Below are 56,391 nucleotides of genomic sequence, written 5' to 3'. Positions count from 1 at the left end.
GCTTTTCTGCGAAAAGCTCTCAGGCGAACGCTTCGCTTCTACAGATTCGATTCCGTGCCTCTTCGGCAGTTTGAGGTCAATCTGAGAATGCCCCTAATCCAGGCGCACGATGACCAAGCAAGTCAAGCGGTCGTAAACGGCCGCATCCTAGTCTACAGGAGGCAGATGATTATGAAGCACAGAATTCCCAACTCGCACGCCCAAGCTGGAGCAAGCAAAAACGACTTCGTCGTCTTATCGGCAAATCGAGCAAGCGAAAACGCTAATCCTATAACCGCTTATAAATTCAGAAAAGCATCTCTACTGCTCGCCGCTACGATACTCGGGCTCACGCTCGTATCCTCTCCTGCAGGAGCCGTGGCAGACGGCGGACAGACAGCGCAGGTCAGCGGACGGACAACGCCCGTTAGCGGATCGGCAGCGCCAGCCTTATCCGCCGCCGTCCTCAGCAGCAGTGTCAGCGTCGTCATCGATGGCACACGCTTATCGCTCGAGCAGCCGCCCCTCCTCGCGAACGGCCGCACGCTCGTGCCGCTGCGCGGCATCTTCGAGGCACTTGGCGCCGAAGTCCGATGGACGGCCGCGACTCGCACGGTCACCGCCGTCAAGGGCGACACGACCGTAAGTCTGCGGATCGGTCAATCGACCGCCAGCGTCAACGGCCAGTCGGTCCGACTGGATGCGCCGGCCGTCGTGGCGAGCGGCCGCACGATGGTGCCGCTGCGTTTCGTCTCGGAGGCGCTTGGAGCCAGCGTCCAATGGGATGCGCGGACGTCGACGGTGACGATCCGCTCTGATGGCGGCTCTGACGGCGATTCGGGCGGACAGCCTGCGCCGCAGACGCCTGACACGGAGAGCGCATGGGCCGCGCAGGTCGTCTCGCTCGTCAATGAGGCGCGCAGCCAAGCCGGGCTGTCTGCGCTCAGCTCCGACTCGGCGCTCGCCCGCGTCGCCTTCGACAAGGCGAAGGACATGGCGGACAACGATTACTTTGATCACGATTCGCCGACGCATGGTTCGCCCTTCGAGATGATGGACGCGTACGGCATCAGCTACGGCTACGCCGGCGAGAACATCGCCAAGGGACAGCGAACGCCGCAGGAGGTCGTCGACGCCTGGATGAACAGCCCCGGCCACCGCGCCAACATCCTGAGCGACAACTTCACAACGATCGGCGTCGGCTATTATAATGGGCATTGGGTCCAGATGTTTACAGACTAAAGTTTATAATAGTAGAAAGGGAGGCATAGCGATGAACTACCGACCGTTAGGCAACACAGGTCTTAAGGTAAGCGAGGTCAGCTTTGGCACATGGGCGATCGGCGGCTCGTGGGGCGCGACCGACGACCAGGAGTCGCTGCGCGCGCTGGAGGCGGCGATCGACGCGGGGGTTAATTTCTTCGATACGGCGGATGTGTACGGCAACGGCCATAGCGAGCGGCTGCTGGCTCAGGCTACCAAGGGCAAGACGGACCGCATCCACATCGCCACCAAGTTTTGTCGCCGCGGCGATATCCATGATGAAGCCACGTATAGCGAGGCGCAGGTGCGCGCCTACTGCGAGGACAGTCTGCGCCATCTGGGACGCGAGACGATCGACCTGTATCAGGTCCATTGTCCGCCGCAGTCGGTGCTGGAGGACGGGCGGGTATTCGAGGTGCTGGACAAGCTGAAGGCCGAGGGCAAGATCCGCGCCTATGGCGTCAGCGTGGAGAGCGTCGAGGAAGGGCTAATCTGTCTGCGCTACCCCGGCGTGCAGGCATTGCAGGTCATCTTCAACCTGTTCCGCCAGAAGCCGCTGACCGAGCTGTTCCCGCAAGCGCATGCGCAGGGCGTCGGCATCCTCGTCCGGCTGCCGCTGGCGAGCGGACTGTTGACCGGCAAGTTCACCGCCGACGCAGCGTTTGCGCCGGACGATCACCGCAGCTTCAACCGCAACGGCGAGAGCTTCAACGTCGGCGAAACGTTCGCCGGTCTGCCCTTCGAGCGAGGCGTCGAGCTGGCGGACGAGCTGCGCTGGATCGCCGACGGGCGCGGCACGATGGCGCGCGCCGCTCAGCGCTGGATACTCGAAGCGCCTGAGGTGAGCTGCATCATCCCCGGCTTCAAGAACACCGCCCAACTGCAAGAGAACCTGCTGACGCTTCAGACGCCAGGCTTCTCGCCAGCGGAGCAGGAGCGGCTGCAGCAGTTCTACGCCGATCAGGTCGCGCCGCATATACGCGGGCCTTATTGAGCAGCGAGTCGGGGGACGGGGTACAGCCACTATCGGTCGCGTATCACGCACGATGAGTCGGAGCGCTTCGACGCTCGCTATGACCTGCGGCGTTGGAGCGCATCGACGCTCGCTATGATCTGCGGCGTTGGAGCGCATCGGCGCTTGCTCGATCTGCGGCGTTGGAGCGCTTCGGCGCTTGTTATGTTCTGCGGCGCTCTGATCTAACGGTCATTTTTGCAGCTTACAAGTCGGTTTGATCATCCGCGTCGCTTTAACGGACATAACGGTATCTTAGCCGCGACAAATAGCCGGGGGAGGCGAATTTCTCCCGGCTAAGTCAATTCTGACCGTTACATTCTAAGAGAGGGCGGTTTTGACCGCTAAGCGTCATTTTTGTCCGTTAGTCTTGACCCGCCCGAGTGGGAAGTCGCTTGAGTGCGCTGCCGTCTGGATGGCAACGTATAATTGGACAGTTGATTGAGCGGGAAGTCGTCTGAATGACGATGCCTGATTGGACGGTCGACTGAGCGGGGCCGCCGTCTGAGTAGGTCGTACGAGTAAGCAGACGACCAACAGCCGACGGCGCTCGGCGGTGGCTCCCCCCCTGCCACGAGACGCCAAATATCCCCGCAAGATCGCACGTACCTGGCTCGCACTAACGGCAAGTCCAGATCGCACAGTCCTGCGGGGAGAAGAGAAGAGCGGGCCGTCTATGCATCGCGGCTCACGCGGAAGCCTTGATCGGGGCCAAAGCCACTGGGGTCGAACTTGCCGCGGTACGCAATCTCATTGTTGATGACATCGCCCATCCAGCCGCCGCCTTTGACGACGCGCCATACGCCGCCGGGGTTCTCTTCGCTTTCGAACCAATCCCAGCACCATTCTCTCACATTGCCCGACATATCGTAGATGCCCAGCTCGTTCGCTTTTTTGCTGCCGACGGGATGGGTTTTGTTTTTGTTGTTTTCGATAGCGGGCCAGTTCCAATCGCCGGAAAGCGGCTTGTCCCCCGCATTTTCCCAGAACCAGGACACCTCTGTGGCCACATCGCTGCCGCTGAACGAATAGCCCTTACTCTTCTGACCGCCAGAGGCCGCATACTCCCATTCGACCTCCGTCGGCAGACGGTAGCCATTAGCTCCTTCATTGATCGTAACCGTCCATTTCAGCGAGTCGTATTCATTGCGATTATCCGGGTCCTTGGTCTTCTCGTCGATCGTATAATACGGCTCCAGTCCTTCCTTCAAGCTACGCTCGTTGCAATACGTCACGACATCGTACCAGCTCACCATCTCGACAGGCAGATCTTCGCCCGGGAAACCCGAAGGATTGCTCCCCATGACCTCCATCCATTGCTGCTGGGTCACCTGATAGGCGCCGATATAGAAATCCGCTACGGCAATATCGGTATCGCCGTAATTGGACTTCCCGTTCACGAATGTCCCTCCCTCTACAAAAACCATATCCTCGCCCGTCTGGGCCTTGGCCGTACCGCTCGGCGTCGAGCGCTCCTGCGAGCAGGCGCCCAAGGCGAGCGCCAAGACAACCGTCCCTACTACAAGAGGTACTTTTCTCATAGACAAATCTCCTTTAAATCGCTAAGCTTAGAATGTGCAGCGGAAGCAAGGCGTCTGCCGGCCTCGCCGCCGACAGACGCTGTATTACAGGATGGCGGGAGCGCTTCGAACGCTTGTCCGCCTCTGGATTACCACACGGTGACGTTGGAGCTTCCGCTGCTCTGATACCCCTCGGTCGCCATAACCTGATACGACCAGTTTGTCCCCAGATACATCGATTTGCTGGCCCACGCGTTCACATGGTTCTGGAACGTGATCTGTACGTTGCTGCCCGTTGGACGCTTCGACTGGCGTACGCTCCAGTATTGCGGGAAGGTCTGCGTCCCGTCGATCGAAGGCGCATTGTAGCGCATCGTCCTGTAGATATCATAAGTACCGCCATCGCTATATACGGTGCCTTTCCAATCCCCCGTCGGTCTGTACGTCCCCCAGCTGTCTACCACGTAATATTCGATCAGCGAGCTTCTTGTCCAACCATAGAAGGTCAGGTAGCCGTTGCCGGATGGCGCCCATACGCCAGCGTTGTAGTTGACTACGCGGTTCGGCGTACCGTACGTCCAGCCCTTGCCTACGACGAAGTTGCCGGTGTTGTACCAGTTTACGCTATAGTTCCCTCCTGCTCCGTTGACAGCGTTGACGGTGCCGCCGCCGTCTGTCCAGTTTTGCCAATAATCCGTTGCGCCCACGCTCGCCGCGAACAGGCTCAAGCTCATTGTAGCTGCCAGCAACACCGACGCGACCTTCTTCTTTACATTCAACATTTTCTTCCTCCTCAAGGGATTTTTTTGAAAACAAGCAATCAAACCTCCGTATGCATGTGACGATCTACGCTGTACATGACTGAACCGGATGCATTGCTTTTTGTTTTTTAGGTTGTCCATCACCACCCTCCACAACGAATTATAAATTGAAAGCGCATTCATTAATACCTAACAAATTATAGTTTTTACTCCAAAATTTTAACTATCATTGTGAATGAACTTTTCCCCCTTCCTGATCCTCCTGGGCTCTAAACGCTCGCCAGAGCGCTTATTTTGCTTCAATAGAGCCATAAAAAACACTGCGCCGACGACGTCCTTGCGGGACACCGTGGCGCAGCACAGTATTGCGTGTAGCTATACGAAGCTTCTCAACACACGCCATAGCGGCGGTCAGTTGCGGAGCTGCCCCGTAATCTGCGGATCCTTGATCTTGTGATCCTCGGCGAGCAGGATGATCTTGGACAGGATCTCTGCGGTCTTCGGATCTTCGTCCAGGAACGGCAGGAGCAGATGGCCGCGATGCTGGCTATGCACCGGCACAATGTGCAGCGCCCCCGAAGCCTGCCGGAATGCCTGGGCGCTGCCCAGATGAACGGCATATTCGCCTAACCGACCGGCGATATGCGCATAGTTGCCCTCGAGTCGAACGTTGGCATGCTTCATCAGACGCATCGCCTCCTCGACGATGACGCGGCGCATCTCGATCGTCGTCAGACTTGCCTCCGGATCGACGCCGCCTACGTAGGCGACGCTTACGACGAGATCGATGTCGCGCATCACCTCGGAGAAGAAGACAGGCGGCACATCCGCGAGCTTCACCGGCTCGTAGGTACGGCGATCGTGGAACTGCACCGTCTCGAGCGTCGGCGCTTCGGTATCCGATGGCGAGAACCAGTCGGCCAACGCATACAGACTGGCGATCAGATTATGCTCGTAGCTGACCTTTTGCAGACCTTCCTCATAGCTCACGGTCCATTGACGACCCTTCAGCAACGCTGCCGCCTTCTGCGGCTGGATCTGGTAGCCGGCGTAGCGCCGCGATACGATGCCGCTGGCCAGCTCGTCGGCATTGGGGCGATAGAGCTCGCGGAACACCTGCTTGAATGGCTCCAGCCGCTGCTGGTCGGCGCGGTCGCGCTGCCCGGCATAATAATGCCGCTCCATCCGATCGCGCTGGAACAGCGACCACTCGCCTTGCTCATAGAGATGCACCGGATGAGCGATCGTCAGCTCTTGCTCCTCGCGCAGCGCATAACGGATATATTCGAGCTCTGCGCCATCTTCGCCCAGGCGCGGCGCATGCAGACAGAGCTGCTCCGCGTTGAAGTACCCCATCGCGTCTCCTCGCGTATAGACGAGCGCACTCGTCAGCGGTGCGAGCACCGGATTGCGAGAGAGCGCCGCCAGCTCTCCTACGGTGAAGGTCGTGCCATTCACCATCGAGCGCTCCAGCTCAGCGCGCGCACGCCGGTATTGCTCGGTCAGCTCGCTTTTCAGCTCCTTCAGACGCACGATGTATTCATGCTTATTTAGACGAGATGGCACAGACTTGAGCGGCTTGTTGTTCTTATGCGCGACCAGAGCTGTCTGCCCCTGACTGTCCACCTCCAGCTTGACGAGCAATCCCTCCTCGATCTCATGGAACTCAAGGTAGCCGGAGAGCTCCTCCAGCTTGCTCGCCTCCATCTGCCACACCATCCGGGTAACATCGGCGTAACCGCCGTTGCGCGCCAGGTTGCCAAGCGCGATCTGGCCTGCCGTGCCTTCGCTTGCCCGGCGCTGGGCGCCATATTGCTTGCTCTGGCGCAGGAACTCCTGGATGAAGTCATAGCGCTCACGCAGATCGCGCTCCGGCGGGTCGGCCAGCGGGATGAGGCTGTACGTCAACAACTGATCCTTGTTGCGCTTGGCCGCTACCGACTCGCGGATATCGGTCAGCTCCAGCCGGCCCAGCGTAGCGTCGGCGAACAGCTGCGAGCGACGATGGTTGGCACCGCCGGAGATGTACTTGGCACAATCGTACAGCAGCTCGAAGCGTTCCTCCCCCAGCTCGGCATATGCCTCGCGGAACCAGCGGATATCAAACGCGCCATCGTTGAATTCCTGCGGCGTGATCGGCGAGTAGTGGGCGACGACGGTCTCCTTCTCCGCCGAGAAGCTCTCGTTGATATGGGCGTGGAAGTACCAGGCCGCGCTCCGTAGACCCTGCCAGCCCAGATGTCCGGCGACCAGCTCCAGCCACTGTGGCGCATACATCGCCGCCTCCAGCAGCTTGCGCTCCGGTACCGGATACTGCTCCAGCAGACGGGCCAGTGCAGGCCCATCCTCGCCAGAGGCGGGGTGACAGATGCGGATCAGATGGCTGAACGTCTCCTTGCGCGTCGGCTGATCGCCGGAGCCGTAAATATACCCCCGCACGAACGTATCCTGATCCATCGCCGACACCAGCCGCACCCAATGCGTCATCCCGTGCACGCGGCCGAGGCGCATCGCCAGCGAGCTCACCTCGGTCACGAGCTCGCCGCGCGTCAGCTCGATCTCCAGTATGCGATCAAGGACGGTCTGACGGAGCGCCTGCAGCTTCGGATCGTCACCGATCACGTCGCGATGCGTCGACGTCAGGTCCGATATATAGCGATAACGCGCCTCGTCCAGCAGCAGCTCCCGGTACATCTCCTGCTCGCCCACCAGCTCCAACTTATACGCGCGCAGGAAGTCCTCCAGACTGAGCAGCAGATGCCAGTCGTCTCCCTTGAACATTGCACTATGCCGGTAGGCTGTGGCGAAGTAACGACGGAAGCTGTCGTCATCGGACACCCGATTGTACGCCAGATCTCGCCACGGCTTCAGGAGCAGTTGGATATACGCCCCGTCGGTAACCAGCTTCTCTTCGGGAAGCGAAGCGAGCAGCGACGCCCAAGTGAGCTCTGCCGTCCCGAAGGTGTCTGGCGATGGGCTGTCCAGATAAGCGGCTATGAGCAGACTTCTCGCCTGAGCGGCATAGTTCAGCTTGGCCTCCAGCGCTCTCAGCTCCTGGATATAGGCGAGCGGATAGAGCTGCTCTGCATACGTCTTGCGCCACCCCTCGAGCAGCGGAATCCTGCCCCGTTCCTCATATGTGTACTCGCTGCGGTAGAGCTGATAGTAATGATTGAGATTGCCCTCCAGCCCAGGCAGCAGCACCAGCGCAAAGTAAAGCTGCATCAGCTCCTGACTGCTAAAGTCGCTGCGCGTCATATAGTCTTGCCATACCTCCGCCAATGGGAATTGCTCCATCTGAGCCAGCCCCTCGCGCTGCTTGTAGGGCATCGTCGAGACAAGCCTGGCGCCCACAAGCAGCGTATCGCGGTAACCGGCATAATATTCGACGGTATATTCATGCTCCCTGTGCTCATGTACCAGCTTATCCAGTCCCTGCAGGAATTGCTCTGCCCTCGCCAGCGGAAGCGTGAAGAAGCCGTGCGCATCGCGCGTCTCCAGCTCTCGAGTCTCCGTCAGCAACGGGCTGACGTAAGACGGATCGAACAGGCCGTATCCGTTGGCCGCAGTATAAGCCTCTTCCTCCCGCGTCAGCTTATCCAGCAGCTGCCGCTCCTTGGCAGTCGGAGCGGCGAGGCAAGCGGTCAGCGGCTGCAGCCGCTCGTAATCGGCGGCACGCCCGGCGTCTGCTGCGATCTCGGTCAGCAGCTCCAGCGCCCCGAGTCGCTGCAGCTCGCTCTTGGACAGGAGGAGGCGCTCCACTGCAACGGCTGCGAGCTCGACCGGCTGCTCTAGCAGCACCTGGATGATCTTCTGCCTCAGCGAGCCCGTCTTCAGCTTCAGCAGCGCTTCGAGCTGCTGAAGCTCGGCATCGGTGAGCGATAGCGCTTTGATGCTGTCGAGTGCCGCCTCGCGGATCGTCATGCTCTTGTCGGACAGACAATCATAGATGAACTGCCGCTGCCTCTCGTCGCTGGCATACTTCGCAAAGTAGCGCAGCAGCTCGCTCCTGATGTCGGGGCTAAGCCGGTCCTTCACCGCAATCACATCGGCGATCCAGTCCGCGTCCATGTCGTATGCGATCAGATACAGCATCTTGCGGACGATATCATCGGCATCGATACGGTAATGGACGAACTCCAGCACATGAGACGGACCGCCCGCCCCGCTTGGCGGCAGCGCAGCCAGCATCTCGCAGAACTGCCCGTAGTCCAGGGAGCGAGCAGCCTTGCTCTCCAGCTCAGGCACCGACACATAGCGGATCTTCTGAGGTTTGCTCGAGTCATAGCTCCAGTCGTAATGGTATCCGACCGCGTAGTTGCGGATGATGCCGTGCATCAGCTCCGGGTCCCGCTCCGTCAACGAGCTGCGTGCTGCATGGAGGCGGACGAAGATGTTCTGGCTGTTCGCCAGCACATACTGGGCCACGACCTTCTGATGCTTGGAGCCCTCGCTCATGATCGCCATCACATGACCGACCATATCCGCCTCTTCCCGGACTGCCGTCGCCCACAGACCGATGTACAGCTTGTTGGCATGGCTCTCCTGCAGCCACGCTGTCCGGGTCTCCTCGCTGGCCAGCGCTTCATGCGCCTGCGCGAGCAGTTGGCCCGCCACCCGCTGATTGGCCGACTCCAGCGCCATCCCCGTCCATACGCCAAGCGCGCGGACGACCGAGCTGTAGCGGATCAGATCCTTACGGATCAGAATGTCCAGCATATAACGGTACGCTTCCAGCGTACCCTCGTCCATCCGCTCGACGATGCTCTGGCGCAACCCCTCCTGCAGGCGCGCGGCGACGAGCAGCTCCCCGACCATCTCATAGGCGTCCGTCTGGTCGCTCATAAAGATGCCCTTGAGCATCTGGTTGGTCAGCAGCCCCGCCTGGTTCTCTCCATAGATGATCTCACGGAGCGTCTCCAGCGTGCCTTCCTCAGCCCGATCGAGCGTATAGGCGATGCAGTCCGGCAACACGGCGGAGATCTCGTGAATCTGCTCGATCGTCTGCGCAGAGGCCATATAATCCGCGATCATGATCTGCCGCCTCTCCATCTGCAATAGTTGCAACAGCTTGGACAGCACTTGGTGGATATGTAATCTCGGCTCCGCCGTGCGGAACGGTCGACGATCATAGTTGACGTTATACGGATACAACGTCGCGCGCTCCACGATATAGTCGAACACATCCGCCGTTCGCCCGGAAGCCAACACGCGCATCGTCTCCTGCAACGGACGGTAAAATCCGTCCCCGCCATCGTCCAGTCGCCTGAGCAGCTCGACGAGCGCTTCATAATTCGTATCGCTCTGATTGGGATAGGACAGCATGGCCAGCTTGGCTACATATCCTCCCAGCTCCCGCTTCGCGCCCTCCAGGCTCTCGGCCTTCGTTTGCAGCGCTTCACTATAAGAATTCCTCTCGTCTTGACTCATCCTCCAGCTCCTCCCTGATCTCTACCACATTCGTCCGGCCAGCATCGTCAGCCGGATTAGCGTTAGCTCCGCGCCCTCTTCCAGCTGCAATGGAGCATCGAGCGCCGTCGCCTCCTCGCCGTTTATAAACACGCGGTACAGCCCGTCCTCAAAGGCGAGGATTGCTGTCGCGATTGCTTGCGCAGTATCGGGTAGCGCGTCATTGTACAGTGCTCCGAAGCCGACCTTGCCCGCTGCACCGCGCGCCTCGATCTCCTCCGGCAGCATGAAGCGCAGCAGTTGCAGCTCGTCCTGCCGCTCCCGGCGCTGCTGGAGCTGATGCGTCACCAGTTCGCCGAGCAGCGAGCGCAGGCTCCGCACCTCGCCCTCCAGTCGCAGCGGCATTTGCTCCAGCATCGGCTTCCGCTTGCCCACGCTCTTGATCGTTACCCGGACCTCCATCGCTATCCCTCCTTGCATAGGGGTATGTATGTTCTCATTTCTGTATCTTAACCGATTGTTGAGCATTGTGCATGGGACTGTGGTCTTGATTTCTCACCAACACCCGCCGAGCCAGCTTGCGCGTGTCCTCGTAGCTGTCGTGGAGGCAAGCCTCGAGCATAGCGTGAGGGATGATCCGGCGTCGGACCATCCTCTTGATGAGCCAATGTCGGCAGTAGGAACACAAAGTTTGCCTATACATATGTATATAGATGGAAGGATCAAGCCGCATTTTACGACTATTTAGCAGCTCTTCCACACGCATGAATGAGCTATGCCAACCGTTATCGCGTTGCGTGACAGAAAGGGCGCGAACGCCCGCCTCTAGCAGCCCCTCGTCTCCAGCGCGCAAGCAGCAGCTCAGCAGCCCGATGGCTGCGGACAGATGTCTGCGCTCGCGGACGAGCTCTGCGGCGTAAGCATGAATACGGTCGGAAGGGACGAGTCTCATCGCCTCGAACGCCAGCTCGCTCAGCCTGCCATCCTCGTGCTCCGCCAGCTCGATCAGCAGCTCCTCCCCCAACGGAAACGGCGCTTTTCGGAATACCCAGAGCATAGCGAGACGAACATCCGGGTCCGTCACCTCCATCGCCAGCTGTGCCAAATGACGCAACTCGTCCGGTGTCGCGATTCGCGCAAGGCGCAAGGCAAGGCCAGGCTCTCGCTTGCCCGCTCTTGCACTCGCTATCAGGGCAGACAACGTGGGAGTGTCCTGCTCCATGCTGCGGCTATCTTCGGATCGGAACGCTTGGATGGAAGCCAGGAACGCCGCGGCTCCTGCGCTCTGCGCCGCTACCCTGGCAAGATAGGTCTCCACTCTCTTGGGGCCGAAACGCCTCTGGGCTGCACTATAGATACTATCGAGGAACAAACGGCCCTCATACTTGTGCTCATATGCGCCCAAATCCTCGACGATTCTCCGGAAACGCCGAAAATCGCCGAATCCGGTCAACCAAGAGCTAAGCCACAACAAGCGGGTGCTAGCCGTATCGCTAAATCTGCGGCGGAGTTGATGAAGCAGATCCGAATACCGCCCTTCCAAAGCCGCAGCCGCCCGCTTGCTCCCCTCTCCTGCCATGAGGCATAACAGCTCGCACAACTGATCGAATGTCCAGTCGTCCAGGTACCGTTGCTCAAACCGGCGAATCATAGCTGCCGCGAAGTAATCGTCATCCTCAAATAACCGAATTGCGTCCATCAGATAGACGCCCCGGCTGCCTTCGGATTGGGGATCATAAATTGTCAGGTTCAGGCACGCCCAGAGGACGATTTCCTTGTAACGCTCCCGGTCCTCCGCCGCTTGCAGGACCAGGATTGCTTCGCCCAGTCCTCTCCGTAGCAAGGCTCTGAACCGCTTGGAGCTCTTCTCTCTAGTGTTCAATGCTTGTATACGCCCCCTCTCTCTAACACCTCACATACTTGCGCTTGAAGCCCGGCTTGCTACGCGACAGCGTCTTGCGGATCGCCTCCACTGGCTGGAGCACGCGTCCCGCCTGCTTGGCGTCCTGGAGCTGCACCGTGCCGATCGCCTCCGCAATCTCGATCGCCCGTTCGTGCAACGGCAGATACGAGTGGGCGACGACGGTGACAAAATTGCTCATCGACGCCTGCGCCCGCAGCGGCGCCCCATGAATCTCGTCCCGCGCCGTATCCAGCATCCGTGACAGCTTGTCCATAGAGAACTCGCGATCGGGACGGCTGCCCAGCAGCCAGCAGTAGCAGCTCCAGCCGCCGGAGGCGCGCAGCTCGTCGCCGCTGGCGATCCATCGATCCGCCACCTCCTGGGCGATATCCGCCTCGGCGAGCGTCACGGCGACCACATAGTCGGACAGCATGTAGAAGTACGCGCCATCCATCCAGCGGTCATAGTCCGCAGCCGACATCCCCTTCGGATCGGCGATAATGCCGGCGAAATACATCGCGTCGTAGTTGCCTGTAGCATACAGCTCTTCCGCCAGCGGCTGATCGATCTTGATCTGCTTGGCCAACGGCTTCATCGCCCCCGTCGCCACGCCGAACAGCGGCTCCCGCGCGCCATTGGACAGATAGATCTTCTTCGTCCGTTCCTTCCCCAGCGCCTCCAACTCCTGCATCACTTGCGACTTGTCCATTCGTAGTCCTCCTACATGCCTGTGAGATACGCTGCGGGCAAGCTTGGCAGCGCTCGGTGATTATCCCTACTATATCACAACTAACCACATGCATATTGTCCGGCTTAGCACATACCGACAGCCCCGCTCCCAATGCTAGATTAGAGAGTGAACGACACTCACAAGGGAGGATCTACATCTATGAGGAGCTGGATTCACAACCGCCTGCTGATGGCTGCGCTCGCCTGTCTGATCGCCGCCGCCAGCCTGCCGCTGCCGCTGGGACAATCTGTCGCCCAGGCAGCAGGACTGCTGCTGCAGGATACATTCGAGAGCGGGACGTCGGGCGCCTGGACCGTCGACAGCGGACAATGGCAGATCGAGGAGGGCGATAGCCCGATCTTGTTCGCAGAGAACTTCGAGTCTGGAAGCGCTGACAAATGGACCCGCAACGGCGGTACCTGGTCTGCGGTCACCGACAATGGCTCGATCGCCTATCGGCAGAGCGCTGGAGGCGCATCCGAGCTGGTCGCAGGCGACACGGCCTGGAGCGACTATGTGCTCGAAGCCGATGTCCGTCTGATCAGCGGCGCTGGAGCGATGCTGAATTTCCGTTATCAGGACAGCCAGCGCTTCTACTATCTGTATATGAGCGAGCACTATATCCGTCTCATGAAGCAGAAGCCCGACGGTCAGGACTGGATCACCGCTTATGACGGTCCATCGCTCGGCGCGAACGCCAATGTACGGATCAAGGTCGAAGCGACCGGCAACACGTACCGTATCTATCGCAACGACGAACTGGTCATCTCCGTCAGCGACGACAACAGCCCGTATCTGACCGGCAAGATCGCGCTCGCGTCGTGGGACAGCTCGGTCCAATACGACAATATCGAGGTAGTCGAGACCGGCGCCAATCATGTCTATGCCCAGACGGATGCGGACGGAGGCATAGCCCATGCCGGACAGGCCTCGTGGAATCACTATGCCATGCAGTCTTATATGAAGCTGCAGAGCATCGACTCGGAAGGCGCAGTCGGCATCATGGTGCGCCGCCAGAGCTCCGGCGACGGCTATTGGCTCCGTTACGATGCAGGCACACAGTCCGTACAGCTCGTCAAGCGCAGCGGCGCGACCGACGAGGTGCTGGATCAAGCGCCATTCAATATGATGCCGAATCGCGGCTACCAGTGGAGTGCTGTAGCGGCAGGCAGCAAGCTGTCGCTCCAGATCGACGGTGTGAAGCTGCTCGAGGCGACCGACAGCTCGTATGCCTCTGGCGCGGTCGCTCTGGTAACGGAGGGCGCTATCGCCGCCTATGACAATGTCACCGTCGAGCGCGTGACCGTCCCCGTCGAGTCGGAGGGCAATACGACGTATTACGTCAGCGCCTCAGGCGGCGACGATGACAATGACGGCTTGTCGCCTGAGGCGCCATGGCAGTCGCTGAGCAAGGTGAACAACGGCGTATTCCGCGCTGGCGATAGCATCCTGCTGCAGGCCGGCGATCAATGGGACGAGCCGCTCGTGCTGCGCGGCTCCGGCGAGCCGGGCAAGCCGATCACGGTCGGCGCCTATGGCGATGGCGTCAAGCCGATCATCCGCTGGAATGCTCCGAACGGCGGCAGCGTCGTCACTGGTCACAATCTCAGTCACTGGGTCATCGACGGCCTCTCGGTCCACATCGTCGCCTCTGCGGGGCAATCGTGGAGCAATATCACCGTCGGCATCCAGTTGCTCTATGACAATGCCAAGCTGTACGAGGATGTCCAGATCATCAACAATGACGTGTACAGCGATACGTATGACAGCAATACCAACGGCATCATGATCTCCGCCTCCGTGCCCGGCACCGACGGCAAGGAGGTCGCGCGCGATCTGACGATCGCAGGCAATACCGTCCATGATGTCGCCTGGTACGGCATCACGACGACCGGCTGGGATATCGAGCGCAACGAGGAGCTCCGCTCGCAGTTACTGTACGGCAATGTCCAGGTCATCGGCAACGAGGTATATCGGACGGCCAGCCAGGGCATCGTCATCCAGAATGCCCATGACTCGGCAATCGAACGCAATGTCGTGCGCGAGGGCGGTCTCGGCAACGATACGTGGGGGCCGGGCGGCCTCTGGTTCATCGCCTCGCGAGACTCGGTCATCCGCTTCAACGAGGTGTACGGGATGAAGGACGCCTCCTCCGGCTACGACGGCGCAGGCATCAACGTCGACTGGTACTGCGACAACATCCTCGTCCAGTACAACTACGCGCACGGCAATAAAGGCAACGGCATGACTACGATGAGCAATAACGGGGCCAAAATCATCCAAAATCGCGTCGAGGGCAACCAGGCGCTCCAGTCCAATGGCCGCGGACAAATCGCGCTCGGCAACTTCACAGGCCGTCCGGATCTGTCGACCGGCCTGCACAATGTCGCGGTGAGCGGCAACATGATCATCGTCGATGTCGACGGCACCGGCGCAGTCAATACCGCGCTTAACCCGCATGGCACCTGGACAGGCAACTCGATTACGGACAACCATATCGTCGTCCGCTCGCAGCAACCGCACACCGATCTGTTCAGCATCGCCGCCGGCACAGCGGTGAAGACCATCGACGGCAACCGGATCTATAGTCCGCAAGCCGCCTTTGGCTCCACGCTGCATGGCACGGTCTACACATCGCTATCCGCCTGGCAACAGGCTACCGGCTACGACGCCGCTTCGGTCGTCTACCCGCTCGCAGACGGCGCGCCATCTGCGCCGCGCGCAGTGACGACAGCCGTCGACGGCTCCATCCGGCTGAGCTGGACAGCGCCTGCCGAGCCGGGACCTGGCGTAGCGCATTACAACATCTACCGGAGCACGCAGCCGAGCTTCGAGCTGACCTACGCCCAGATGATCGGCGAGGCGTCCGGCACCTCCTTCGAGGACCGCGAGAGCTTGGAGCCGAATACACGCTACTATTATGTCGTCGAGGCTGAAGGGAACAACGGACGCTTCGGCGAAGCGTCGGAACTCGCCAGCGCGACGACGGGCGACGTCGTGCCGACGATCGACAGACCGACCCGAGTCAGCTTCCTGGCACCGCGCGACGGCGACTATATCACGACAGCCGCCCTGCAGACGCGTCCCTATCTGTCTGGCCTCGAAGAGATCGAGCGCGTAGAGCTGCATGTGGATGGACGGCTGGCTCGCCAACTGACCTCCGCTCCTTATGCCGCCACGCTGGATGGATTGGCCAACGGCGAGCACAAGCTCCTCTACCGTGTCTATGATCGGGAGGGACGGATGCACGAGTCGGAGACGATCACGATCGAGAAGCAGTCGCGAGCGCTCAGAAGCGTACGCGCCGCTGCCGCACCCGTCATCGACGGCCAGAGCAACGACTGGGCTGTCGACGCCCCTGGCTTCCGCCTCGACCAGCGCGAGCACGTGAGGGAGATCCAGTCGGGCTTCATCCAGAGCTGGACGGCCGACAAGCTGCGCGTCCAGGGCGCAACCGCCTGGGATGCGGACAACCTCTATCTGTTCGCCGAAGTTGTCGAGGACACGCATCACCTGCCGATCACGACAGCCGCCGACCTATGGAAGGGCTCCAGCCTCCAGCTCGCGATCGATCCCGATCGCAGCGGCAAGCCGGGCGCGCAGGGCTACACCGAGCTTGCCTTCGGACTGACCGATGGCGGTCAAGCGCTCGCCTATCGCTACCATGCGATAGCCGGCCGTTCTGCCGGCGACTTCACAGCCGGGGAGGTGGCGATCGTCCGCGACGAAGCGAGCCATACGACGCGCTACGAGCTAGCGATCCCTTGGGACGAGCTGCTGCCCGGGGACGCAACGATCGCAGAGCGCGCCGAGCTCGGCATCTCGCTGCTGGCCAACTACAGCGACGGCACGGTGCTCAATCCGACATCCTCCGACGCCCGCAATGGCTGGATCGAATACAATAGCGGAATCGGCGCAGGCAAAGCGCCGGAGCTGTTCGGCTATCTGCTGCCGATGAACAGCCGCTTCGCCGCTCCGCAAGCAAGCGGCAGCGCAGCCGGCTCCTCCGCGCTCTCGCTGACGTGGGCAGCTGTAGACGGCGCAACCGGCTATACCGTGCGTTATGGTACGACGAGCGGCGTCTATAGCGCCGCCATCGATGCCCGGGACACCCACGGGCAGACGCTTAGCGGCCTGCAGCCGTCGCAACGCTATTACGTCGTCGTCGAGGCGTACAACGGCTACGGCGAGCTCAGTGTCTCGGCCGAGCTGCAACTCTCGACGACCTCAGGCTCCACCGGTCCGATCATCGACTACGGCGGCACGGGCAATACGGGCACCCCTGGCGGCACCGACACCGAGGAGCCAGGCACAGAAGGCCAGAGCGAGACGACGACCCGCACGCTGCCGCTCGCAGAGTGGGATCAGCGCGACGCGGTGACGCTGGAGCTCGGAGCAGCCACCCTGCGACTCGAGCCTGCGCTGCTGCGCAAGCTGCTCGCTGACAGCTCTGCAGACGGGGCATCCTTGATCGTAACGGCTAAGTCGCTAGACGATCGCGCCGCTGCCGTACCTCAGCAGCAAGGGCATGCCCGCCTGAGAGCGGCTGCCGCTCCTCTGGAGATCAAGCTCCAGCTGAGGAGGGGCGACGGCACGCAAGCGCCGATCGCAGCGGCCCCTGGCGAAGCGACGCTGAGCTTGACCTACGACGCCAACGACGTCAACGCCGCATGGCTGGGCGTCTACATGCTGGAGTCAGATAGCGGACAGTGGGTCTATGTCGGCGGCCTGACAGACGCAGCAGACATGACTGTACACGCCTCATTCGCAGGCGACGGCTATTATGCGATCCTGGAGTACCAGGCTGTCTTCGGCGACCTGACGGAGCAACACTGGGCCGCAACGGCGATCACCGCGCTGGCTGCCCGACAGATTGTGCGAGGGGACGACGAGGGACGCTTCCTTCCGAATGGTGAGGTCACGCGCGCCGAGTTCACCGCACTGCTGGCACGGGCGTTGTCATTGCCGGCCGGGGACGCCACGTTCACTGATGTCGCGACGGACGCATGGTATGCCGAGCCGATCGCTGCTGTTACTGCTGCGGGCATCCTCACCGGACGCGGCGACGGGCGATTCGCACCGCAAGAGCGGATCACGCGCGCCGAGATGGCGGCGATCATCGCACGCGCGCTCCAGCTAGAGACAGCGCCTGACAGCGCTGGCTACACCGACGCGAGCGACATCCCGGCGTGGGCCCAGTCGTATGTGGCCGCAGCCACCGCATCCGGCCTTATGCAAGGCCGGGCAGACGGCTCCTTCGCTCCGCGAGCCTACGCCAGCCGCGCCGAAGCCGCGCAGTTGATCTATAACCTGCTGTCGTACGCCAGCAGAGACTAGTGGATTGAATCAGTATTAAACGGACGATCCGCTCATCATGAAAAGGGCCGCTTCGCCCGACAAGGACCCATAAGGTCGATGTCGGGGAAGCGGCCCTTCTCTGTCCTATCTAGAGCGCCCCGTAAGCCTCCAGCCAGTTACGTGCGATCAGCCAGTTGCCTGTGGAGTTCATGTGCACCTGATCATAGGTGAGCGTCTTGCCTTGCTGCCGCCGTAGATAGCTCTGGAAACTGCGATTTTGCGGCACCAGTACCGCGTCATAGCGAGCGGCGATCTCGCGGATCGCCTCGTTGTACGGCGTCAGGCGCTCATTTTTGCCATCCTCGGGATCCTCAGAGATGATCGTCGTCTCCATGAGCACGAGCGCAGCTCCGGTAGCTTGCTTCGTCTCCGTCAGCAGCTCCTCGTACAGTCGTACATACTCCGCGATCGGCACCTGCTTCCACTCGTCGTTGATGCCGATCGACACGGTCAATACATCGGGCTGCAGCGCGATCACATCCTCCTGCCAGCGCGCGCGCAGATCGACGATCGTCTCGCCGCTGACGCCGCGATTATACCAGCGAGGCGTCCAGGCTGGCCGGCTGACATACAGGTAGTCGCGGATCATCCGGACATATCCGCCGCCTAGCCCCTCCTGATCCTCCGTCCGTCCGCAATCCGTAATACTGTCGCCGATGAACACCAGGCTTTGCTTATCTTCAAGCTTCATCTCATGCTTCCTCCTCTGTTCTCTATAAGCCAAAACTCCGGAGCTGAACCGCCAGGTTCTTCTCCGGAGTCGGCAAGGGGCAAGGCGCTATTGTCGGCCTTCCGCTTCCGCTTGCTTGTTCGTCTCTTCGATATATTGCTCGCCGCCCTTGGCCAGCCAATCCGACTTAAACTTCTCAAAACTGGCGGAGATATCTCCCGAGTTCACGATCATGTTGACGATCTCCTGATTGACCAGATCCGTCAGTTGATTGGGGATCGCCGGATCAAGCGCCTCCGGGCTAATATTCAGATAGGCGAGCGGGTTCGGCACCGCATAATCGCCGGTCGACTTGGTCAGCGCGACGATATCCTCTTTGTTCGGCGTCGTGTCCGGCAGGAAGTCGGTGTTCCAGGAGACGAGCCCCTTCAGCATAAAGGCTTTGTCCTTGGCGCGCTCCTCATCGGACATGATTGGCTTCAGTGTATCGCCATCCTTCTCGTAATGAACGCCTTCGACGCCGTTCAGCAGCAGATCCTGGCCCTCGTCCGAGAGCAGGTAATCGAGCAGCTCCAGCGCCTTTTGGCGCTTCTCCTCCGGCAGGTCGCTCTTGATTGAGGTGACGCACCAGAAGTTGTTGAAGCCGTCCATCCGCTGCTTGCCTGTCGTTCCCTCGAGCGTACCGACCCATGTAAAGATCGACTTCGGATCCTTATCCGGGTAAGCCTGCTCCATCTTGCTGTAGAGGTCGTTATATAACGTCACATTGGCGTTATGCACGATCATGCCGACCTTGCCGGTGACGAACTTCTCGATTTTCTTGTCATCGGTGTTCAGCATGAATTCAGGGTCCATCGTCTTGTTGGCGTACATGTCGTTCAGGAACTGGACCGCCTGCTTTGTCTCGTCCGAGATAACCTCAGGCATCCATTTGCCGTCCTTTTTCTCCCAGCGATCCGTGCTCGTATCGAAGGCGTTGAAGATCGGGTATTGCCACCAGACGCCGCCAGAGCTGGACGTATAGCCGTAAGTGTCCTTCTTGCCATTTTGGTCAGGGTCGTCATTGGCGAACGCTTCCGCGACCGTCTTGAACTCCTCGATCGTCTTCGGAACCTCCAGACCCAAGGTGTCCAGCCAGTCCTTGCGGATCAGGATGTTGTGCCCGCTGACCGCCGTTTTGTCGCTGCCAGCTTCATTATAGATCGGCAACGAATAGTGGATGCCGTCCGTCGCCTTTGCCAGCGCTTCGAAGTTGGCTAACGACTGGGCGATGTTCGGATATTGGTCGGTATAGTCGGAGAGCGGCAGCAGCATGCCTTCCTTGATCCACTGGCGATATTGGACCGGCCGGTCGATGCCGTAGGAGATGAACACGTCAGGCATCTCGCCAGAGGCGATCATGACGTTCAGCTTTTCCTCCCAGTCATTCCAAGACGCCGTCAGCGGCTTCAGCTTAATGTTCAGCTTCTCTTGCAGCTTCTGGTAGATGACCGATTCAGGAGCATTCGCTCCCTCGAACATCCAGCTGAATACCGACAGCTCGACCGGCGCAGCCTGCTGCTCTCCGCTCTCTGTTTGGGTAGGCTCTCCGGCCGGCTTCGCATTTTCATTCGCGTTACCGCAGGCGGACAGCACGCTGACGGATGCGAATACCGTCAACAGCGTCATCATCCATTTCTTATTTCCTGTGTTAGACATGCTTTTTCCTCTCCTTGTATGCATCAGTTTAACAAGCCCCCGTACTGCTGTACAACCATCCGTCGACTAGCTTTTGATCGAGCCGATCATCACCCCTTTCACGAAGTGCTTTTGGATGAACGGATAGACGAGGATGATCGGTACGACCGAGACGACGACGACGGCGTTTTTGATCGTGTCCCCGAGCATGAACTCCTCGCTTACAAAGCTGCCGCCCCGGGTCAGCTCCATATTGTTGTTGATCAGGATATCGCGCAGCACCATCGCCAGCGGCCATAGCTCCTTGTCATTGAGGAACAGCATCGGCGTATACCAGTTGTTCCACTGCCCTACCGCGATGAACAGGCCGATCGTCGCCAGCGCAGGCACGGACAAGGGCAGGATGATGCGGAAGAAGATCGTCATATACCCGGCTCCGTCGATCTTCGCCGACTCCTCCAGCTCCAGCGGGATGTTCTGGAAGAAGGTCTTGAGCACGATCATGTTGTACGTGCTGATCGCCGCCGGGACGATCATGACCGCCAGGCTGTTGACCATGCCCAGGCTCTTGATGAGCAGATAGTAAGGGATCAGGCCGCCGCCAAAAAACATCGTAAAAATAATATAGATGAAGATCCATGTGCGCCCCGGCAAGTCCTGCTTGATCAGCGGGTATGCGGTAATCGCCGTAATGAACAGCTGATACAGCATGCCCGCTACTGTGACGAGGACCGAGATCAGCAACGCGCCGACGAGCGTGTCCTTGGAAAATACGTAGCGATACGCCTCGAAGGTTGGCTGCTTCGGGAACAGATGAATAACGGAACGAATCGATTCCTCGTAAGGCATGAGCGAGCCGACCAGCACATGCCAGAAGGGATATAGCGTGGCGAGCGCCAGTCCCAGCAAAAACAACCCATTGGCGGCATCAAACAGCATGCCCGATATACTTTTGGATCTGACCATAGCCTGCTTCTCTCCTCTCTCCTAATAAATGCCTTGTCCGCCAATGCGCTTGGCAGCGCCATTGACGAGGACCAGCAGCACGAAATTGATCAGGTTCAGGAACAGGCCAATCGCTGTCGCCATACTGTATTCGCCTTGCGTCAGACCGATCCGATAGACATAGGTGTCGATGACGTCGCCGCTCTCGTACACCATCGTGTTGTACAGGTTAAACACCTGATCGAAGCCGCCGTTCATCATACTGCCGAAGTTGAGGATGAGCAGGATCGAGATGATCGGCAGCAGACTCGGCAGCGTGATGTGCAGCACTTGCTTGAAACGATTGGCCCCGTCGACCGTCGCCGCCTCGTACAGATCCGGGTTGATGCCAGAGAGCGCCGCGAGATAGATGATCGTCCCCCAGCCGACCTCCTTCCAGATGCCGGAGACGACGAGCAGTGGCCGGAACATGCTGTTGCTCGTCAGGAAGTTCACCGGGTCGCCGCCGAACGTCACGATCAGCTTGTTGACCAGCCCTTCATTGGAGAGCAAGCTGAACATGATGCCGGCGATCGTCACCCAGGAGATAAAGTGAGGCAGGTAGACGATCGTCTGGATCGAACGCTTGAACAGGCGATGGCGCACTTCATTGAGCAAGATGGCCAGCACGATCGGCGCCGGGAATCCGAAGACGAGCCGCAACAAGTTAATTTCGATCGTATTGCGGAATACTTGCCAGAACTTCTCCGTCGCGAACAATCGCTCGAAATGATCAAAGCCGACCCACGGGCTGCCAAGGATACCCTTGGTCACCCAGAACTCCTTGAAAGCGATCGAAGCGCCGTAAATCGGAATGTAATGAAAGATAAACAGAAAGACGATGGTCGGCAGCAGCATGATATAGAGCATCTTGTACTTGACCATTCGCCGCCATACATCGCTGCCGGCTCCGGCGCGGTTACCCGTGTTGGCTTGCATCTCGTCCGCCCCTCTCCTGCAGTCCATGATTGCCGTATATTCGGACATTGCTTACGGTATCGGCGTCCAGCCAGATCCCCTCATCGCTTGGCGGCAGCAGGGAGAGCGCCGTATTGTCCGCGATATCGACGTCCCGGCAGTGGCTGGCCATCAGCGTTCCCTTGTACAGCTCTCGATGCTTGACGCTGTTCTCGTCCCCCTCCTCGTCGCGCTTCGGCGGACCGGCGTTCGGGTTAAGGAAGACATTGCCGGATATCCTCACCCGCTCGCAAGAGGAGAGGAAGATCGCTTGCTGCGGGCAGTCGACGATCGTATTGTCCTCGATCGCGATATCGCGGAAGATCGGATAGGCGGTGCGCCCCTGCGGCAGATAGACGCCCATGTAGATAACCGCCATATACCAGTGGTTGACATCGCAGCTCTCGATCCGATTGTACCGGATCGTCAGTCCCTCCACCCCGTAGCCCTCCGCCCAGCGCGACTCTGCGCCGCACTCGATCTGGATAGCCGGCCCCTGCGTCCGATGGAAGCGATTATGCTCGACCAGGCCGTGCGAGGCATGGAGCAGCACGCCGCGCGCGCGATTGTCGTGGAACAGATTGTGACGGACGATATAGCGGCCCGAATCGTAGCGGCGATTGAACAGGATCGCATCCGCCGGCAGCTCCTCCGGCAGCTCGCGGTCGAAGCGCAGCGTGCAGCCGCTCTCGTCCCAGACCGCTTGGGCGACCGTGGCCGTACAGCCTGTAGGCGACAGGTCCGGATAGCGGAATTCGATCGGATCGCCCGCGTCGAACGGATTGCGCCAAGAGAATACCGTTGCTAGCCGCAGCTCGCTTGCCCCGAGCCTTCGGAATCCCTGGACCGAATTGTCGTGGACGTTGAGCCCGTCGTCGCCATTGCCGCCGAACTGGCAATGCTCCATCCGGAAGCTGCCCAGCGAGTTGCTGATATGACATCCATCCGCCGTCGCCGAGATGCAGCGCGTCGTGCCCGGCCGCTTGAGCAGTCGGCAACGCTGGAGCTGCCAATGATGCTGCGCGCCGGTCGAGACGAAGGCATGCCCGGGCGCGCTGTATACCGTCACGTCCTCCAGTGTCAGATGCGCATTGGCATGCAGCTCGAAGGCTGGCGCGTCGTACACATAATGTCGGACGATGTAGACCTGGCCGGGGGCCAGGAAGCCAAAGCCGCCCTCATCCGGCAAGGGGATGCGAACCGTCTGATCCGCCAGGATCGTCGGTTGGCCCAGCCCCTTCCCGCCGAACTCATGTCCGAGCGGGCAGCCAGGCGTCATCGTCCGCGCGTTCATCGGATTGAAGCCTCGCAGTTCCAGCCCTTCCGGCAAAGTGTTGTGCTCCGGGAAGCGCATCTCGAACCATGCGCCTGCCGGATCGACCTGTGCCACGACGCCGATGCTGGCGAGCGGCCGATGCGTCCAGTCCCAATCGACCGTCAGCCCCCTCACCTCGATCCGCTCGCAGTGGCGAATCGCGATGAAGGCCTCTGGCGTTCGGTACACAAACTCGGCTCCACCCCCCTCGAGCGTAAAGTCCTTTAGACCCTCCAATACCGGGTGGTGTCCCGCCCCAAAGCGATATACGCCTGGCGAGATATAGAGCGCATCCGCCCCCAACTGCTTGCACGCCTCGATTGCCTGCTGCAGCGCAGCGCCGTTGCAATCCTGACCCGGGTGCATGCCGTACGCCTCAGCCTGGAGCGTCTGTCCTGTGCGCTGCACCGGTTTTTGTATGGTGATGTCCATGAAACCCTCCTGCCGACGCCTTGTTGCCTCGCGTCCCTTTCGTTTGATTTCATTGTGCCATAGCCGCTCGGGACGTCCCATGTGCTCAGTACGGGAGTTTGGTTGTCTTTTGTTACGGGCTTCCAGCTGCGAGACGATGAGCGCATCATAAAAAGCCCTCTTCATCGATTGCGCGACGAAAAGGGCTTTGCTTCGTATGAGGGTCTAGTCTATGTTGGGTCTAGCTTCGCGTCGGGTCTGGCTTCGCTAAAGCGCCTCGACCACGATATTATCGAACTGGGCGTCAGAGCGGTACGTCTCGAGGGCAATCCGGCCCTTGCGGTAGGTGCTGTCCTCCGCGCTCAGCTGCAGCGCCCCGTCGATATACAGCTCGATGGCGCTGCCTCGGACGCGCACCTCGACCCGATAGGCCGTACCGGTCGAGATGGCATACGGCTTGGAGGCCAGCTCCGTCTGCACGCCGCCGACGACCTTTTTGATGGCGATGCCATGCACATCGCTTAGATAGACGAGGTATTTGTTGGCCTCATCCTGCACCCGTACGTTCAGGTTGGCGAAGCCGCCTGCGCTGTCCGTGGCGATCAGCTTCACATCCGCTGCCAGCCGGTAATTGCTCCACCAGCCCGAGCCCGTCGTCGTCCAGCCTGCCGGAGCCCCGGATTGGCGATACACCGCTCCGGTTACCTCGGTCGCCGGAGCCCAGGAGCCGGAGTGCGCCGTCCACCTGGCCGCGCCTCGCTCGAACGTCTCCCTCATCAGGTAACGCTCCGTGTACGTCACGGAGGGGTCCCAATAGACGGTATCGTACATGCCGTTGCCGCGCTGATTGACGATGAACCGCAGCTTGTCCCCTGCGAGGACATCAAGCGTCAGCGCTGGCGAAGCGACAGGCGTGCCGTAGACGACCAACTGTCCGCCCGATGCAGGCCATACCTGCGTATCGTTAAGCATGATCCGCGCGAGTACGCCATCCGCGCCGGGACCGTCGCCCACCATCTGGATCTGGCCGTTGGCGCCGAGCGTCACCCGGCCGTCCGCAGGGGCGGTCCAGGTCCGCACAGCATCGCGGCTGTCCGGCGCTTGCATATTGCGGCCGACGCCGAGATACGTACCGCCATCGCGCCACATGCTCCATGGCGCGTACACGCTGCCGATCGGCGCATAGCCGCTGCCGTTCCACAGCTCGTACTGCCAGATCGGTCCTTGCGCGATCAGGCCGAAGCCCTCGGACGCCTGGTAGCGCAGCGGCGCTGCGGAGATCGCTCCGGTCGTCGCGCTGCCGCCGGATACGGCGACGCTGACGTTGCCGTTGCGATCCTCCGCCTCTACCTGGTAATAGTACGTCACGCCAGACTCCAGCTCCTGTTGATCGACGAACGTCACGCCGTCAGTCTCGCCGACCAGCGTACGGTAGGAAGGGGTGAAGGCGGGAGTCGTGGAGCGGTAGACATTGTAATGGCTAATCCCGGAGCCGCTGTCGGCTGCTGCCGTCCAGGAGAGCGAGACGCCGCCCAGCCCTGCGTTCCAAGCCGCGCTGCCAGAGCTCGGCGCGGTCGGGGCCGTCGTATCGATCGTCGCCAGCACCGTCGCCCCATCGAAGCCCGTCGCCGCTTGCCAGCTGCCGAGCGAGCCGTATGCGCTGCCATTCCGGTTCGCAGCGAAGTCCGTGCCCGAGCCGCTATAGATGCGGTTGCCGTTGATCATCTCCATCGCTGTCCCTGCTTCCAGCAGATAGACGCTGGTGCCGCTGACGCCAGGCGTCAGCACGATGTTGTTGCCGCTGAGCCAATTGCCGCTCCAGCCATCGCCCGGCGACGATTCATGGCTGTTGAACGCGCTTGTATTCGGGCGGTTGACGAGGATCAGGTTGCGCTCCATGACCAGGTTTTTGACGCCGGAGAAGCGAGCCGTATCGACAGTGAAGTCGCTGACGGCGATCTGTCCGCGTCCGATCGAGCTCAAGCCGCGATTGCCCTGCACCTTGTTGTCAGAGATGACGGAGTTCGTATGCGCCATCGTCGTGATGCCGTTGCCGATGTTGTCGTGAGCGTAGTTGTAGCGCATGACGATGTATTCGTTGGACCAGTCGATGTTCAGTCCCGAGCCGTCATGGCCGGTATTGCTGTCAGACATGTTGTACACCTCGTTGAACATCACCTCGACGTGCGAGCTTGTGATCGGCCAGATCCCGCCCGGCCCCCACGTCACGCCGCTCCCGGCATACTGGCCGCCGTCATGGACGACGTTCCACTTGAGCGCGCTATGATTGGCATTGCCCATGACGATTCCCTGATTGCCCAACTGATAGGCGGTATTGCCCGTAATCTTGACATCGCGGAAGAGCGCCGAGCTCTTCAGATTGTCGGAGAGCGTCGTATCCCAGCCGCCGGTGCCGATCGCCCGCCAGCCGAGCTGATACAGCTCGTTGTTGCGTATGCGGATATGGCGCGCCACCTCGCTATGCTTGCCTGTCGGATAAGCGGCAGAGATCATGATGCCCTCGGTGTTGGTGTCGATGCCGCCTCCACGCACCACATTGTCCTCGATGACGATATCGGACCAGTTGCCCTCGCCCTCATAATTGACGAAGATGCCCCGATTAACTCCGCCGCTGCCCAGGAGCGGCTGGGTCGTCGTACATTCGATCTCCAGTCCGGCAATGGTCCAGCCGCTCTCGCCGTCGATCCGCACGACGGCCGCGTCGGCAGAGCGGAGCAGCGGGCGGCTGCCCGTCCCGTAAGACGTCAGCGTGATCGGCTGCGACGCCGTGCCCGAGCCGTGCAGCGCGACGCTTTCGTGCCATGTATCGCCGCTCTTCAGCAGGATCCGGTCGCCCGGCTGGAACACGCGCGAGGAGACCGCAGAGAGCGTCTGCCACGGCGTAGATGGACTGGTGCCGCTGCTCGCGTCATTGCCAGTCGACGAGCTGACGTAGTAGTCGGTAGGCGCAGCCGCGTACGCTCGCGGCAATGCCCATTCCCCTGCGCCAAGCCCCCATATCATCGTAATCGTCAGCAGCAACGCTGCCCATGCTCTGTATTGCATCGTGAATCCCTCCATCACGGTTAGTAGCGTCCCGTCGCCATTGTAAGCGCTTTAGGACAGCTTAATTATGCTCGTCCTGAGGGTCCCGGGCCATGTCGTCCTGTACAAATTGTTGTTGTCGTTTGATATGGTTTTTGTAATCCAGCGGCGAGTGGCCGAGGTGTTTTTTGAACAGCTTGCTGAAGTGCGCATAATCGTCGTAGCCGACCATACGCGCGACCTCATAGAGCGAGATCTCTTGCTCGAGCAGCATCCTGGCCGCTTGCAGCCGACGATGGATCAAGTAATGGATGAAGCTCTGCCCCTTCTCTTGCTTGAACAGGTGACTGAGATAATTGGGGCTGATATAGTGCTTGCGCGCCAGCTCCTTGAGCGAGATCCGGTGGGCAAACATCAGATCGACCTCGCGCACAACCTCCTCGACGATCAGCTGCGCGGCAGGCTCCTCGTCTCTGCGACGGCTCCTCGTCTCCAGGTGCGAGGCCATGTCCTCCAGCAGCTCTCCGGCATCGCCGTAGTGCATCAGCAACTCCTGCGAGACAGCGCTGTCGCTGCCGCCTGCGAGCTCGGGCTGCAGCAGACGATCGACCGCCACGATGAATAGATGATGCAGCTCTGCCAGACCGCTGTAATGAATCGTGCCGCCAGCGAGACCGCGCCTGATCTCGATCAGCAGCGCCTTCAGCTGCTCTGGCCGATCCGCCTTGATGATCCGCTCTCGCAGATCCGGCACCGCCCGATTGATGCCAGGCTTGTATCGATGCACGCCATGGCGGCCGGTCAGCTGCGACGTATCGGCGAGCATCGCCGCCTGGTGGTAGCTCTTGCCGCTGCGGGAGGCGACTGGGCTGACCGCGCTCAGTCCGATGTCCCAGCTCTGCTGCCTGATCAAGCGGCACAGCCTGCGGTAGAGTCCGGCGACCGATCGACCATCCGGCGTCTGCGACAGACCGATCAAGTAACACCAGCGCGAGGCGCTGACGCGGCTGCGATAGGAGGGCAGCCGAGAGTCGGCGAGCAGCTCATCGAGCGGCAGCAGCCCCTCCGGCTCGAGCGCCGCCTCGGCTCTTACACAGGCGAATAGCGCGTAGGGCTGCGACGACTCGAGCGCCGTGTCCTGACGAGCCAGACCGTCCATCAGCCGTCGGATCGACTGATCCTTGCCGATGCCCTCGAGGAACCGCATCGCCTGATCCGCCTCGCGGCGGTCGATCAGCTCGCGCTCGCGCTCGCCCAGCCGCTCCTTGCACCGGACGAGCGTATCCAGCAGCTCCGTCTCGCTGACCGGCTTCAGCAGGTAGCTGAAGCAGCCTTGCTCGAGCGCCTGCTTGGCATAGGCAAAGTCGCTGTACGCGCTCATGAAGACGACCAGGGTGTCCCGCGCGATCCGTCGGGCCGACCGGAGCAGATCGAGCCCGCTCTTGCCGGGCATGCGGATATCGCTGATCACGACATCGATACGCTGTCTCCGCAGGATCGCCTCCGCCGCCTCTGCGCCAGAGACGCTGGCGATCAGTCGGAAGCCCTGCCCCTCCCAATCGATAATCTGCTCCATATCTTTCAGAATCCATGGCTCGTCGTCGACTAGCAGCAAGTTATACATGCGGTTCGTCCTCCTCTGGGTGATGTGGAATCGTGATGGTGACGACGGTACCCCGGCCCTTCCAGCTCCGAATCGCCAGTCCGTACGGCTCCCCGTAATAGATGCGGATGCGATGATGGATATTGACCAGACCGATGCTCTGGCCGAGCTGGTCCGGGTCGACGATGGCCTCGCCTCTCCCTTCGAGATAGGCGCGGATCTGCGCCAGCCGTTCGGCGCTCATGCCGCTGCCATTGTCCATCACCGCGATGCGCAGCACCCCTTCTCTCGTCTGGCGCGCCTGGACCTGGATCAGCCAGCGACCGCTCTTGCCCTCCAGCCCGTGGAACAGCGAGTTCTCCACGAGCGGCTGCAGGATCAGCTTGACGATCGCCTGGCTCCTCAGCCCGGACTCGATATCTACCCGGAAGCAGAGCCGTTGGCCAAATCGGAGTCGCTGGATCGCGATATACGTATCGAGATGCTCGAGTTCCTTGAACAGCGGCACATAGTCCTCGACCCGCGTAATATAGCGGAAGTAGGAGACGAGGTGGTCGATGGCCGAGGCGACTTCCCGCTTCGCCCCGGATAGCGACATGCCGCGTATCGAATGCAATACATTATAGAGGAAGTGCGAGTTGATCTGACGCTGCAGCCCGCTCAGACGCAGCTGCTGCTTGTCCATCTCGGTGTCGTAGAGCTGCTGCTTGGACAACATGAGGTTGTCGGTCAGCTTTTTGATCTGTTCGATCATGTTGTTGTAGTGATCCTGGATGACGGTAATCTCATTGCGGTAGCCGAATCTGAGCGCGACGTCAAAGTTGCCGCTCGCTGCGCGGTCGAAGGCATCGGCCATCTTGGTGATCGGATGCGTCAGACGAATGTTAAAGGAGATGACGACGAGAATGACGATCGCGATCATAATCGCAATAATGCCAATGAGCGTGTATTGGATGAAGCTGGCCTTCTCCAGCAGCTGATCCTTGTCGATGAGCGCCACCAGCGTCCAATCGATACTTTCAAATGGAATGATGCGGGTCAGATAGTCGGTGCCGTCCAGCCGGAGCGCCCCGGTCTGACTCGGCGGCTGCTCCTGCAGCTCTGCGGCAATCCGTGGGTAGGCCAGCTTCCCCGAGGACGCGCCGACGACCTCGCCGTCCCGATTGACGATGAACAGACTGGCCTTGTTGTCGACCCCGGCTGTCCTTAGCGTCTGGCCGATCCACTCGGTATCGAGCAGCATCACCCCGATATACAGCTGGTCGAGGTAGCGCGTCTGCTGGATCGATTTGATCTGCCGAAATGCAAGGATGCCCGCTTTGCCGCCCTGCCTCGCAAACACCGGGGAATATTCGATCCGGCTCGTCAGCTGTCCGCTTAGCTGCCGGGCACGAATATAATCCATCATCCGACTGGTCAATATTTGCCCCTCCGAGATCGTGCGGAACGACTCGCTATGGATGATGGCGAGCGACTGGACCGATCCGTCCAGGCTCATATAGCTGTTCAGATTGCGCAGCAGCGCGTCGGACTCCTGCCAGGACGGATTGGCCAGCATGATGCTCTGGACGTTGCGATTGTAAAATATCGAGCGGGAGAGCTGATCCATCCGGCCGAAGTACTCGTCGAGGCGGTCGTTGGTCTGACTGACGAACTGCTCGATGCCGGCGAGCGCATGCTGCTTCATCAGATGAATGTATGACAAATAGCCCACCGTCCCTAGCAGGAGGATGGGCAATACAGCCAAGCAAATATTCGTGACGATCATGCGGTAGCTGAGCCGGTAGTTGCGGATGTAGGATCGAATCTGTCTGAGCATGGGCGCCTCCGTCGATAGGCCTGCAGCGGAGCTGTTGTTCTCCCCATCATGGCATATTCGACGGCAAACATCCATGTCATTTCATTGGAAATCGGCATGTCTTTTGTTACGAACCCGCTGTCGGGCGACTAGCCTAGACCTTTGCCCAGCTCAGGCTTGGGCTCTAACTCTCCCTCTTGCTCCTGCACAGCCTTCATCATCTGCCGCATGTCGTGGCCGGTCGGATTTTGGAACACCCGCAGCCCGAACTCTGAGGCAACGGCCAGGATGTGATCGAAGATATCGGACTGCGCCGCCTCGTAGTTGCCCCATGCGGTATCGTTGGTGAAAGCATAGATCTCTAGCGGCAAGCCATGCTCCTCCGGCTGCAGCTGACGGACGATGCAGGTCATGCCGCGATGGATCTTCGGATGATGGTCGAGGTAATGCTGGACATAAGCCCGGAACAAGCCGATATTGGTCAGCGCGCGACCGTTGACCCGGCTGGTGCGATCGACCGCATGCTCCTCGTTGTAGCGCTCGATCTCCTCCAGCTTCCTGTCGATATACTCCTGCAGATAATGAATCTTGCGCATACGCTCCAACGTCCCGGAATCGCACATGGCGACGCTGGTCATGTCCAGATAGACCGACCGCTTGATCCGCCGACCGCCGGATGTTTGCATGCCGCGCCAGTTTTTGAAGGAATCGGAGATAAGCGCATAGGTAGGAATCGTCGTAATCGTCATATCGAAATTCCGCACCTTGACCGTATTCAGCGAGATATCGATTACGTCGCCGTCGGCGCCGTACTTCGGCATCTCGATCCAGTCCCCGACGCGCACCATATCGTTGGACGTAAGCTGCACGCCAGCGACCAGGCCCAGGATCGAGTCCTTGAAGATCAGCATGATGACCGCCGACAGCGCGCCGATGCCGCTGAGCAGGATAATCGGGCTCTGGCCGATCAGATTGGAGATGAGCAGGATACCGCCGACGATGAAGACGAAGATCTTCATCACCTGCAAGTAGCCGCGGATCGGCCGAGCCTTGGAGATCTCGAAGGTGACGTAGATGTCGTTGACCGCGTTGAGGAACGCATTGATGACGAGCAGCGCCACCACGATAAGATAGATCGCCACTCCCTTCTCGATCGACGTCTGATAGGCTGGGAAGAGCGATGCGCTAGCATAGATGATAATAGCCGGCACGATGTGCGACAGTTTGTGGAACACCTTGCGGTCGAGCATATAATTGTCCCATTTGTAGCGGTTGTTGTTCACATAATAGGCGAGGACGCGTAAGCCCACCTTCTTGGTGATGTAGTTAGCGATGATACTGAGAAGCGCGATCGCGAGCGCCATCACCCCTTGCGCCAGATAAGCAGCCGTCCGTTCCGCCACGCCCATGTCTTCAAACCAGGATTGAATAAAAAGCATGAAATCCTCCTTGTCCTTTACTCGAAGTCAGCCTCCATTATAACATTGCTGCTTCATTCGTGCAGGGAAGGGGGTATCTCTCCGACTACTACTGCAGCGCCTTCTGGAAAATCTCGATGTACCGCGTCAGGTTCAGGCCGTCGAAGCCTTTGACGTAGCTGTCCCAATCCGTATCGAGGTTTTTGCTGCCGATGATAAACTGGGCCATGTTGGATTCGACGTAATCGCGGATCGAGGTGGTCAGCTGCGCCGCTGCGTCGACGTCCTCGGCAGCGATCCAGGCCGCCGACGGGTAGGCCTCCTCCGGCGCATGCGGCTCATACAGCATCGTCGCTTGCGCTAGTCGCGTCTCGTAGCCCTTGCTGCTGAGCGGGTCCTGCGCCGCCGCGAACGAATCGCGGAATTCCTTGGACATATCCTTTGGCCCGAGTAAGGACCAGCTGTCGTTGCGGATCGTATCCTTGTCTTCCTCGATCTTGATATCCTCCGGAATGTCGAATGTGTAGCGCGCCTTCTCGCCCCAGATGTTCAGCTCGCCGTCCTGCGCCATCGCCCAGCCGAGATTCTCGATCATGCCGTACTCGCTCAGCAGCGCGCCCTCTTCGGTGAAGGCGTAATCGATAATCTTCATCGCCGCGATCGCCTGCTCCTCGCTCGCCTTGTTCGTGATGGCGAACGGGAAGGTGCTGATGCCTTGCACAATGCCCGCGTACTGCACGCCTTGCGGACCCTTGAGCGGCGGTACGGCAACCCAGTGGCGATGGCGGTCGATATCATCCTCCCAGACGTTGAGCAGGTAGCTGAGGAGCGCCGAGGAGAAGGAGCCGACGATCTCGTCGCCCTCGCGATTGCCCAACTGACTGATCGCCTGGTCGTTCTGGGTGAACGCCGCCGGGTCGATCAGACCTTCCGAGTACAGCTGGCGCATGAACGCCAGACCTTCCTTCCACTCCGGCTTGTTGGCCGCGAAGTCGACCTTGCCGTCCTTGACGAGCAGATAGCGGTCATTGTCGTTGTAGATGAAGGCATTCATCAGGTAGGCATCGATATTGCCAGCCCAGACGTTGTTTTTCGGCGCGCCGGTGAACGGGATCTCATCGGCCTGGCCATTGCCGTTCGGGTCCTGCGTCTTGAACGCCTTGAGCGCCGCATACAGCTCATCCGTTGTCGTCGGCACCTCCAGTCCCACCTCGTCCAGCCAGGCCTGGTTCATCCAGTACTTGGACGGATACGTACAGTGGTAGCACTCATTGACGCGAGGGATGCCATAGATATTGCCGTCCGGAGCCGTCATCGCTTGCGCCACGTATGGCTTGCTCTCCATGAGCGCCTTTAGATTGGGCGCGTGCTGCTCGATCAGATCATTGAGCGGGACGAAGACGCCCTGACTGCCATAGGTGAGCAGGTCGGTCGTCGTAAAACCTCCCTCGAGGAACACCTCGGGATAGTCCCCGCTCGCGAGCAGCAGCTGCCGGCGGTCGGCCAGCGCGTCTTGAGGCGCGAGGTCCCATTTGATACTGACGTTGAACTTGCTCTCGATATGCTTGGTGTAGGCGTTGTCCTGTAGCGGCGCATCCTTCTGCGGCGCGAAGAATGTGATCGCCAGCGGCGATGCGCTGCCCTTGTCGTCTTTCTCCGTTGGCGCTGTGCTGCCGCCGTTATTGCCGTTGCTGGAGCAGGCCACCACCAGCAAAGAAAGAATCATCAGCTGAACGAGCGCAAGCGTTGCTTTTTTTGTCTTTTTCAAAACGGACGCCTCCTTATAATATCTTATCTGAACGGCGCGCTCGTGGAGCTACCCCTTGAGCGAGCCGATCATAACCCCCTTGACGAAATGACGCTGCACAAACGGATAGATAAGCAACACCGGCAAGCTTGCCGCGACGATGACCGCATACTTGAGCACCTGCTGGAAGCCTTGGTCCCGCATCTCCTGCGTCGACGCCGCCATCATCTCCGGATCGGTCGCATTGAGGATGAGGATGTTGCGCAGCACGTATTGCAGCGGGAACAGCTCCTCCGAACGCAGATAGATGAGAGCGCTGAAGAAGGCATTCCAATGCCCGACCGCATAGAACAGCGTCATGACGGCAAGGATCGGCTTGGACAGCGGCAGGACGATGCTGACCAGATAGCGCGTATCGCCGCAGCCGTCGATCTGCGCCGCTTCCTGCATCTCCGGCGGGATCGAGGTCTGGAAGAAGGTGCGGGCGACGATGACGTTAAACACGCCGAACGCGCCAGGCAGCCAGAGCGCCCATCGGGTGTCGAGCAGGCCGAGATTTTTGACGAGCAGGTAGTCCGGGATCAGTCCGCCTCCGAAAAAGACGGTCACCATCATCATCGTCATGACGATACCTCGCCCGTAGAAGTGCTTCTGCGACAGCGGATAGGCGATCAGCACCGTGAACAGCAGATTGATCATCGTGCCGAATACCATGTACACAATCGAGTTGTAGTAGCCCATCATGATCTGCTTGCTGTTGAAGATCGCTGCATACGCCCGCGTCGTAAAGTCGACGGGAAGCAGCCATACCGATCCGGACACGACGGCGCGGGAGGAGCTGAACGAGGAGCTGATAATAAACAGCAACGGATACATCACAGCGGCCAAGACGATGATCAGGAGCAGATAGATGCATAACATGAAGATGCGATCGCCGACCGAATCCTTAATCGTGTTTTTCCTAAGCATAGTCCTCTCCCCTTCCTACCACAGGCTCGTCTCGGACGTTTTGCGAGCAATCTGGTTCACCAGGATGAGCAGCATCAGATTGACCACCGAGTTGAATAGCCCGACCGCCGTGGCAAAGCTGAAATTCGCTCCAAGCAAGCCAACCTTGTACACATAGGTAGAGATGACCTCCGAGGCGCTCACGTTGAGCGGATTTTGCATCAGGAAAATCTTCTCGAAGCCTACGCTGAGCAAGCCGCCCATGTTCAGAATGAGCAGGATGATCGAGATCGGGATGATCGCCGGGATATCGATATGCATAATCTTGCGCAGCCGGGATGCGCCATCCATACGAGCCGCCTCGTACAGACTCGGATCGACGCCCGAGAGCGCCGCGATGTAGATGATGGAGGCATACCCCATGTCTTGCCAGACGCCGGACCAGACATAGATCGACTTAAAAAACTGCGGCAGGCCCATAAAGTTGGTCGCCGGCAGTCCGAGGAAGCCCATCAGACGCTCCACTACGCCGACATGCGGGGTCAGCATCAGGATGACGATCGACACCATAATAACGGTCGAGATAAAATGAGGCGCGTATGTAACCATCTGCACACTGCGCTTGAACAGCCCGTTGCGAATCTCGTTGAGCGCCAGCGCCAGGATGATTGGAACCGGGAACCCCGCAGCCAGCGAGTACAGACTGATCAGCAGCGTATTTTTGATCAACAGCCAGAAGTTCGGGGATTCAAAAAACGTCTGAAAGTGTCTAAAGCCGACCCAAGGACTGTTCAAAATGCCATCGATCACATTGTACTGCTTGAACGCAATGATGACCCCGCCCATCGGAATGTACTTGAAAATAATGAGGTAGAGCACCGGCAAAAACACAAGCAAGTAGAGCTCCCAGCTTCGTTTCATTTTCGTCATGCGGTGCATCCGCCCATCTCCCCCTTCCATGATCGTTCGATCGGATGACACGGCCATCGTACCTTAGCCATCGACATAGCGTCAATTTGTAATAATCCCTCACATCACGTTTTTCTAGCAATCGCTTTCAAAAGAAAATATGCGTTTTTCTTCGACTACTCCTTTTTCTCCGGCGAAAAAAATCCCCGAAAGTCCTTGATTTCACAAGGATCTATCGAGGACATGTGATGTTAACCAACACAATGAAATCATTCATCTGGGGAGCTCGCACTAGCAGCTTCCGAGCCGTACCGGCGGAAGTCTCTGGGGGAGACGCCGTTGAGATTTTTGAAGGCGCGGTTAAAGGAGTTGTAATTGCTGTAGCCGACCTGCACGCTAATCTCTTGCAGCGACTGCTCGCTCCCGAGCAGCAGCTCGCGCGCCTTGCCGATCCGAAGGCCGATCAGGAAATCGATGAAGTTCTCGCCGAACTCCTCCTTGAACAGCTTGCTGATGCTCTTGGTATGCATGACAAACCGCTCGCTCAGATGGTCCAACGACAGCTCCGGATTGGCATAATTGGCCTCGATGTAGCTGCGGATCTCGCTGACGATCACCCGGCTCTGCTGCGACTCGCGCAGCGACTGGATCTGGTCAGTAGCCGACTCGAACAGACTCGCGCAGCGCTCATGCAGCTCCGTCGCCGTCTCCCACTGCGCCTCCAGCTCCAGCAGACGCGTCTCCAGCTCCTGCCACCCCTCGCGATACTCCCGGGATAGCTCCAGGAAGGCCTTGCGCAGCGTCTGATGCATGAACTGCAGCAGGCTCTCGATCTCCTGGCGGGCGTAACAGCCATCGTAGATATGTCGGAACAGCTCGTCCAACTGCGCGCTCCATCCCGGATCGGAGATGCGCAGCGACTGGGCCAGCCGATGCACCGTCTGGTAATAATCCAACCTCGCCGGCGAAGTGCGGCTCACATCCCGCGGATCGATCACGCGCGCCGTGCCGAGAGTCGCCTTGTACTGCAACAGCCGTGCCGCCGCCGCATACGCCGCCCGGATCTGGGGCAGCGCACCGTCCGCCTCCTCGCAGCCGATCGTAACCGTGAAGCTCAGGTTGTCCTTCACCCACTGCATGATCTCGCCCGGGATCGCCGCGCTGGCAGCGTCTCCCGCCTCCCCCTCCGGGAGCCAGACGACCGCTGACAGCTGTCGCTCCGACGTCCACTCCGCCCATACGGACGCACGATGCAGCTGAGCAATCTCCTGGACGATGCTGGAGAGCAGGAACAGAAGCAGCGATCGGTTGAACTTGTCATGCGCCTGCTCGAACTCGCGGTAACGGTCGATCTCCATCGCTAACACCAGCGTACGCCGGCCAGCCGTATCGAGGCTCTGCTTGGCCAGCTCCGCCTGCCACTCCTCCTCCTTGACCGCAGATGCGCCCTCGAGCGCTTCGATGAACCGATGCTTTTTGTGGCGGAGGATAATCTCCATGTTCTCCCGGCGCACCTTGTTCGTCTCCTCCATCAGTTGCTCGAGTGCGCCTCGGATGAAGCCGAACTCATTGGTGCTCTTACCCCTCTTATCCCTCTTGTCCGGCTCGGCGTCAGCGGAGACGCTGGTCTGGATGAGCGAGACGAGCTGGGCGATCGGCTTGTAGTTGCGCCTAGTCACGTGAATGACCCAGATGACGCCGAACAGGACAGCAGCAAAGGCTATCGCCAACCAGACATTGTACGCATTAAGCGCGAAGCTCACGAAGCCTGCCTCGTCGCGCAAGCCGCTCTCCACCTGCCAGCCCGTATAGGAGGAGACATAGGAGGCGAACACCTGCTGTCTGCCAGGATCTGCAATCGGGTCCGGTTCACCGAGCAGCCATTGGTCCTGCTCGTCAGAGAGTCGGACGAAGCTGATGTCGGGATTGTAGATCTGCGAGAGCGAGCGCTGCATCTTGTCGAGACCGACGTTGATGACGATGAAGCCGCTCGCCTGCGTCGCGAAGTGCGGCACCCGACGAGCCAACGTGACGACGTCCTTGCCCGTTACCGAGGCGTAAGCCTTGTATAGCCTCCGGCCAGTCCACGGGGAACCGTGCTGCTGATCGACGATCTGGCGGATGAAGGCCTTGTCCGGGAAGTCATCCGAGCGGAAGGAGCCGTCAGCGAGGATATAATCATCCTTGAGGCGGACGAAATAAACCGAGTCGATGACCGGAAACTGAAGCTTCAGCTCGTCCATAATTTTGACCGCCTGGATATTGTCGAGAACTGTAACCTCGGCGCCTGTGAAATACTGAGCGAGAAAGGAATGAGTCAAAATGCCGCTCAAAATATTGTATTCGATCTTCTTCAGCTCGCTGTCCACATGCTGCAGCACCTGGCTGGCCAAAAATGCGTTGGCATTCACCGCCTCTTTGCGGCTCTGCTCGTTTAAGGCTTGGAAAAAAGCTAAAAACAAAATGGCGATGACGATAAAAAAGACCGGGAGATACGACAATAGCAGCCGGTAAAACCAGTTTTGCTTCAAGCTCTTCCCCCTCTACGCCGTAGAGCTGACATCGCGCTCCAGGCAGGCAGCTCTCTCATGTAACAACATTATATCATATGGAACCTCTATCCAATGTTGTTAAAATCCAGACTCTGCGCCTATGGGGGTCAACAGCTCAAAGCGATTGCGCTGAAAACGGATCAGCCCTTCGTCCGCCATACGGCACAGCTCTCGGGACAAGGCGCTGCGGTCCGCCAGCAGGTAATCGGCCAGATCGGCCCGGCTGAACGGGATGGCAAAGGTGCGCGAACCTTTGCGTCTGGCCTCCAGCTCCAGGTAATGAACAATCCGCTGACGCAAAGACTTCTGCGCCACCAGGTCGAGCTTGCGGTACAGTCCGCGATTGTTGGCTACAATTAAGGCAAGCAGGTTCTCGATGACCCGGGCGCGCAGCGCGCAGACGTTGCCGTGCGAACGGATAATATTGGCCAGTTGAATAAACAGAATATCGCTCGTCTCCGCGGCATACGCGCTATGCGTACTGCCATCGCCCTGGAGCTGCAACGCCGTCTCGCCGACGATATCCCCGCTCGTCAGCTCCGACAGGATCGTCTGGCTGCCCTCCGCATCGACGCTGCACAAAAACACCGTCCCGCTCAGAACGATGCCGACCGCAGGCAATGCATCGCCTTCATGGAACAAGGCTTCTTTTTTATGGTACTTTTGGACCGTCCCCTCAAGGCATAGCAAGGCACTGGACATCTCTCCCCTGTCAAAGCCGCGAAACAACGCTGATTGTTCCAGCAGCCGCATCCAAGCTTCCATTGCAATCCCCTCTTTCGTTGCTTGGGCAACCGAATTGGCCGTTTGCTTATGGTATCATTATATCAGTTGAGAATGATTGTCAACAAGGAGGGGTAGGCATGAACGTCAACGAGCTGATCCAGGTGCAAACCGGGCAGATTAGCAGTCGGCTGCTCTGGGAGGGCTGTGTCTCGGATGCCTTCGTCTTCGCCATGGACAGCGGCGAATCGATCAGTCCGGAGCGGGCGGAGTTGTCGCGGTGGTTTTGCGTGCTGGAGGGTGAACTGCGTCTCGTAAGCGCAACATCCGAGGAGATGCTCGGCCCGGGCGATACCCGGATGATCGCTGCCGGATTGGAGCACGAGCTGCGGTGCAGCATCCCCTGCAAGTTCATCCAGATCAGCGTCGTTTAAGACCGATGCCATCACTATGTAACGGGAGGAATATCATATGGAACAAGAACGATACATCCAAAAACTCGATTACTCGGTACCGCAGGAGCTGAAGGATCAGATCGCTTATGGCGACCAGCAAGTATCGAGCCGCACGCTCGTGCAACTGCCGTTGCTGGGCATCACGCTGTTCGCCGTAAGCCAGGGACAACAGATCCGCAAGCATACGACGCCAGGCGACGCACTGGTGCAGGTGCTGGACGGCCTCGCTACGATCACGATCGGCGAATCACGCTATCGCGTCGCAGCAGGCCAGAGCATCTTGATGCCCGCACATGTCCCGCATGCCCTGGAGGCCGAGGAGGCTGCCTTTAAGATGCTGCTCACCGTCGTCAAAGAACGGCGGTCTGTCTAAGAAGGAAGTAGCGAGCTTATCCGCGAGACAGCTTGAACCGCGACAGCTCGTCATGCAATTGCTGTGCCAGCGCGCTCAAGGCCTCGGTCGATGCCTGCACCTGCTCCATCGATGCCGACTGTTCCTGAGAAGAAGCTGCCAGACTGACGGTCTCTTGCGATGTCGCGCGAGTGTTCTCCATGCTGTCGGAGAAGGTCGCAGCCACCTGCTCTGTCCCTGCCGACAGCTGCTCGGCTGCCGATGACACCTCCTGGATCTGTCCGGATACCTGATGGACAGCGCTGCGGATCGACACGATCGCTCCGTCGGCAGCCTCGATGGACGCCAGTCCGCGCGCAGTCTCGGTCGAGGTCGAAGCGATCGAGTCGCGCGCCTGCTCGGCCAGCGTCTGCAGCTCTGTCACGATAGCAGCGATCGTCTGGACCGACTGACGAGTCTGCTGAGCGAGCTTGGACACCTCGCCGGCCACCACTGCAAAGCCTCGGCCATACTCCCCTGCCCTTGCGGCCTCGATATTGGCATTGAGCGACAGCAGCTGTGTCTGTGTCGCGATCTCCATAATTACATGCCCCATCTCGCCGATCCGGTGCGACCGCTCTCCCAGCGTCCGGATCGTCTCGCTCGAGTCCAGCACCGCCTCGCGGATGCGCTGCATCTGCGAGACGGCGTCCTCCAGCTTGCGCACGCCGTCGTCGGCGCCATTCACCGCGCCCTCCGACGCCTCCGACACATCGGTCGCCGCCTCGGCGATCCGGTTGATCGCCTGCGCCATCTCTTGCAGCGCCGTTGCATTCTCCTCCGCTACCCGCAGCTGCGTCTCTGCGCCCTCCGAGATGCCGCCTACAGAGGAAGCCATATGCTGCATGACCCGCGACGAATCCGTGGAGACGGCGGAGAGCTGCTGGGCCGATGCGGCCAGTTGCTCTGCGATCTCCTGATTGCGGAGCAGCATCGTGTTCAGCGAGCGAGACATCTCCTGGAAGGAGTCGCCGATCAGCGACAGCTCGTCCCGGGTGCGCAGCTCCAGGCGATGACTCAGGTCGCCGGCCGCCATACGCGCCGCACCGTCGCGGAGCTGTCCGATCGAGGACATTGCGTTCCGGTAGAAGCCCAGGTACAGCAACGTAATCAACAGCAGGACCAGCACTACGATTATGAGGAGCAGATTGCGGTTCGCCGTCGTCTCTTGCTGACGTTCGCCCAGCAGCCGGTAGAGCTCCACATTAGCATCCTCATACAAAGCTTTGGCATTGTCGATAACCATCGTTCCCTCGTCAAAAAACGAATCCGCATCAAGCGACAGCGTCTGCGCGTCGATCACTTGGCTCCCGAGCTTGTCGACATATTCCCCCACCGCTTGCACCATGCTGGCGCCATCCTGTTCGAGCTTCGAATCCATTGTCCCGCTCAATTCGGCGACGGCTCTCAGCTCCTCTTCGACGTTGCTCAGTTGATCGCGCATCGTGCTTTGGGCCAACTTCAAGGTAACCCGCTCATCGTCGGTGAGCTTCTGGCGTGCCAATATCCCGTTGACGGTGCCGCGAGTATGAGCCACCACCTCGATCAGCCTCGGCAAGCGGTTGACTGTCAGATCCATCATATAGTAGGAATCCAGCCGCGTATCGAGCGTCAGCCCCGACTGATCCGATACATAACGGATCTGGTCGATAATCGACTCGATCAGCTTGGAGTGACTCTCGAAGCTCTGCGGAGCGCTCATCCCATCCAGCTCGCCGCGCAGCTGCTCCCATTGGGTTTTGATTGCGTTCCACCGTTCGCCGGTCTGCAGCTCCTGACCGTGCACGCGCTCCAGCTCCTCGATACGAGCGGCAGCAGTCTCCGCATCGGTTGCTACCTGCTGCAGACGATTGCCCGCTTCCGCATCGCCATTGAGGTAACCGTTAGCCAAGCCGCGATGCTGCTGGACGTTCGTCATAATGGGCAACAACGTCTCGCCGTATTCGACGCCATGCCGCTCCGATTCGAGCACTCGAATCTCCTCCTGGAGCAGATTCAGGCATAGCCATACGAGCAAGACGAAGGGCAACGCCATAATCAATCCGATCAACATAAATTTTTGTCCGTACTTCAATCGGGACATCAGTGCTTCTGCAGGTCTTAAGATGCTGAACAGTGTTTTCACGGTAGCCACCCTTTTGTGTAGTGTAGTCTTTGTGTTGTTGTCATCGGAAGCTGTCGCGCGCTATAGTCGCTTCATGTAGAGCAGCTTGCCTTCGCCGGGATAATAATAATCGGGGAGGTGGCAGATAAACTCAAAACCGCTGCGTTCGAACAGCCCTCTGGCTGCGTCGTAAGGGGGCAAATCGCACGTAAACGTCTCGATGTAACGTCCGTCGCTCTCGATGCAGTAGCGAATCATCGCGTCGATCATCCGTCGGCCAACCTTGCGTTGTCTGCATTTGCGATGCACGCCAAAGTAGTCCAGTCGATAACCGCCGCTGCGATGCTCGTTCTCTGCGAACAAAATGGCTGCGACGATCTGCTCGTCCTCCCGTTCGTACCAGCAGTGCATATGCGGCAGGCCGATGCTCTGGACAGGCAGCAGTCGCAGCTGCTCCTCTTCCCCTGGCGTGAAGCGTTGATCGTCAAAGCAGTCCGGTCCGAGCAAAAATGCCGACACTGCTGCCGCCTCCTCCATCGTATGTACCGCATGCAGCCGGAAATCGCGCTTGAGCGCATGCTCCATGACGTACTCCCCCTCTTGGATGGCCTCTAGATTACTTTCATCGAATGATTCCAGTCATTGGACGCGCCTTCCTGGTACAGACGATCGCTCTCGAAAAAGTACAGCTTGGCCGCCAGATCGTAACGATTGCGCCGCACGACCTCCACGAAGCCCTCGCGCGCGTCGTAAAACTTGCCGCTGCGGAACTGGAGGATCGAGCGCTCGAACAGCGCTCGCGTCTCCTGCTTCAGCCGCTTCATCGACTCCTGATCTCCCTCGTACAGATCATACAGCTCGATCGTCTCCGAGCGACCGAGCATCTCCAGCGCGCCGAGCTTGCGGTATGCCCCGAGCGACTCCTGTCGCATCGAGCTGAGCGCTTCCTGGGTGAGGACGATGCTGCAGCCGAGCTTCTCCGCCGTCTTCTCCAGCTCCAGCGTCAGCGCCACATGGCTGGAGACGACGCTGCTCTCGATCCGCTGCTCCTCGCCGATGATGCCGAGCATGACATCGCCGTAATGAATCGCGATGTTGATCTCGATCGGCTCGTAGCCGACGCTCTGGCGCTGGGCATTGTACTTCTCCAGCGTGTGACGCAGCTTGATCGACGCCCGCACGGCTGCACCGGCGTCGCCCGGGAACATCGTCAGCATCCCCGGCCCCTGATAGCGGCTGATGAAGCCGCCATGCTCGCGGATGATCGGGCCGAACCGTTTCAGGAAGGAGTTGATGAAGCCAAAGGTTTCCTCCGTTGTCAGCTTCGACGAGAAGGCATCAAAGCCGCGCATGCTGCAGATCAGGATCGCCATTTTTTTGTTTTGCTGCTCGCCCAGATGGATCTGCGTCATGTTCGTCTTGCCCAACACCTTGAGGAATTGCTCCGGCACGAAGCGGAAATACGAGTTGCTCAGCTTGGTCACCTCGCCAAGGTATTGGTTAATGGAACTGGCCATCATATTAAAGCGCTCGCCCAGCTCGCCGACCTCGTCGCTCGTATTAATATCCACCCTCACATCCCACTCGCCGCTGGCGATCAGGTTGACATTGCGGCGCAGCTTGCGGATCGAGGAGAGCAGATAGATGGAGATGAGCGTGACGACGATCAGCAGCGCGATGCTGACGATGACGAAGATGGTCAGCACGTCCGAGAAGATGCTGCGGTTGTTCTGATAGACGAAGGCCATATCCTTGCCCGTCTCATAGATGCCGACGATCTCTCCGGCCGGATTGTACAGGGGGCCCAGCGCATACATCCACTCGCCGCTCGCGTCCTCCCACGTCCCCACGACCGTCTCTCCCTGCTCCAATACCCGCCGGTTGTCCTCATTCAAGCCGAACGGCTGGAACATCGTCAGGCTGTTGTCGTCATCCATGATCAGATACAGCGCGCCGTCCATGTAACGGTAGATCGTATTGTACAGCCCGTCGCGATCCCCACCTGTCTGCGAGAACATCTCGGAGAGCCTCGTCTTGATCGCGGCATAGTCCTCGCTGCCATAATCTCTGGGCGAATTCAGCTTCACCAGATGCTCCTGGCCGACGAGATACTTGCCGTTGCCGGCCAGCAGCTGGAGCTGGCGGAACGTATCCTCCTTCATCTCGCCGGAGAAGGACTGGTACACCGAGTAGAAGAGCGCCAGCATCGACAGCAGCACCATCGGCACGAAGACGGCCAGCAGCTTCAGCAGCAGCGAAACCTTGCGGCCCAGCACGTGGATATAGCAGAAGCGAAGCAATCCGACCGTGACGGCGGCCAGCGCCAGCAGCAGCACCCAATAGAACATCCTCAGCGCTACCGTGGTCCAGGGGTAGTCAAAGCCCTGCTGACGCTCCAGGATCGTGCCGTCTCCGCCCAGCCTCAGCAGTTGGTCGGCTGCGACAACTGTCAGCCCGTCCGCAGTATAGGCGATACTGGTGAATTCCTCCCAGGCAGTCTCCGGGTCGTAGGCGGCCAGATCCGCCAGTGCGAGCCAGGTCTGCGTCGCGCCTGTCGTGAGGCTTGTCCGCTTTACAGCTTCATCGTGATGATCGATGAAGTAGACGTAGTCCGCCCCATCGCTTGCAATATGTACCGGGAAGTTCAGCACCGGGTCTGCCGATTCCGGATAGATGAGCCGCTCTCCCCCCGCCTCGCTCGCATACAACATGCCTCGCTTCGTCGTATAGAGCAATCGCTCGGCATCGACGCCGATCAGTTCGTTCAGATAACGCCCCTCGCCGATCGATACGGTCAGCGGCGTCTCCGGTTGCTGCGGGCCTGCTGCGTCCAGCGCAAAAGCAAGCACATTTGCGGTGTCGGCATCTTTCTTCAGGGCGTACAACCGCCCCTCCCACACCGTCAGCGACTGCAAGCGGCCAACGCGGAACAGATTGTCCTCCGCGGTATAATCGGCATCATAGAGGATCGTCGCGTGTTTGCCCGCCGGGCTGATCCGGACGATCCGCTCGCCGAGCACCCGCAGCCCGTAAGCATCGAGATCGGTGACGAGCGCATAGGCGTTGCCCGCCTCATCGACAGTGACGCTCTCGAACAGCTGCGTCGTCCCCTGCTGCGCCAGCCTGGAGACATCATACTCGAATGCCAGCTTGCCGGAGGCCTCTACCTTGCGGATCTTCGTCTTGGAGTCGGCGATCGTGTACTGGGAGTCTGCTGTGTCGGTGTAGACCTTGGACAGATTGGCATAGTCCTTGGCCGTCACGAGAGGGTTGAAGGAACGGTATTCCTTCAGGCCGGCCAACATTGTCAGGATGACGGCTGCCGCCAGCAGCAATAGGAGTAATTTGGATTTCAAGCGAACGCTCCTCATCGTAAGGGATACTTACATCTATTCTACATCAAAGGTAACGGGTCGGGACCTTTTTCCTAAAATATATTTTGTCGAAAATGGCGATATATTTATTGAAGGAGGCTAGCAGAAATAGTAGAATTAAGGCAAAAGTTGTGGAGATGATGGCAATGGGACAACTCGTATGCAATGGCGCCAATCTGCAGTGCAGCTTCGGGGCGGCGCCGGGCACGTTGATCGTGCTGCCGGTCAACCGTACGATGGCTGTCAGTCCGGCCGCCAATATTATGGATAATAAGCCGATGGTCAATATCCTGCCGTTCGGGATGTGCAACTCGATGGCCAATCCGATGGTCGCGTCAGCGACGGCCGCCGCGCTCGGCGTGCTGACGCCCATGCCCTGCGTGCCCGTCACGGCCGCTCCGTGGGCGCCCGGAAGTCCTACAGTATTAATCGGCAACATGCCCGCATTAAATAATACCTCCAAATGCATGTGCAATTGGGGCGGCGTCATCCAGGTCGTAAGTCCCGGCCAAATGACCGTACAAGTACCTTAGCCAGACGATCCTACGCCCCCTAAGGAGACGAACCCTTTGATCGAAAAAATCATCAACCCCATACTGATACCGCTTAAGCGCACCGTCCTCATGCCGCTCAAGCGCGCCAAAAGCTGGCCGAAGCTGCTCGCCAAGTGGATCAAGCTCAAAATCAAGGAAATCCTCGGCCAGAAGGAAATTACAAAAGCTAGCTATGTCCCCATCGGCAATTATTACATCTCCAAAAAATTGATCGTCATCATTATACTGGTCATCCTGATCCTCTACTTCTTCATCTTTATCAAGCCGCCCAAATTCGTCAACAAGTGGCTCAGCCGAACCCCGTCCATCACGGCGGCCAGCAACGCTCCCGCTCCCAACTACAGCGGCCCGGCCAACGTCTACAACGAGAACAAGCAACTGCTCTACCAAGGCAATCTCAAAAACGGACTGTACGACGGTGACGGGAAACTGTACCGCACAGACGGCCAACTGCTCTATCAAGGCGCGTTTGCGGCGGGCAACTACGAGGGTCAGGGCAAGCTGTATAGCAGCGAGGGAGAGCATGCCCTGCTCTATGAAGGCGGCTTCAAGGGCGGTCAATACGAAGGCACAGGCAAGCTGATGCGCGCAGACGGCAGCATCGTCGACGAAGGTACCTTTGCCGCAGGCGGGCTCACCCAGGGCAATCGCTATGACGAAGCCGGGAAGCTGTTGTACGCAGGCGCTCTGACCGGGGGCGTGTATAATGGCCCAGGCATTCTCTACTATTCCGACGGCACGGTGCAGCATCAGGGCGAGTTTGTAGCCGGATTGCCCGGCGGCAAGGGGCGCAGCTATACGGAGGACGGACGGCTGCTCTACGAGGGTGACTTCGAGAACGGCCAATACGGCGGCAACGGCACCTTGTACAATGAGCGCGAGGAGCCGATCTACACCGGCGCGTTTATGGCAGGCAACTACTTTGGCGCCGGCAAAGCCTTCTTCGACGGAGGTATGGTGCAATATGAAGGGCAGTTCGTGAACGGACGGCTCACCGGCGAAGGGACGGAGTACTACGATACGGGCACCGTCAAGTACACAGGAGGATTCCTCTCGGGGCAGTATCATGGCAGCGGCACGCTGTACGACAAGCGCGGCAACACCGTCTACGCCGGCGGCATCCAGCAAGGACGCTATCACGGCGAAGGCGAGCTGTATGACGAGGAGGGACTGCTGGCATTCAAGGGCATGTTCAAGCAAGGCCGCCTGAACGGCACGGCGACCTGGCTGAAGGACGGCATCACGCTGCTCTATCGCGGCGAGTACCGCTCCGGCTATCTGGCCCCGCATGCGTATCTGAATCTGTCGCTCGCCCAGCTCGAGCAGCTGCTGGACAAGCCGTCCACAACCGAGAGCGTCTACGCCGATCCGCCGATGACCGAGCTCGCAGGCGCTGCGGACGCGAGCGCTGCTGCGACGGGCACTGGGGCAGACGCGGCTGGCCAGGGAGAGGCAGGGCGCGATTCTGGCGGAGGAGAAGCAGGCACCGCAGGCGGAGCCCAGGCTAGCGATGGCGCTACCACCTCGGACGGCGCCGAGGCTGGAGGCGGCGAGGCAGCCGCCACAGACGGAGCCCAGGCGAGCGGGACGGCGGAGACGCCGCCCGCGCCAGCCGCTGCGGCCGAACCGGAGCTGCTCATGACGACGTGGAAGTATCCGGCGCTGGCGATGGCTTTCACCGCCGAGCTCGAGTCGCCGGAGGCGGATGACGTCGTGATCCGCCGCGTCGCCTGGACGGCGGGCCCGCTGCTGGAGCAGCTCTACGCCGATCTGGAGGAGCTGAGCGCGCAAGCGGACTCTCCAGTCGTCCGCTCCGGCCCCCGCACCGCGCGCGTGTATGCCTGGGAGGGCGCCGAGTATACGATCTCCGTCGACCGCGACGGCAAGCCGCAGTCCGGGAGCGCCGTCTTGGCGCCATAGCTGCGCCGCAGACATGACGATGCCCAGCCAGCATCCCGCTGCAGGCATGATGATGCCCAGCCAAGTATCCCCCGGCAGGCATGATGACGCCCAGCCTGCACGGATGCTGGCTGGGCACAACTGCAAAAATACCTTTATTCTCGCTCCACCCGTCAGTTTCGGGGGAGATAACTGCGAAAGTGCAGTTATTTCCCCGGAAATAGTCATCTTTGCTTTAAAGCCAACGAAATAACTGTACTTTTGACCTTAAAAGCGACTATAAAGCTATTCAGGCAACTATTAAATGTACTTTTGCAGTTATGTCACTATCCCCTGCCTTCCCTTCTCCAGTTACTCCCCATTTAAGTTCCTTCCTCCCCCAAAGGCAGCTGTAGCTTGAGGATCACCGTCGCCTTGAAAAGATCGCCGTCCGTCTCCAGCTTGAGGATGCCATGGTGGAGACTGATGATCGAGTGAGCGATCGCCAGGCCAAGGCCCGAGCCCTCCGTATGGCGAGACGCATCGCCGCGCTTGAAACGCTCCAGCAGCTCTTCAGCGCTATCGTTGATCTCGTACCGGGAGATGTTTTTGAAGATGATCTGCGCTTCCTCGTTATCCGTCTGCTCCATCGAGATGTAGGCGCGGGTATGATCGAGCGCATACTTGACCATGTTGCCGATTAGATTGTCGAATGCTCGCCACAGCTTCTGTCCGTCGACATCCGCGAAGATCGGACGCTCGGGCAGCGAGATGCGGAATTGGATCGCCGAGGCGTCCATCGTCTCCTTGTGCTCGGCCAGCGCCTGCTGCATCAGTTGGACCAGATCGGAGCGCTCGAGATGGAGCCTGGCGTTGCCGCTGGTCATCGATGACACCTCGAACAGATCGTCGATCATCGTCTTCAGCCGCTTCGACTTCTGGCTGATGATGCCGACGTAAGCGGCTCGTTCCTCTGCCGTCGCCTCCCCCGCCTCCAGCAGTCCTGTATAGGTAATGATCGAGGTGAGCGGCGTCCGCAGATCATGGCTGATGTTGGTGATCAGCTCCGTTTTGAGCCGCTCGCTTTTGGCATGCTCATGCTGTAGCAGCCGGACCCCGCTCCGCAGCGTATCGATGCTCTCTGACAAAGCGCCCAGCACTCCGCTCCCCTTGGAAGCGAGCGGCGGCGGCATCTCTCCCTTCGCCAACTGATCGGCCGCTCTGGCGATCCGGTTCAGATGGCCGAGCTGCCGCGACGCCAGCAGGAAGGCGGCGATGCCAGCCAAGGACAATATAACTAGCAACGGCATGTAGAACATAGGATCATAGTAATGAACCATTGCGCCGCCGATATAACCGAGACCGATCCAGATCACAGCCAGCGTCAGCAGCTGTGCGCCCACGCTTCGATAGATGAAGGAAGACTGCACAGCCTGAACAACCCGTTGCGCCCACACGCCTATCCGCACGAATCCCCGCCGCAGCCAGGTACGGGACCACTCTCGCCGCCAATCCTCACTGCTCCGCAGCCCGCTCGCCAGCGCCTGCCCCTGTTGGAGCGTCAACGCCAGAGCAATCGCTGCGACAGCAAGCGTAGCCGCGAGGCCCAATAATCCCATTGAAGCCGGCACCACTACGAAGAGGACAACCTTGTGAGCTGCGCTTATAGGACCGATCAAACCCACCGCCAAGGCTAACAACATCGCTACGACCTTAATATCGAGTGGCAACTTCGCATACGAGCTCGCCCACCGCCGATTCACGGCCGATACGCTCGCCATCATCGCCTTGAAACGGAAGAGAACGATCGCGAGCATCAGGATACCCGCCACCCCAAACAGCCACACCGCAGCCTGCTGACGTTGATAGACCACCGCTTTGGCTACGATCGGACTGTTCACAGGTACTCCAATCCATCCCTCTACCTGAGGCTTGTCGGCAATCGTAGTCTCGAAGTTCATGAAGTAAAACAGGTTCAACGCGACTTCAGGAGCATATTCCACCACATGCGCGTAATTGCTGCCATACAGCTCGTCTCGCGCAGTCGAAGCATCCTGAACATTCATATTCGTATACGCTTGTCCAGTCGCGGGACGATACAGGTAATAGTCGAACAGATCGCGAAGCTCTTGATATTGGGGCAGATAGCTCTCGCGCTCCTTGTAGATTTCCGAGAGATGCCGCTCCTTTTCTTGACGGATCTGTGCGGCGACCGCCTCATCATCCTTGAATAGCTGAATGAGCTGCTCCAGCTTGCGTGCCTGCTCCTCCATATAGAACTCGACCAGCTCGCTATTATCGACAGCTGTCGCCTGCTCGATAAGCGTCCCATACTCCACCCGTACACTCTCCATCTGCTCGGAGAGCGGCGCCATCTGAGCCCTGTAATCGGCGATCTCCTGTGGAGACACTGTAATTGCTGCCTGCGCCTCCTGCAACGTCGGGTAACCATGCTCTAACAAGTTTGCAAAGGAGGCGAAAATACGCAGCTGCTCCCGATACTGGTACGTATCGTAATAATCCCGCTCGATATAACGTTCTCCCTGATCAAATAGCAGGTATAACCCACTTAGCCCGCAGACCAGCAGAAGCGAATAGACGACAAGGCGAACGCTATTTTTCCATTTTGTATCCAATGCCCCACACCACTTTCAAATATCTTGGATTTTTCGGGTCGAACTCGATTTTCTCGCGGATTTTGCGGATATGTACGGCCACAGTGTTCTCGACATTGTACCCAGGCTCCTTCCAGACACGCTCATAGATCTCCTGGATCGAGAAGACGCGTCCGGCATGGATCATCAGCAGCTCGACAATTTTGTATTCGATCGGGGTCAGCTTGACCGTCTCGCCATTGACGCTGACCTCCTTGCCCTCGCGGTTCAAGGCAAGGCCTCGCAGATCGATCGTCTGCGGCTTGCCGTCATATGCGCCAAAGGTCACATAACGCCGCAGCAGCGATTTGACCCGTGCGATCAGCTCCATCGGATTAAATGGCTTGGTCAGATAGTCGTCCGCCCCGACATGCAGGCCGAGGATTTTGTCGCTGTCCTCGCTTTTGGCGCTCAGCATGAGGATCGGCAGATTGCGATGCTCGCGGATTTTGAAGGTCGCGGCGATCCCGTCGAGCTTTGGCATCATCACATCCAGGATGATCAGATGCACCTCCTCCGACTCCAGCGTCTTCAGCGCCTCCAGACCGTCCTTGGCCTTCAGGACCGCCAGTCCCTCCTGCTTCAGATAGATTTCGATCGCGTCGCGTATTTCCTTGTCGTCATCGACGACCAGCACCACGCGTGGCTCCATTCCAGTCACCTCTCTCGATTCGTTACGTCCTGCTTCTTATTATATAGGGTAATTCTGAATACCAAGTGAGCAAGTTTATGAAGAAGGTCTTAATTTTGGCATGCCACAGCCCGGTGCGATGCCAGCCGCGTCCAACCCGAACGCACAGCAAAGACGCCGCGACTCTCCCTGCTGGGGAAAGTCCGGCGTCGCGCGCGTCATACATAAACATTTCAAATTGCACCAGTTGGCTTCTGAATCTCCGACAAAGTCCTCATGTCCAGAGTTAAGCAAAGCTGGCTTCCTACGCATGCGCTTAGGACTGCGAAGCCATTTTTCTTGCGTGGTCACTTCGCTCCGGCAGCTCCGGCCGCTGCCTGGTCCGCCGCCTGACGCAGCTCTTGCTCGCCAGTATCGCGGCCTTCCGCCGCGCGGGCCGGCTCCTTAAACGCCCACCAGCGGATGCGCAGCTTGGCGCGTTCCGTTTTCTCGCTCAGGTGCACGCCGATTCGGAAGCTGCCTTTCTTGGGATACATCACAAACCCGAGCTTATGCTTGGGATAATTGCCATCGTATTCGCTGCCTGCGAAGATCTCCTGCGGTCCGTAATAGACAGCGTTGCTGCGATTCCACATCGCAGGCAGGTCGATATCCAGCTCGTCCTGCTCGTCGGACAGGCCTGCGCTCACCAGCACGACGCCAGCGCCCAGACCATGCTCGATCTCCTCGGAGAAAAAATTGCGCCGTCGCCGCTGGTACCACTTCCGCTTCTCCTCCGGTACGATCGACACCTCGACGATGCCCGTGCGGACCGTCTCCTCGGGCGGCTCCGGCGCTTCCAGACCGAGCCGGGCGAACTCTTCCTTGATGTCAGGGAACTCCGTCGGAGTCGTTGGTGCGCTGCTCGCTTCAAGCTCTGGAGCGCGTGCCGTCGGGACGGCTGGCGGCTCGGCGGCGCCGGAGCCGGACAACAGCTTGTAGAGCATCGTCGGGTTGATCACATACTCTTGGAACGGCAAGGGCTCGACGCTCTCGATGACGTAGGTAGCCCCCATCTGCAGCAGGTTGACCTTGGCCAGATAGACGCAAGGCTCGGCCGGCGACTCGATCGCACGGTCCAGCGAGCGGCTGTAGTAAGCGCGCAGGATGCGCTCCGCCACCGGCACATCGCTGCAGGCGATGCTCTGACGGATATGGGACAGATCATAGATCATCCGATCGCCGATGACGAGCCGGACGGTGCCCGGCTGCGCCTCCAGCTGCAGCTGCTCATCGACCTCGGCGGTCGCGCGCAGCAGGAACCTGCGCGTATAGCTGGAGCTCGCGCCATCGGTCGGCTCCGAGAAGACGATCTTGCCGCCCGGCAGCTCCTCCGCCGCCTCGACGCCGCGCCAGAGCGGCTCGTACTCGAACTCGATATGCGACGTCTGCAGCGTCCGCTCCACCGTCAGCTTCAGCTCGAACGCCTGACCTGGCAGCACATAGCGCGGCGCCGTCTGCAGGATGCGCACCTGGCCGTCGTCGTACCAGATCGACGTATCCTCGACCAGATGGTCGTACTCCAGGCTCGATGGAGCTGGCGGCGTCTCCCGCACGAACAGCCGGAACGTCTCGAGGATGCGGTTATGCTCGCTGACCTCCTCCTTGCGACCCGTCGCGCCCGCTACCGTATGGACCGGCTCCTTGCCCTTCTCGTCATAGGCGATGCAGAGATAGACATTTTTGGCGTAGTCGTTGTTTTTGAAGCCTTCGATATTGGACAGCTTGAGCGTCAGCGGCGAAGGCACGACGATCTCCCGGCCGAGCTGATCGAGCGCTGCGCCGGTCTCGATGGAGAGCGACTTGTCATCGACTGCCACCACCTGCAGACCGGCGATGACGCCGCTGCCGAACAGCAGCCGATTGGAGAGCCGCTTCTTGTCGGTCATATACGTCTGCTCGGACATGAAATCCCGTACGGTCAACAGCTTGCCGTAAAAATACCGATTCCGTTCAAATGGAATGTACCTTGATCTGTTCATCGTCCTACCTCTCTCTCCTTCGTGATCAAAAGCGACCTATTCTAGCCGTGAGTCGAGCTCTAGCCGTGTATGCCGATCCATCCGGTTATCATGTCCGGTATCGATCGTAATCGTATGATGCGGCATCGACTTCTGACCGTCGAGCGTCAGCAGCGTCGGCTCAGAGAGCACCGTGTTCATCCCGAGATAGGAGTGTAGGTCCATATACACCCAAGGCTGCAGGATGACCAGCTTGCACTGCGAGAAGACCGGCTTGAACGCATCGATCAGCTGCTGCACCGCCGCCCGCTTCACGTCCGTCTCGACATGCTCCGCCTTCACCAACACATTGAAGGTATGCGGATCGGCCGCATAGAGCTGGTCGCTCACCTCGCCGAGCTCGGGATTCTCCCGCAGCGGACGGACCTGCTCGTACTCGAGGATGATCGGCTTCTCCCCGGTGAAGATCGTCAGCAGCAGCTCCATCGCCAGCCGCGTCCCCCGCATCGTATGCAGCGTCGGCGCGTGCAGCAGCAGCTGTCGCAGCTGCGTCTCCGTCCAGAAGTCCTCGGCCTCGATGCCGATCCAGCCAAGCAGCCAGCGCAGACTCTCGCCGCTCGCCTGCGACGGCTCCAGCGACCGCGGCATGTCGGCTATCTTGCGGTCCATCTCCTCCAGCATCGTCTGGTACAGACTCAGATAGCGCGACAGGAAGTCGCGGGAGGAGGGCTGATGCTCATAGATCGCCGGCAAGTAGCGCAGATAAGAGTCTCTCGGGAAATGCACCTTCATGCTGCGGATCGTCGGCGCATGATGCTCTGAGCCGACCAGCTCCAGATAGATCCACAAGTACCTGCCCTTGGCCTCGAACAGCAGCGCGTCCTCCGCGTCGCGCAGCGGCCTCGACCAGAGGCCCGCGAGCGCCGAGAGCTTGTCGCTTGCGCTGACGCTATCATCGGCGAGGTAGTCGTCGAGGCGGACGCGGCTCAGCCCGATGACCAGCTCCTGCTCGTCGGAGGCGTAGTAGCGGATATTGTACTGCGTGTCGCTGACCGCAAGCGCGTCGACCTCGATCTTGTGCCACTCCGTCTCCGACTGTCCGCTATCGAGCGCCGGGCTGATCCAGACGCCGAGCCGGCGGCCAAACTCGCCCCAGCTCGCTGTCTCGGACACCGGCTGCATGCTGTACAGGCAGCGCTCCTGCGCATCCCACAGGTCAATGCCATGGCGCGAGGACATAATCTTGGCGCCCTTGCCATTGCCGAGCTGGGCCCGCTCCAGCTGCTCGCCGAGCAGTCCGTAGCGCAGGAGGCGGTGCGCCCCCTCCGCACTGCGCAACAGCGCCCAGAAACCATCCGGACCGCCATCGCAGATCGACAACAGCTCGCCCCCTGCCGCGAGCGGCTCCTCTCCGGCCAGCACGGCCACGCCTCCGATCAGATCGATCGCCACGACCTGCGCCGTCGTCCGATCCAGCAGCCAGCAGCGGCCATCCGGCCCCATCGACAGCTCGAAGCGCTCCTGGAAGATGTCGGCGATGTAGATCTGGTTGTCGATCGGCAGCTCGATGACCGCCTGCTCGCGCCCTGTCGCGCCGATCTGCAGCAGTTGCAGCCGGGAGGCCGAGGCGATCGACGCCAGCAGCCACAGGCTGTTGTCGTCGGCAGCCGCCATCGTAATGCCGAGGAACGGCTCGCCCAGCCAGCTGTCCCGCTCCCACTTGATCTGCGAGCTGTCGGCGGACATCGCCTGCAGCATCGACGTTTCGCCCTGCTGGAGGACGATGACCATATCCTCGGTGACCGCCATCCGCGCCCAGCTGTCCCACTGGGCGCCGTTCCAGGTCGTGATCGCCTCGGCATGATTGCTGCTCAGATCGGCCCGCCAGAAGATCCCCTTCTCGTCGAGCATATACCATCTGCCGCTGCGGTCGACGACCGTGTCCATGATGGGAGAACTGAGCTGGGGCGGATTGAAGTAGCGCCGGGCCAGCTGCCGGTGCACCTGCTCGCGGACGATGGACAGCCCTTCTGCTCGACGCTCGAGGTGGAAGGACGCCCCTCTGTCCCAGTCCGATGCTTGGCGAAACGAAAAAAATTGTGCGCCGCTCAACGCGCTCCCCCCTTTAGATTGATGATAGCCCAAGCGCGCTAGCCGACGGTTGTAATAAAGTCGATGTCATGCTCGCCCGAAATGACAAGCCCGTTCGGCGGAATATGGATGTCTCCGCCTTCGTCGGTGTGCACGTCGCGTCCCTCGGCCATCAGCCACAGATCCTGGATATAATGAACGCCCGGCACCTGATGGATAATATCGTAGATGTCGCTCTTGTAGATCGGATGACCGAAGCTCCAGCCGCTCGCATGCGTATCGCCGTAAGGCTGCAGCCACCGCTGCAGCGCCTCCAGCACAGCCGCGTCCCGCCCCTGATAACGCAGATCGACGACGATGGTGGCGCGCACCGTCACCTTCACATACTCCGGCGGGATGATATGGAAGTCGGTCGTCAGCAGGCGATACGGCTCCAGATGCCTGCCGATCGTCTCGATCAGTCCCTCGCTTGGCTTGGGCAGCGCCTTGCGGCTGTAAGGCACGACGACGATCGAGATCTTGCCGACAGCTCGCTCCTCGGGATATCGCGCCAGCCTCGGGTAGTAGCCCGGGATCGTCTTCACCTTGGCGAGCCGCAGACCCGGGATCTCCCGCACGCGAGCCTCGAGATCCTCGGCAGTGATGCCGGACTTCGGATGGAGGACGCTGAGCCGGGTTCGCAGCATCGCTTCCTTCATCGTCTCCGCCTCGGCGCCGCCATAAGCGGGATAGAGGTTCGTAATGTGCAGCTGCTGCCCTTGAAGATGCATCTCGTCGATAATATTGGCCTTGACGTTGCCGCCCTCGCCGATCCCGGTGCGGCAGCCGATCAGCCGGATGTTGGGCAGCGCCGCCGCGGGCGGCGCGATGCCATGCTCGCCGTCCGAGAATAACAGCGCGCCCTCCTGCGCATCGACGACATAATGCCGGCTGTCCGGACCCGACTCGTCGAAGTCCAGCTTGCGCTCCCAGTCGCTCCAGACCATCTCGCCCTCGTCCGGCGCCCAGTAGCCGACCTGCAGCTGCAACTGGTCGGCCAGCACAGCCTCGACCGGCAGAGTCAGCCGCTGCCCGGAGATCCCTGTGCCGCTGCCGAGCAGCCAGTGGTCGAGGAAGGAAGGTTCGATCGCGATCAGGCGCAGACGCTCGGCTCCGATCGGCGCCAGCCCAGGCTCGATCCGCAGCAGCGCCTGCCCGTCGCGGAGGAGCAGCTCATAAGAGTCGCCCCCGACATCCCGCCACTGTCCGTCCTCGCCGCTGCGCTGGAGGAGCAGACGGCCATGCCGGTACAAGGCATGCGCCAGCGGGGCCGTCAGTCTGTCGGTCGCTTCCTCGGGCTCGAACGCCGCTGCCTCGAACGTCGTCGCGCAGCTGAGCGTCTGGCCTTGCTGGGCGAAGACTTCATTCCAGATCAGTCGACGGATGCGGGGCGGATCATGATACTCCCCCGCAGTCAGCTCGACGCGCAGCTTAGTCGCCTGACCCGCAAGGCGCGGCAGCTCGAAGAGGATCGGCCCGCTCTGATGGAAGCTGTACGACTCGTCCCGCTCCAGCGGCAGCGGCTCCC

The 56,391-nt window shown here is 59.8% G+C and carries 35 protein-coding genes; 7 read left to right on the top strand and 28 right to left on the bottom strand.

Annotation, left to right across the window (positions count from 1 at the left end):
* Positions 1-171: 171 nt before the first annotated feature.
* Together PA598K_RS38960 and PA598K_RS02690 are read left to right on the top strand one after the other, a co-directional pair.
* On the top strand, positions 172-1,221 hold the full coding sequence (locus tag PA598K_RS38960; protein WP_446674095.1) for a stalk domain-containing protein: 1,050 nt from the start codon (positions 172-174) through the stop codon (positions 1,219-1,221).
* 31 nt (positions 1,222-1,252) lie between these two features.
* Positions 1,253-2,236, top strand: a complete 984-nt coding sequence (locus PA598K_RS02690; protein ID WP_128655375.1) for an aldo/keto reductase — start codon at positions 1,253-1,255, stop codon at positions 2,234-2,236.
* 692 nt (positions 2,237-2,928) lie between these two features.
* Here the strand turns inward: PA598K_RS02690 and PA598K_RS02685 are convergent.
* The 6 genes from PA598K_RS02685 to PA598K_RS02660 form a co-directional block, all read right to left on the bottom strand.
* Complete coding sequence (locus PA598K_RS02685; protein WP_128655374.1) at positions 2,929-3,795, bottom strand: formylglycine-generating enzyme family protein; 867 nt, start codon at positions 3,793-3,795, stop codon at positions 2,929-2,931.
* 128 nt (positions 3,796-3,923) lie between these two features.
* Entirely contained in the window at positions 3,924-4,556 is a 633-nt protein-coding gene (locus PA598K_RS02680; RefSeq protein ID WP_128655373.1) for a glycoside hydrolase family 11 protein, read from the bottom strand.
* A gap of 390 nt (positions 4,557-4,946) precedes the next feature.
* Positions 4,947-9,965, bottom strand: a complete 5,019-nt coding sequence (locus tag PA598K_RS02675; protein ID WP_128655372.1) for a DUF4132 domain-containing protein — start codon at positions 9,963-9,965, stop codon at positions 4,947-4,949.
* Between the two features lie 21 nt (positions 9,966-9,986).
* Entirely contained in the window at positions 9,987-10,406 is a 420-nt protein-coding gene (locus tag PA598K_RS02670; RefSeq protein WP_128655371.1) for a hypothetical protein, read from the bottom strand.
* A 34-nt stretch (positions 10,407-10,440) separates the two neighbouring features.
* Positions 10,441-11,826: a hypothetical protein gene (locus PA598K_RS02665; RefSeq protein WP_128655370.1), complete on the bottom strand. Its 1,386-nt coding sequence runs from the start codon at positions 11,824-11,826 to the stop codon at positions 10,441-10,443.
* 22 nt (positions 11,827-11,848) lie between these two features.
* The gene (locus tag PA598K_RS02660) at positions 11,849-12,556 is read right to left on the bottom strand and encodes a DNA alkylation repair protein (protein ID WP_128655369.1); all 708 of its coding nucleotides are present in this window, start codon (positions 12,554-12,556) and stop codon (positions 11,849-11,851) included.
* Positions 12,557-12,736: 180 nt separating this feature from the next.
* On the opposite strand from PA598K_RS02660, the gene PA598K_RS02655 reads away from it, so the two are divergent.
* Entirely contained in the window at positions 12,737-17,914 is a 5,178-nt protein-coding gene (locus tag PA598K_RS02655; RefSeq protein ID WP_128655368.1) for an S-layer homology domain-containing protein, read from the top strand.
* A gap of 109 nt (positions 17,915-18,023) precedes the next feature.
* Here PA598K_RS02655 and PA598K_RS02650 read toward each other — a convergent pair whose 3' ends face one another.
* From PA598K_RS02650 to PA598K_RS02585, 14 genes are all read right to left on the bottom strand, one after another.
* The gene (locus tag PA598K_RS02650; RefSeq protein ID WP_128655367.1) at positions 18,024-18,626 is read right to left on the bottom strand and encodes an SGNH/GDSL hydrolase family protein; all 603 of its coding nucleotides are present in this window, start codon (positions 18,624-18,626) and stop codon (positions 18,024-18,026) included.
* Positions 18,627-18,713: 87 nt separating this feature from the next.
* Positions 18,714-20,303 carry an extracellular solute-binding protein gene (locus tag PA598K_RS02645; RefSeq protein WP_185601469.1) on the bottom strand — a complete coding sequence of 530 codons (1,590 nt, stop codon included), beginning with the start codon at positions 20,301-20,303 and terminating at the stop codon, positions 18,714-18,716.
* A gap of 66 nt (positions 20,304-20,369) precedes the next feature.
* Complete coding sequence (locus PA598K_RS02640) at positions 20,370-21,248, bottom strand: carbohydrate ABC transporter permease (protein WP_128655365.1); 879 nt, start codon at positions 21,246-21,248, stop codon at positions 20,370-20,372.
* A gap of 21 nt (positions 21,249-21,269) precedes the next feature.
* Entirely contained in the window at positions 21,270-22,205 is a 936-nt protein-coding gene (locus tag PA598K_RS02635) for an ABC transporter permease (protein WP_128655364.1), read from the bottom strand.
* Complete coding sequence (locus tag PA598K_RS02630) at positions 22,186-23,970, bottom strand: right-handed parallel beta-helix repeat-containing protein (RefSeq protein WP_185601467.1); 1,785 nt, start codon at positions 23,968-23,970, stop codon at positions 22,186-22,188. Before PA598K_RS02630 ends, PA598K_RS02635 begins: the two co-directional genes overlap by 20 nt.
* 246 nt (positions 23,971-24,216) lie before the next feature.
* The gene (locus PA598K_RS02625) at positions 24,217-27,015 is read right to left on the bottom strand and encodes a family 16 glycoside hydrolase (RefSeq protein ID WP_185601465.1); all 2,799 of its coding nucleotides are present in this window, start codon (positions 27,013-27,015) and stop codon (positions 24,217-24,219) included.
* A 61-nt stretch (positions 27,016-27,076) separates the two neighbouring features.
* Positions 27,077-28,618 carry a response regulator gene (locus tag PA598K_RS02620; protein WP_128655361.1) on the bottom strand — a complete coding sequence of 514 codons (1,542 nt, stop codon included), beginning with the start codon at positions 28,616-28,618 and terminating at the stop codon, positions 27,077-27,079.
* A complete protein-coding gene (locus tag PA598K_RS02615; RefSeq protein ID WP_185601463.1) occupies positions 28,611-30,416 on the bottom strand; it encodes a cache domain-containing sensor histidine kinase in 1,806 nt (601 codons plus the stop codon). The genes PA598K_RS02620 and PA598K_RS02615 overlap by 8 nt, the downstream gene beginning before the upstream one ends.
* Positions 30,417-30,544: 128 nt before the next feature.
* On the bottom strand, positions 30,545-31,834 hold the full coding sequence (locus PA598K_RS02610; RefSeq protein WP_128655359.1) for a mechanosensitive ion channel family protein: 1,290 nt from the start codon (positions 31,832-31,834) through the stop codon (positions 30,545-30,547).
* A gap of 88 nt (positions 31,835-31,922) precedes the next feature.
* Positions 31,923-33,581 (bottom strand): extracellular solute-binding protein, encoded by a 1,659-nt coding sequence (locus PA598K_RS02605; protein WP_128655358.1) that lies wholly within the window; start codon positions 33,579-33,581, stop codon positions 31,923-31,925.
* Positions 33,582-33,629: 48 nt separating this feature from the next.
* Complete coding sequence (locus PA598K_RS02600) at positions 33,630-34,529, bottom strand: carbohydrate ABC transporter permease (protein ID WP_128655357.1); 900 nt, start codon at positions 34,527-34,529, stop codon at positions 33,630-33,632.
* Positions 34,530-34,544: 15 nt separating this feature from the next.
* Positions 34,545-35,438 carry an ABC transporter permease gene (locus tag PA598K_RS02595; protein ID WP_307719860.1) on the bottom strand — a complete coding sequence of 298 codons (894 nt, stop codon included), beginning with the start codon at positions 35,436-35,438 and terminating at the stop codon, positions 34,545-34,547.
* Between the two features lie 248 nt (positions 35,439-35,686).
* A complete protein-coding gene (locus PA598K_RS02590) occupies positions 35,687-37,948 on the bottom strand; it encodes a helix-turn-helix domain-containing protein (RefSeq protein ID WP_128655355.1) in 2,262 nt (753 codons plus the stop codon).
* 99 nt (positions 37,949-38,047) lie between these two features.
* Complete coding sequence (locus PA598K_RS02585; RefSeq protein WP_128655354.1) at positions 38,048-38,734, bottom strand: Crp/Fnr family transcriptional regulator; 687 nt, start codon at positions 38,732-38,734, stop codon at positions 38,048-38,050.
* A gap of 98 nt (positions 38,735-38,832) precedes the next feature.
* Between PA598K_RS02585 and PA598K_RS02580 the strand changes: the two genes are divergently transcribed.
* Together PA598K_RS02580 and PA598K_RS02575 are read left to right on the top strand one after the other, a co-directional pair.
* A complete protein-coding gene (locus PA598K_RS02580; protein WP_128655353.1) occupies positions 38,833-39,126 on the top strand; it encodes a hypothetical protein in 294 nt (97 codons plus the stop codon).
* Between the two features lie 37 nt (positions 39,127-39,163).
* Positions 39,164-39,520: a cupin domain-containing protein gene (locus tag PA598K_RS02575; protein ID WP_128655352.1), complete on the top strand. Its 357-nt coding sequence runs from the start codon at positions 39,164-39,166 to the stop codon at positions 39,518-39,520.
* 16 nt (positions 39,521-39,536) lie between these two features.
* On the opposite strand, the gene PA598K_RS02570 is transcribed toward PA598K_RS02575, so the two are convergent.
* Genes PA598K_RS02570 through PA598K_RS02560 form a run of 3 tightly spaced genes read right to left on the bottom strand, consistent with a single transcriptional unit; the run spans position 39,537 to position 44,998 of the window.
* On the bottom strand, positions 39,537-41,663 hold the full coding sequence (locus PA598K_RS02570; protein ID WP_185601461.1) for a methyl-accepting chemotaxis protein: 2,127 nt from the start codon (positions 41,661-41,663) through the stop codon (positions 39,537-39,539).
* Between the two features lie 60 nt (positions 41,664-41,723).
* A complete protein-coding gene (locus PA598K_RS02565; protein ID WP_128655350.1) occupies positions 41,724-42,227 on the bottom strand; it encodes a GNAT family N-acetyltransferase in 504 nt (167 codons plus the stop codon).
* 26 nt (positions 42,228-42,253) lie between these two features.
* A complete protein-coding gene (locus PA598K_RS02560; RefSeq protein ID WP_128655349.1) occupies positions 42,254-44,998 on the bottom strand; it encodes an adenylate/guanylate cyclase domain-containing protein in 2,745 nt (914 codons plus the stop codon).
* Positions 44,999-45,162: 164 nt separating this feature from the next.
* Here PA598K_RS02560 and PA598K_RS02555 point away from each other — a divergent pair, with 164 nt between their 5' ends.
* Together PA598K_RS02555 and PA598K_RS02550 are read left to right on the top strand one after the other, a co-directional pair.
* Complete coding sequence (locus PA598K_RS02555; RefSeq protein WP_128655348.1) at positions 45,163-45,549, top strand: DUF4280 domain-containing protein; 387 nt, start codon at positions 45,163-45,165, stop codon at positions 45,547-45,549.
* Positions 45,550-45,585: 36 nt separating this feature from the next.
* Positions 45,586-47,490 carry a hypothetical protein gene (locus tag PA598K_RS02550; protein ID WP_128655347.1) on the top strand — a complete coding sequence of 635 codons (1,905 nt, stop codon included), beginning with the start codon at positions 45,586-45,588 and terminating at the stop codon, positions 47,488-47,490.
* Between the two features lie 341 nt (positions 47,491-47,831).
* On the opposite strand, the gene PA598K_RS02545 is transcribed toward PA598K_RS02550, so the two are convergent.
* The 5 genes from PA598K_RS02545 to PA598K_RS02525 form a co-directional block, all read right to left on the bottom strand.
* Positions 47,832-50,084 (bottom strand): sensor histidine kinase, encoded by a 2,253-nt coding sequence (locus PA598K_RS02545; RefSeq protein ID WP_128655346.1) that lies wholly within the window; start codon positions 50,082-50,084, stop codon positions 47,832-47,834.
* The gene (locus PA598K_RS02540) at positions 50,062-50,754 is read right to left on the bottom strand and encodes a response regulator transcription factor (RefSeq protein WP_128655345.1); all 693 of its coding nucleotides are present in this window, start codon (positions 50,752-50,754) and stop codon (positions 50,062-50,064) included. The genes PA598K_RS02545 and PA598K_RS02540 overlap by 23 nt, the downstream gene beginning before the upstream one ends.
* A gap of 326 nt (positions 50,755-51,080) precedes the next feature.
* Positions 51,081-52,754: a hypothetical protein gene (locus tag PA598K_RS02535; RefSeq protein ID WP_128655344.1), complete on the bottom strand. Its 1,674-nt coding sequence runs from the start codon at positions 52,752-52,754 to the stop codon at positions 51,081-51,083.
* A gap of 36 nt (positions 52,755-52,790) precedes the next feature.
* Positions 52,791-54,845 carry a phage tail protein gene (locus PA598K_RS02530; RefSeq protein WP_128655343.1) on the bottom strand — a complete coding sequence of 685 codons (2,055 nt, stop codon included), beginning with the start codon at positions 54,843-54,845 and terminating at the stop codon, positions 52,791-52,793.
* Between the two features lie 38 nt (positions 54,846-54,883).
* The coding region (locus PA598K_RS02525) for a putative baseplate assembly protein (RefSeq protein WP_128655342.1) at positions 54,884-56,391 on the bottom strand (1,508 nt) is incomplete at its 5' end.

The sequence above is a fragment of the Paenibacillus sp. 598K genome, assembly GCF_003851045.1.
In the GTDB taxonomy this organism is placed as follows: Bacteria; Bacillota; Bacilli; order Paenibacillales; family Paenibacillaceae; genus Paenibacillus_D.
The sequence above is the reverse complement of the archived record's forward strand: the minus strand, read 5'-3'. Positions and strand labels throughout refer to the sequence as shown.

Coding starts and splice junctions, on each gene's coding strand:
- PA598K_RS38960 (WP_446674095.1), top strand. CDS start 172: ATGAAGCACAGAATTCCCAACTCGCACGCCCAAGCTGGAGCAAGCAAA.
- PA598K_RS02690 (WP_128655375.1), top strand. CDS start 1,253: ATGAACTACCGACCGTTAGGCAACACAGGTCTTAAGGTAAGCGAGGTC.
- PA598K_RS02685 (WP_128655374.1), bottom strand. CDS start 3,795: ATGAGAAAAGTACCTCTTGTAGTAGGGACGGTTGTCTTGGCGCTCGCC.
- PA598K_RS02680 (WP_128655373.1), bottom strand. CDS start 4,556: ATGTTGAATGTAAAGAAGAAGGTCGCGTCGGTGTTGCTGGCAGCTACA.
- PA598K_RS02675 (WP_128655372.1), bottom strand. CDS start 9,965: ATGAGTCAAGACGAGAGGAATTCTTATAGTGAAGCGCTGCAAACGAAG.
- PA598K_RS02670 (WP_128655371.1), bottom strand. CDS start 10,406: ATGGAGGTCCGGGTAACGATCAAGAGCGTGGGCAAGCGGAAGCCGATG.
- PA598K_RS02660 (WP_128655369.1), bottom strand. CDS start 12,556: ATGGACAAGTCGCAAGTGATGCAGGAGTTGGAGGCGCTGGGGAAGGAA.
- PA598K_RS02655 (WP_128655368.1), top strand. CDS start 12,737: ATGAGGAGCTGGATTCACAACCGCCTGCTGATGGCTGCGCTCGCCTGT.
- PA598K_RS02650 (WP_128655367.1), bottom strand. CDS start 18,626: ATGAAGCTTGAAGATAAGCAAAGCCTGGTGTTCATCGGCGACAGTATT.
- PA598K_RS02645 (WP_185601469.1), bottom strand. CDS start 20,303: ATGTCTAACACAGGAAATAAGAAATGGATGATGACGCTGTTGACGGTA.
- PA598K_RS02640 (WP_128655365.1), bottom strand. CDS start 21,248: ATGGTCAGATCCAAAAGTATATCGGGCATGCTGTTTGATGCCGCCAAT.
- PA598K_RS02635 (WP_128655364.1), bottom strand. CDS start 22,205: ATGCAAGCCAACACGGGTAACCGCGCCGGAGCCGGCAGCGATGTATGG.
- PA598K_RS02630 (WP_185601467.1), bottom strand. CDS start 23,970: ATGGACATCACCATACAAAAACCGGTGCAGCGCACAGGACAGACGCTC.
- PA598K_RS02625 (WP_185601465.1), bottom strand. CDS start 27,015: ATGCAATACAGAGCATGGGCAGCGTTGCTGCTGACGATTACGATGATA.
- PA598K_RS02620 (WP_128655361.1), bottom strand. CDS start 28,618: ATGTATAACTTGCTGCTAGTCGACGACGAGCCATGGATTCTGAAAGAT.
- PA598K_RS02615 (WP_185601463.1), bottom strand. CDS start 30,416: ATGCTCAGACAGATTCGATCCTACATCCGCAACTACCGGCTCAGCTAC.
- PA598K_RS02610 (WP_128655359.1), bottom strand. CDS start 31,834: ATGCTTTTTATTCAATCCTGGTTTGAAGACATGGGCGTGGCGGAACGG.
- PA598K_RS02600 (WP_128655357.1), bottom strand. CDS start 34,529: ATGCTTAGGAAAAACACGATTAAGGATTCGGTCGGCGATCGCATCTTC.
- PA598K_RS02595 (WP_307719860.1), bottom strand. CDS start 35,438: ATGACGAAAATGAAACGAAGCTGGGAGCTCTACTTGCTTGTGTTTTTG.
- PA598K_RS02585 (WP_128655354.1), bottom strand. CDS start 38,734: ATGGAAGCTTGGATGCGGCTGCTGGAACAATCAGCGTTGTTTCGCGGC.
- PA598K_RS02580 (WP_128655353.1), top strand. CDS start 38,833: ATGAACGTCAACGAGCTGATCCAGGTGCAAACCGGGCAGATTAGCAGT.
- PA598K_RS02575 (WP_128655352.1), top strand. CDS start 39,164: ATGGAACAAGAACGATACATCCAAAAACTCGATTACTCGGTACCGCAG.
- PA598K_RS02565 (WP_128655350.1), bottom strand. CDS start 42,227: ATGGAGCATGCGCTCAAGCGCGATTTCCGGCTGCATGCGGTACATACG.
- PA598K_RS02555 (WP_128655348.1), top strand. CDS start 45,163: ATGGGACAACTCGTATGCAATGGCGCCAATCTGCAGTGCAGCTTCGGG.
- PA598K_RS02540 (WP_128655345.1), bottom strand. CDS start 50,754: ATGGAGCCACGCGTGGTGCTGGTCGTCGATGACGACAAGGAAATACGC.
- PA598K_RS02535 (WP_128655344.1), bottom strand. CDS start 52,754: ATGAACAGATCAAGGTACATTCCATTTGAACGGAATCGGTATTTTTAC.